We start from the raw sequence: 57,075 nt of genomic DNA on the forward strand, positions 1-57,075 counted from the left end.
AGCGGGTCTGGCGGGCCGTCGTCGACGAGGAGACCGGCGCGCTGCGGATCACCGAGGACCCGGCCGACGAGGCGACCCGCCGGCTGCTGCACAAGGTGATCGACGGCGTCCGCGGCGACATGGACGGCATCCGGTTCAACACCGCGATCGCCAAGCTGATCCAGCTGACAAACGGTCTGACCGGCCTGTCGGCCACGCCGCGTGAGGTGGCCGAGCCGCTGGTGCTGATGGTGGCGCCGTTCGCCCCGCACCTGGCCGAGGAGTTGTGGCGCAAGCTGGGCCACGACACGTCGCTGACGTACGCGGACTTCCCGACCGCCGACCCGGCGTTGCTGGTGGCCGACACGGTGACGTACCCGGTGCAGGTGAACGGAAAGGTCCGTGGCCGCATCGAGGTGCCCGCCGACGCCGCCGAGGAGACCGTCCGCGCGGCGGCCCTGGACGCGGTGGCCGCCACCCTGGCCGGCAAGGAACCCCGCAAGGTCATCGTGGTCAAGGGCCGAATGGTCTCCGTAGTCGCCTAACCCCCGTCCGCCCCGCCCCGCCCCCCCCCCCCCCCCCCCCCCCCCCCCCCCTTGTCCGGTCGATCATGGAGTTGTGGTGCCCGAGTTGTCCCGGGCCAGGGGATTCGTCCCCACCACGACTCCATGATCGGCGCGACCGGGCGCGACCGGGCGCGACCGGGCGCGACCGGGCGCGACCGGGCGCGACCGGGGCGGGGCGGGGCGGGGCTTGGTCAGGCCGGGAGCCGGCGGCGGCGTCGTTCGCCGCGCCACCACCTGTGGACGAGAACGAGGCTGGCGATCAGGCCGAGGCTGGACGGGGCGGCGGCGTACCAGTTGATGTGGCCGGGTGAGCTGACGGCCGCGCCGATCGCGGCGTAACCGAACGCGGTCGGCGCGGAGGCGATCACGCTGCCCACCAGGAACGGCAGCACCCGCGCGGCGGTCGTGCCGTAGCCGTAGCTGACCAGCCCGAAGCCGGCGATCGGCAGCAGCCGGACGGTGACCACACCGATCACGCTCTGCCGGGCGAACCAGCCGTCGAGGCGGGCCAGGCGACCACGGACCCGTTCGGCGACGAACTCCCGGCCGAGCAGTCGGCCGACAGTGAACCCGATCGCCGCGGCCACCAGCGCGGCGCCGAGGGCGTACGCGGCGCCCTCCAGCGGGCCGAAGATCGCGCCCGCGGCGAGCGTGATGAAGGTGCGGGGGACCAGGGCCACCAGCAGCAGCGCCCCACCGAGGATGGCCGCCACCGGGGCGAGGGCACCCAGCCGGTCGGCCAGCAGCGGTAGCTGCTCCGGGTCGGGTCGGGGCACCAGGAACAGCAGCAGCCCGCAGCTGCCGATCAGCAGCACGAGCAGGGCGAACCGAGCGGCCGACGGCTGCCGGAGCAGCCGTCGGACGGCACGGATCATGCCCGGGCGGCGGCCACTGCGGAGCGGCGCTCGTTGCGGAGCCGGTCCGACCAGGTGTCGTCCAACGGCGGGAGCTGGTGTGCCCCGGTGGCCCAGCGCAGCAGCAGGTCGGCCAGGGCGGGGTTGCGGGCCAGCGCCGGCCCGTGCGAGTAGGTGCCCAGCAGCTTGCCGCGCCACGCGCCCTCGGTGGTGCCGTTGTTGCCCACCCCGGCGGTGACCCGGGCCAGCGGGGAGACCTCCGGACCGAGGTGGGTCCGGCCGCCGTGGTTCTCGAAACCGGTAAGTGGCGGCAGGCCCAGCCGGGCGTCGATCTCCCCGGCCAGCTCGCCCACGGCCCGGCTCTCGCCCCGGTCGGACTGCAGGTCGAGCAGCTCCAGCCCGCGGCACTGCACGCCCTTGGCGAAGAACGAGGTGCCGAGCAGTTGGTAGCCGGCACAGACACCGAACACCACCGAGCCCTGCGCGACGGCCCGGTGCAGGCCGCCGTCGGCGAGCAGCCGCTGGGCGCCGAGCGCCTGCGGGCCGTCCTCGCCGCCGCCGACCAGGTAGATGTCGGCGGTCGCGGGCAGCCGTTCGTCGGAGCGGACCTCCAACACCTCGACCGGCATGCCGCGCTGCCGGGCCCGGCGGGCGAGGATCAGGGCATTGCCCCGGTCGCCGTACGTGGACAGCAGGTCGGGGTAGATCCAGACGATGCGCAGACTCTCAGATGACACGGTCCAACTCCGCTCGGATGTCCTGGAACGCGGTGTAGTTCGCGATGACCTCCAGCCGCCCGGGCGGGACCGACCGGAGCGCGTCGTCGAACGTGCGGACGTGCTGGAACGGCACGTCGTTGACGTCCAGCCGAACCGCCAGGTCGTATGCCCGGTCACCGGTGATCAACACCTGCCGGCCACGGAGTGGGGCGAAGTCGACGTCGTAGAGCCAGGAGGTGTCGAGGCCGTCGGGGTCGCGCGCGTTGATGGCGAGCAGGGTCGGGGCGTCGTCGGCCATGTCGAACGCCTCCAGCCAGCTGGCTGGATTCTTGGCCAGCAGCAGCCGGATGTTGCGTCCGTCCTTGTCGACCTGCGCGTAGCGGCCGGCCACCGAGGTGACGATGCCGAGGCGGGACACCGCGTCGACCGGGCGGACGCCGAACTCGGCGGCCACCGCCAGCGCGGTCGCCGCGTTGCCGAGGTTGACCTTGCCGGGCAGTTGGAGGGAGACCTTGTGCCAGGCCCCGGTGGGGTCGAGCACGCCTTCGTCCTCGACGACCCAGTTCGGCTCCGGTCGGCGTAGCGGACAGCCGGTGCACCACCACTGCTCGCCGGAGCGCTGGATGGTGGATCCACACTCCGGGCAGACCCAGGAGTCGTCGTGCCAGCGCTGGCCGGCACTGAACCAGGTCACGTGCGGCGGGTTGATGCCCCGGGCGGGGTCGCCCGGAGGGGTGGCCGCCCAGACCACGAGCGGGTCGTCGGCGTTGGCCACCACCCGCACGTTCGTGTGCCGGACCAGCGCCGCCCGCCAGAGCTGCGCCATCATGGCGACCTCCTTGGCGCGGTCGAGCTGGTCGCGGGAGAGGTTGAGCAGCGCGACCACGTGCGGCTCGGTCGCCTCCAGCACCTGGGCGAGGTAGTGCTCGTCCACCTCCAGCACCGCGTACGGGGTGCTGCCGGCCTTGGCCAGTGCCGAGGTGTGCCCGCTGGGCATGTTGGCGCCGAACGAGTTGGTGGCGACCCGACCGAGCACACCGACCGCGGCGGAGGTCAACCGCGTGGTGGTGGTCTTGCCGTTGGTGCCGGAGACGAGCGCGATCGCACGCCCGGCCGACAGGTGGGCCAGCAGGTCCGGGTCGATCTTCAGGCCGATCCACCCGCCGATCACCGAACCGTCGCCACGGCCGGCCGCCCGGGAGAGGGCCGCGGCGGTCCGTGACACGGAGCTGGCCACCTTGGCCCGTAGGGGCATTTTCGCGTCCGTCACGCGAGCGAGGTTACCGGACCGCCCGCCCCGCCAGATCGCCGCCGACTGTGAACCGTTCGGCCGTGGCGGCGGCGCGGGTGGCCGGAAGGGCCTCCACCGGACGGAGTCGATCTATGTCGGAAAGCGGACCACGCCGGCCGGAGACCGCGGCCCTCCACTCCGCTCCACCCCTCGTGACGTGCGGTTTTGCCGCCGGATCGGACACGCCACGCGGGCGAATCTGGTTGCGGGTGGAGGGAAGTGGAGTAGAGTGGGGACCAATGGTGAGGCCGGGAGGGCTCACCGGCCCGGGGGGTCAGCGGCGCCGCGAACGCCGTTCAGGGGCAAGGGGGTAGGGCCGGTGTTTCTCGGCACCCACACTCCACGCCTTGACGAAAAGGGCCGGTTGATCCTTCCGGCCAAGTTTCGGGATGAGCTGGCGGGGGGTGTCGTGGTCACCAAAGGGCAGGAGCGCTGTCTCTACGTCTTCCCGACCCCTGAGTTCCAGCGGATCGCGGATCAGTTGCGCGCACAGCCGATGACGCACAAGGCGGCGCGGGCCTACAGCCGGGTCTTCTTCGCCAGCGCGCATGACGAGGTTCCGGACAAGCAGGGCCGGGTAACCATCCCGGCCCACCTGCGGGCGTACGCCGCTCTGGACCGCGACCTGGTGGTGATCGGCGCGAGCACCCGGGTGGAGATCTGGGACAAGGCCGCGTGGGAGACCTACCTTGCCGACAGCGAGGACGACTTCGCCGACATCTCGGAGGGGGTGCTGCCCGGCGGTCTGTAGGGCGGAACGGCGCCCCGACGTACTGCGAGATCTCCAGCCGCTTTCGAGTTCCTGGCACCCCTTCCCCGGTGCCAGGCGCACGATCCAGTCATCGGGCGACGGTCCGGTGTCCGGCGGGAGCGGATGGGGATCTGGCGGTACGACGGCAGCGCCGTCCGACGACAGGCGCACGAGGAGAACGGACGTTTCAACCAGTGGGGGTCAACATGGGGGAGTTGCGCGGCACGCACGTGCCGGTGCTGCTTGAGCGGTGTCTTGAGCTGCTGGCCCCCGCGCTGGGTCGAGGCGGCCGGACGGTCCACGTCGATGCGACGCTCGGCCTGGCCGGGCACGCGGAGGCGGTGCTCGAGGCGCACCCGGAGACGGTCCTGATCGGGCTCGACCGGGACACCGAGGCGCTGGCTCACGCGCGGGTCCGGCTGGCCCGGTTCGCCGATCGGGTGCATCTGGAACACGCCGTCTACGACGAGTTGCCCGAGGTGTTGGACCGGCTGGGCTATCCGGGCATCGACGGCATCCTGTTCGACCTGGGTGTGTCGTCGTTGCAGTTGGACGCGCCCGACCGCGGGTTCGCGTACGCCCAGGACGCGCCGCTGGACATGCGGATGGACCAGACCCGCGGGGTGACCGCCGAAGAGGTGGTCAACACGTACGCCCATCCGGATCTGGCCCGGGTGCTGCGGGTGTACGGCGAGGAGAAGTTCGCCGGCCGGATCGCCTCGGCGATCATCCGGGAGCGGGAACGCGCCCGGATCACCTCGTCCGCGCGGCTGGCGGAGCTGGTCCGGGAATCGATCCCGGCACCGGCGCGACGAACGGGCGGACACCCGGCAAAGAGAACGTTTCAGGCTTTACGGATCGAGGTAAACAGAGAGCTGGCAGCGCTGGAGACAGCGTTGCCATCCGCGCTCGACGCACTGACCGTGGGCGGCCGCATGGTGGTCCTGTCCTACCACTCGTTGGAGGACCGGCTCACCAAGGCGGCGCTCGCGGATCGGGTCCGCAGTAAGGGCCCGATCGACCTCCCGGTCGAGCTGCCCGGGTCGGGTCCGACGTTCCGGCTGCTCAGCCGGGGCGCCGAGCTACCCGGGGAGGCGGAGGTCGCCGCGAACCCGCGGGCCGCCTCGGTGCGGCTGCGGGCCGCGGAGCGACTCGACCCGAACGCGACAGAGCAAGGGCGGACCGACCGCGAACGGTCTCGCCGACGGGTGAAGGGAATGCACCAACCGGGCCCGGGGTCCGCCTGATCCGTGGGGGGTCAGGGGCACCGGGACGGCAGACGGACGGACGTTGAGGGGGAGGGACATATGAACATTGACAAGCGCGGCCGCCGGGACGTCACCGGCGGCGGGCAGCGCACACCGCGGTCGGGGGGCCGGACCGCGGCGGAGCGGGCTCCGCGCCTCGGAAACGGTACGCCACGCATCGATCGAGTGAACCGGCAGGGGGATACTCGCGCCCGGGGGGCGCGCGAGTTCCCGACCCAGGGCGCCGCCGCGCTGCGGCCGGTCGAGAAGGCCGTCGGCGCCACCAGCGCCCGCGGGCCACGGCTGCGGGTGGCGCCGCCGCCGCCGATCTCGGTGCCCCGTGCGCCGTTCGCGGCGCTGATCGTGGTGCTGGTGGTCGGTGGGGTGCTCGGCATCCTGGCGGTCAACACCAAGATCAATGAGAACGCGATCCGGTTTGAGCGGTTGCAGCAGCAGCAGGCCCGACTGGACCTGGAGAAGCAGCAGTTGGACAAGCAGATCGCCGAGTACGAGGCGCCGGGCAACCTGACCGCCGAGGCGCGGCGGTTGGGCCTGGTGGACGCCGGCGAGCCGGGCTACATCCGGCTGCCGGACGGCAAGAGCATCGGCGTGCCGCAGCCGGCCACCGGCGAGCCGTCGGTGACCAGCCAGGGTGCGGGAGGCTGACCGGTGCCACGAAGGTCGGACGAGCCGCGCCGGGACCCCACGGGGTCCCGGCGCGGTTCTTCGCGTGATGCCAACCCCACCGACTCCGAGCCGCGTACCGGCGAGGCCGGCATCGGGGGCATCTCCGGTGCCCGCGCGTACACGCCACGGGGCCGGACCGTCCGCGACGAGCGTGGCACACCGCCGCGTGGGGTGGGCGCCGAGCAACGGCGTACCCCGCGCAGCACCCGTTCCGGCGACCCGTTCCGGCCGGCGTTGCAGGTGCTCGACGGTGGCCGGGCCGCCGCCCGGGCCGGTCGGCGCGACGCCCCGGCCGCCGGTCGCGGAGGCGTGGTGCGCACCGTCGCGCCGCGTACTCCCGGTGGGCCGGGCCTCGACGAGCCGCCGTCGCGCCGACGGACCACACCCCGCGCACCACGCCGCGGCGACCGCCCGGCGGCCCGCCGTCCGTCCCGCAAGCCACCGCGCCCGCCGAAGCTTGCCGACTCGCGGCTGCGGCTGCGGTTGGGTACCGCCCTCGCCCTGACGTTGTTCGTGACCATCGGGATCCGGCTGATCTTCCTCCAGGCGGTCGACGCCCCGGCGTACGCCGACGGCGGCGTCGCCGACCGCACCCGCACCGTCGAACTGCCCGCACCGCGGGGCGCGATCTACGACACCACCGGTGCCCCGCTGGCACGTAGCGTCGAGGCCCGGTACGTGTCCGCCGACCCCACCGAGGTCGAGGACCAGGCCGGCACCGCCAAGGCGCTCTCGCCGCTGCTGGCCATTCCGGCGTCGAAGCTCACCGAGCTGCTCAAGCCCCGCAAACTGGAGAACGGCAACGACTCCCGGTTCGTGTACCTGGCCCGGGGGGTGGAGATCTCGACCGCCAAGCAGGTGCAGGCACTGGAGCTGCCGGGCATCGGGGTGCACCGCGACGAGCGACGCGAGGTGCCCGGAGGTGACCTGGCCGCCAACCTGATCGGCTTCACCAGCCAGGACATGGTCGGGTTGGAAGGGCTGGAGGCCCGCTACAACGACGTGCTCGCGGGCCAGGACGGCAAGCGGAGGTACGAGGCCGGCCGCCGTGATCTCGACGCGGCTATCCCGGGCGGCTACAGCCTGACCACGCCCGCCAAGCCGGGCAGCTCGCTTGCCCTCACCATCGATCGCGACCTGCAGTTCCGGACGCAGCAGATCCTCAGCGCGGGCATGGAAAAGGTGCAGGGCGGCACCGCCGCGGCCGTGATCATCGAGATTCCCTCCGGGGCGGTCCTGGCCCAGGCCAGCAATCCCACCTACAGCGCGGCGAAGCCGCTGCCGAGCGACCCGGTCGCCCGGGAGGACGCGGCCACCAGCTTCGTCGTCGATCCCGGCTCGGTGCACAAGGCGATCACCTACGGCGCGGCGCTACAGGAGGGGGTGATCACCCCGGACACCACGCTGCCCATCGCGAACAGCATCAAGATGGGTGACACCTGGTTCTCCGACACGCACCCGGCCAACGGGAAACGGATGAGCATCCCCGGGATGCTCGCCTACTCGTCGAACGTCGGCACGATCACGATCGCCGAGAAGCTCGGCCGGGACCGGTTGATCGACTACCAGAAGCGGTTCGGGCTGGGCAAGCCCACCGGCGAGGGGATGCCGGGGGAGGCCAGCGGGCGACTGCTGCCAGCCGACGAGTGGAGCGAGTCGTCGTACGGGTCGGTGCCGATCGGGCACAGCGTCGACGCCACGCCGTTGCAGATGGCCGCCGCGTACGCCGCCATCGCCAACAACGGCACGTACGTGCAGCCGCACCTCATCAAGGAGGTGATCAGCCCGGACGGCAAGCGCACCCCCGCGCCGGCCCCGGTCACCCGGTCGGTGCTCAGCCCGCAGAACGCGGTGGCCCTGCGCACCATGCTGGAGGCGGTCACCACCGTCGACCACGCCACCGGCGTCACCGCCGCGGTCCCCGGCTACCGGGTCGCCGGCAAGACCGGCACCGGTTCGCGGCTGGTCAACGGCAAGATAGAGCCCGACACGGTGTCCTCCTTCATCGGCATGGCCCCCGCCGAGAACCCCCGCTACGTGATCGCGGTCTTCGTGTACTCGCCCCGCGGTGGGGGAGCGGCGATCGCCAACCCGGCGTTCCGCGACATGATGCAGTTCACCCTGCGTCACTATCGGGTGCCGCCGTCCACAGGTGGTTCCGCGCCCAAGTTCACTGTCTATCCGCGCTGAGCAGCGATGGCGGGACATCATCGGTGAGTGCCGACGAACCACCGGGGCGGCTGTACGGCCGGAACCGGACGACCGGGTAGGGTCTGACGCCGTGCCCGGCAATCCACGTCCACGTACCGTGACCGGAGTCCGGCTCGGTGATCTCGCCGTCCGGCTCGCCGTCGACCTCCCGGCGGAGGCCGCCACGGTGACCGTCACCGGGGCCACCCACGCCAGCCAGGAGGTTCGCCCCGGCGACCTGTACGCGGCGCTGCCCGGTGCCCGTCGGCACGGCGCGGAGTTCGCCGCCGCCGCTGCCGAGGCCGGCGCGGTGGCCCTGTTGACCGACCCGGCCGGTGCCGAGCTGGCGGCGGCGAGCGGCCTGCCCGCTCTCGTGGTGCCCGATCCCCGCGCGGTCGTCGGCGAGCTGGCCTCGGCGATCTACGGCGATCCGACCGCCGCGCTCACCGTGATCGGCGTGACCGGCACCGCAGGCAAGACCTCCACCGCGTACCTGGTCGAGTCGGGGCTGCGGGCCGCCGGCCACACCACCGGGCTGATCGGCACCGTGGAGACCCGGCTCGGTGACCTGGTGATCGACAGCGTGCGCACCACCCCCGAGGCGACCGACCTGCACGCCATGCTGGCCACCGCCCGCGAGCGTGGGGTCACCGCAGTGGTCATGGAGGTCTCCAGCCACGCGCTGGCCATGGGCCGGGTGGGCGGTGTCCGGTTCGCCGTCGGGGGATACACCAACTTCGGCTCCGACCACCTCGACTTCCACGCCGACACCGACGACTACTTCGCCGCGAAGGCGCAGCTCTTCGACGGGCGCTGCGCTGTCGAGGTGCTCAACCACGACGACCCGGCGTTGCAGCCGCTGTACAAGCCGACAACCGTCACCTACTCGGCGGCCGGGGACCGGGGCGCGACCTGGTGGGCCGACGGCGTGGACGGCGAGGGGTACGCCCAGCGCTTCACCGCGCACGGCCCGGACGGGGTGGTCCTGCCCGCCGGGGTGGCGCTGCCCGGCCGGCACAACGTGGCGAACGCGCTGCTGGCCATCGCCGCGCTGGTGGGCGCCGGGGTGGACCCGGCGACCGCGGCGACCGGGGTGGCCGCCTGCGGTGGCGTGCCGGGCCGGCTGGAGCTGGTCGACGTCGCCGCGCCGGTGCGCGGGGTGGTCGACTACGCGCACAAGTCGGACGCGATAGTGGCCGCGCTGGCCGCGCTGCGTGAGCTGAGTGCCGGCCGGTTGATCTGTGTGATCGGCGCCGGTGGGGACCGGGACCGCGGCAAGCGGCCGGTGATGGGCGCGGCCGCCGCCGAGGGAGCCGACGTGGTGCTGGTGACCGACGACAACCCGCGTACCGAGGACCCGGCGGAGATCCGTGCCGAGGTGCTCGCCGGGGCGTACCGGGCCGGCACTGCCGCCCGGATCATCGAGGTGTCCGGAAGGCGTGCCGCGATCGACGAGGCGGTTCGGCTGGCCGAGCCGGGCGACGTGATCGCGCTGCTCGGCAAGGGGCACGAGCGGGGCCAGGAGGTGGCGGGGCAGATGTTTCCGTTCGACGACAGCGTCGAGCTGGCCGACGCGTTGCGGGCCCGCTTCGGGGACCTGGCGGGTCGGCGATGATCGCGCTGAGCCTGGCCGAGGTGGCCGCGGCCGTCGACGGGCGGCTGGTGGGTGCCGACCCGGCCGCCACCGTCACCGGTTCGGTGGAGTTCGACTCGCGCAAGGTGGGGCCCGGTTCGCTCTTCGTGGCCTTCCCGGGTGAGAAGGTCGACGGGCACGACTACGCGGCGACGGCGATCCAGGCCGGGGCGGTGGCGGTGCTCGGCAGCCGCGAGGTGCCCGGGGTGCCGATGGTGCTTGTCGACGACGCGCTGACCGCGATGGGCCGGCTGGCCCGCGCCGCGGTGGACCGGCTGCCCGGGTTGACAGTGATCGGCGTGACCGGTTCGTCCGGCAAGACCACCACGAAGGACCTGATCGGTCAGCTCACCACCCGGCTCGGGGCCACTGTGGCGCCGCCCGGATCGTTCAACAACGAGCTGGGGCACCCGTACACCGCGCTGCGGGCCGGGCCGGACACCCGTTACCTGGTGATGGAGAAGGGCGCGCGCGGCATCGGGCACGTCCGTTACCTGTGCGAGCTGGTGCCGCCGCGGATCTCCGTGGTGCTCAACGTCGGTACGTCGCACATCGGCGAGTTCGGCTCCCAGGACAACATCGCAGTGGCAAAGGGCGAGCTGGTCGAGGCGCTGCCGCCGGACGGGCTGGCCGTGCTGAACGCCGACGACCCGCGGGTGGCCGCGATGGCGGGTCGGACCCGGGCCCGGGTGGTCCGCTACGGCGAGGCGCCGGAGGCGGACGTACGCGCCGAGGACGTCGCGCTCGACGAGCGCGGGCACCCGTCGTACACCCTGGTCACGCCGGAGGGACGTGCGCCGGTGCGGCTCGGGCTGGCCGGCCGGCATCAGGTCGGCAACACCCTCGCCGCGGCGGCGGTGGCCCGGGAACTGGGCATGCCGCTGACGGAGCTGGCAACGGCGCTCGGCGAGTTGCGGCTGGTCTCGACCCGCCGGATGGACGTGTTCGACCGCCCCGACGGGGTGACGGTGATCGACGACTCGTACAACGCCAACCCGGCCTCGATGGCGGTGGCGGTGCGGGCGCTGGCCAGCATCGGCCAGGGGCGGCGTACCGTCGCGGTGCTTGGTTACATGGCCGAGCTGGGTCCGTTCGAGTACGACGGCCACGCCGAGGTCGGCCGACTCGCGGCCGAGCTGGGTGTCGACCGGCTGCTCGTGGTGGGCGAGCCGGCCGCGCCGATCCACGAAGGCGCAACAGCGGTAGTGAACTGGGGAGGAGAGTCGGTGCTGCTCACCGATCAGGCGGCGGCCGTCGAGGTGCTGCGGGGCGAGTTACGGCCGGGCGACGTCGTCCTGGTCAAGGGCTCCCGGTACCGGACCTGGGAGGTGGCCGACGCGCTGCGCGCCGACGCCGGCGGGGAGTCCACCCGATGAGGGCGGTCATCGTCGCCATCGGGGTGGCCTTCATCGTGTCGCTGTTCTGCACCCCCCTCGCGATCAAGGTGTTCACCCGGCTCAAGGCCGGTCAGCCGATCCGCACCGACGGCCCGGCCATGCACCAGGGCAAGAAGGGCACGCCCACAATGGGTGGCGTGGTCTTCATCCTGGCCACGGTGATCGCGTACGTGGCCGGGCACCTGGCCCTGACCACCCTGCCGGACCAGCAGATCGCGCAGGTGGAGCCGACCATCACCGCGCTGGTGCTGCTGGGGCTGATGGTCTTCTCCGGCGCTGTGGGTTTCCTCGACGACTTCCTCAAGGTGCGCAAGCGCAACAGTGCCGGTCTGAACAAGCGCGGCAAGCTGCTCGGGCAGATCCTGGTCGGTGCGGTCTTCGGGGTGATCGCGCTGTGGTTCCCGAGCACGATGACCGACGCGACGGGTAGGGCGACGAACACCGAGACGGTGGGCAGCACCACGCTGAGCTTCATCCGGGACATCGACTTCCTGGAGGTCAGCAAGGTCGGCGCGGTGATCATCTTCATCTTCGTGGTGATGGCCGCGACGAATGGCGTCAACCTCACCGACGGCCTGGACGGTCTGGCCACCGGCGCGTCGGTGATGGTGCTCGCCGCGTACGCGCTTATCGCGTTCTGGCAGTACCGGCACTGGTGCGCCGACCCGAGCTACAAGCAGCCGTACTGCTACGAGGTGCGCGACCCGTTGGAGATCGCGCTGATAGCCGGGGCGGCGGCCGGGGCCTGTGTGGGCTTCCTCTGGTGGAACACGTCCCCGGCGCGGATCTTCATGGGCGACACCGGGGCGTTGGGGCTGGGCGGCCTGATCGCCGGCATGGCGATGTCCACCCGCACCATCCTGCTGCTGCCGATCATCGGCGGGCTCTTCGTGATCATCACGATGTCCGTGGTGATCCAGATCATCTCCTTCAAGACCACGGGTAAACGGGTGTTCCGGATGTCGCCGCTGCAGCACCACTTCGAGCTGGCCGGCTGGAGTGAGGTCAACATCGTGGTGCGCTTCTGGATCATCGCCGGCATCGGCGTGGCCATCGCCCTGGGCCTGTTCTACAGCGAGTTCCTCGCCAACATGACCTGACCAGCCCCGACTCCCGTTGGCGGCTGACCCAGGATCCGCGCAACGTCGGCGACGTCGCCGCCTCGACGAGTTTCCGAGGCGGCCACCTCCTCGACCTTGCGCGGATCCTGCGGTTCGACACGCCGGGAGATTCGTTGTGGGCTCGCCGGGCGGGGCTAGCGGTGATGATGTCGGGGTGGGGGAGGAACCAGGCACCGACGACAGGGACGACCGACCGACCGGCCGGCCTCGGCGGTCAGCGGGCTCGGCGGGCACCGTGCCGTCGCGCCGCGCGGACGACCGGCGCGGCCCGAAACCCGACGCGACGGCGCGGGAGCCGACGCCGGGCGCCAAGCAGCCGGGCGCGACAGCGCGCGGTAAGGCGTCCGGCGTGACGCCGGACGACGCCCACGTTCCGGAACCGGGTGCGGCGCCACGCGCGGCGCAACCAGCACCGTCAGTGCCGCTACTCGGGCTGGACGCGGCCGGCGGGCTCGCCGCGCTGCGCGGCCTGCTGGACCGGCCGCTGGCCTCCTACTATCTGCTGTTGTCGAGCGCCGGCCTGCTGCTGTTGATCGGGCTGACCATGGTCTTCTCGGCGACAAGCGTGAAGGACTACGCCGAGGACGGCAACGCCTCGGCGTCGGTGACCAAACAGGCGATCTTCGCGGTGATCGGCATCGGGGTGTTCTGGGCCTGCCAGCGGCTGCCCGCCAGCACCTACCGGTCGCTGGGCCGGCCGCTGCTGTTCACCGCTATCGCGCTGCTGCTGGTGCTCAACCTGCTGCTCGCGTACGCGCGCCTGACCCACCAGGACTCCGCCCGGATCGGCCCGATCGAGGCGCGGCTGCTCTGGCTGTTCATCGGCGGCATCCAGGTGCAACCGTCCGAGCTGGCCAAGATCGCGCTGGTGCTGTGGGGCGCGCACGTGGTGGCCCGCAAGGGCGCCGCGCTGGGCTGGTGGCGGGAGTTGGCCACCCCGCTCTTCCCGGTGATGGGCCTGCTCTTCGTCCTGGTCGGCTACAACGACACGGGCACCATGCTCTGCCTGCTGGCCCTGGTGGTGGGCCTGCTCTGGGCCGCCGGGGTGCGGATGCGGGTCTTCGGCGCCCTGACCGTGGTCGGTCTGCTCGGCGTCGGCCTGCTCATCGCGGTGGCCTCGCTCGGCGCCGGTTCCGGCGAGAAGGGCGCGGACAACTACCGGCTGGCGCGACTGACGCTCTTTCTCAACCCACCGCCGCCGGACGAGTGCGGCGACCCGTGTTACCAGTTCTATCAGGGCCGGCTGGCCATCGAGCACGGCGGCTGGTTCGGTGTCGGGCTGGGCAAGGGCAGCCTGAAGTGGGACTGGCTGCCCGAGGCGCACAACGACTTCATCTTCGCGATCATCGCGGAGGAGTTGGGCGTGATCGGGTGTGTGGTCATCCTCAGCCTGTTCGCCGTCCTCGCGTACACCGGGTTGCGGATCGCCCGGCGGGTCGACGATCCGTTCCGCCGGCTCGCCGCCGCCGCCGTGACCACCTGGCTGGTCAGCCAGGCTGTGATCAACATCGGTGGGGTGGTCGGGCTGCTGCCGATCACCGGCCTGCCGCTGCCGTTCATCTCCGACGGCGGAAGTGCCCTGGTCGTGACGTTGGCCGGCATCGGCATGCTGGCCTCCTTCGCCCGCGCCGAACCCGATGCGGCCAGAGCACTGCATGCCCGTCCGCCGGCCCGGTGGGTCCGACTACTCTGGGCCCCGTTGCCGCCGCTTCCCGGCCGGCGTCGCCGACCGGCGACGCCGCCGGCGGCCCGAGGGCCCGTGCCCCGGTCCCGCGAGCGGCGCCATGACGACCAGGCCGCGCCGCGCGGGGTCCGCCAGGACCGCAGCCGCGGTGGTGCGGCGAGCGAGAGGAGACGCTGATGGGTCCGCTGCGTTCGGTGGTGCTCGCGGGAGGTGGCACCGGGGGGCACGTCTACCCGCTGCTCGCCTTCGCCGACTGCCTGCGCCGACACGACCCGGGCGTCCGGATCACCTGCCTCGGCACACCGCGGGGCATGGAGAACGACCTGATTCCGCCGCACGGCTACGAGCTGCGGCAGATCCCGGCGTACCAACTGCCCCGGTCGGTGAACATGAACCTGGTCCGCACCCCGGGCCGGATGTGGACCGCGGCCCGCGCCGCGGGCAAGGTGATCGACGAGGTGCAGGCCGACGTGGTCGTCGGCTTCGGCGGGTACGTCTCGGTGCCGGCCTACCTCGCCGCCTGGCGCCGGGAGTTGCCCATGGTGATCCACGAGGTGAACGTGCCGCCGGGCGTGGCCAACCGGCTGGGCATGAAGTTCACAAAGAACATCGCGGTCGGCTTCCCGCACCAGCCGAGCCAGGCCGAGTCGCTGCGCGACGCCACAATCGTCGGGGTGCCGCTGCGGCGCACCATCGCGGGCCTGGACCGGTACGCGCTGCGCAACGCCGCCCGCGCCCACTTCGGGCTCCGCCCGGACCTGCCGGTGCTCTTCGTCTCCGGTGGCTCGTCGGGCGCCCGCTCGATCAACCTGGCGGTCTCCGGGGCGGCCAAGGAGTTGGCCCGCAACGGTGTGCAGGTGTTGCACGTGATGGGCGCCCGTAACGAGCCGGTGCCGATCCCCACCGACCTGCCGGTGCCGTACGTGACGCTGCCCTACCTGTCCGAGATGGAGCTGGGTTACGCCGCCGCCGACCTGATGCTGGCCCGGGGCGGGGCGATGACAGTGGCCGAGGTGGCCGCGATCGGGCTGCCCACGATCTACGTGCCGTACCCGCACAGCAACCAGGAGCAGCGGCGCAACGCGCTGCCCGTGGTGGAGGCCGGCGGTGGGCTGATTGTCGACGACGCGGAACTCACCCCGGACTGGTTGGAGCGCACCGTCATTCCGCTCATCCGCGACCCGCAGCGGACGGCAGCGATGGGTGCCGCCGCGTCGGCGTACGGGCGGCGCGACGGTGACGAGGCGCTGCGTTCCTTCGTCATCGCGGCGGTGGCCCGATGACCGCGCAGTTCACCCCGGCCGGCACGCTCACGGCGGAGGACCTGGGCGCGGTCCACCTGATCGGCGTGGGCGGGGTGGGCATGCTCGGTGTGGCCCGGCTGCTGCTCACCCGGGGCATCCGGGTCTCCGGCAGCGACCTGCGGGAGTGGCCCTCGCTGGAGGGGCTGCGGGCGCTCGGCGGCACCATCCACCTCAGCCACCAGGCCAGCAACCTCGACGGGGTGGACACCGTCGTCTACTCGTCGGCCATCCCACAGGACCACCTGGAGCTGGTCGAGGCGCGTCGGCGGGGCCTGCGGGTGCTGCACCGCTCGGAGGCCCTGGCCGCGGCGATGACCGGCCGTCGGGCGGTGGCGGTGGCCGGCACGCACGGCAAGACCACCACCACCTCGATGGTGACGATGGTGCTCCAGCAGGCCGGCGTGGATCCGTCCTTCGTGATCGGTGGGGAGATCTCCGAGGTCGGCTCGGGCGCCCACCACGGCACCGGCGAGCACTTCGTGGTCGAGGCGGACGAGAGTGACCGCTCGTTCCTCATCTACCGCCCGTACGTCTCGATCATCACCAACGTCGAGGCCGACCACCTGAACACCTACGGCGACTACGCGACGCTGGAGGCGGCGTTCGTGGAGTTCGCCCGCCTCACCGACCCTGACGGGTTCATCATCACCTGCGCCGACGACCCGGGCGGTCGGCGGCTGGCCGAGAGCCTGCGCGCCGAGGGGCGGCGGGTGTTCACCTACGGCGAGGCCGCCGACGCCGACCTGCGACTCACCGAGATCGTCTCCTCCTCGCGTGGGGTGCGCTACCTGGCCGCTGTCGACGGCCGGTCGCTCGGCGAGTTCCGGCTGCCGGTGCCGGGGCGGCACATGGGGCTGAACAGCGCCGCCGCGGTGCTCACCGCGTACCTGCTGGAACTGCCACTGGAAGCGGCGGAGGCCGCGCTCGCGGTCTTTCCCGGGGTGCGCCGGCGCTTCGAGCGCAAGGGTGTCGCGGACGGCGTGCTCGTCTACGACGAGTACGCCTACCACCCGACCTCGATGACGCTCGCCATGCAGACGCTGCGCGAGGTGGCCGGGGACGGGCGGTTGATCGTCGTCTTCCAGCCGTACCGGCTGTATCGCACCCGCGACAACCAGGCGGAGATCGCCGCCGCGCTGGCCCTCGCCGACGAGGTGGTGCTGCTTGAGGTCTTCGGGCCGGGTGAGTTGCGGCAGCCCGGCGAGGGTTCGGCGGCGCTGATCGCTGCGGTGCAGCTGCCCGCCGACCGTAAGGTCTTCGTGGAGTCGTGGGAGCAGGCGCCGGTCGAGGTGGCCCGTCGCGCCCGCTCGGGGGACGTGGTGGTCACCATGGGCGCCCCGCCGATCTCGCTGATGGGCGACGAGTTGCTGGCGGCGCTCGGTGCGCGCACGGCCGGCCCGGCGCCGACCACGACCGTCGACCCGGCGGCCACGTCCCCGGCGATCACTGATGCGGTGCCGGGTGGGACCACGGCCGGCGGCGACGGAGCGGCTCTCGGTGGCACCGCCGCGCCCGGCGGCGCGGCGCCCCTGGCCGGATGAGTCCCGGCCCGTCCCGGGGACGGACCAGCGGCGCCGACGGTGGTGTCCCGCGGCGTGGGCCGGCGCGGCGGTGGCAGCTGGTCCGGGCCGGGCGCGACGCGGTGCCGCCCTCGACCCGTCGGTTCATGGCTCGGGCCCGGCAGCGTCGGATGCGCGCGGCGCTGCCGTGGGCGGTGGCGGCCGGGGTCCTCGCCCTGGCCGGGCTGGTCGCCTGGACGGTGCTCGGCACCGGCCTGTTCGGGGTTCGGGAGGTGCGGGTGGAGGGTGTCGGTCTGGTCACCCCGGTGCAGGTGCACGACGCGGTCGGCGTGCCGGAGGGGGTGCCGCTGGCCCGGGTGGACCTGGCCGCCGCCGCCCGCCGGGTCGGTGCGCTGCCGGCGGTGGAGCGGGCCACGGTCTCCCGGGACTGGCCCGGGACGCTCGTGGTGCGGGTGACCGAGCGCACCGCGGTGGCGGTGGTGCCGCAGGGGGCGGCGTTCGCCGTGATCGACCGCAGCGGGGTGGCGTTCCGGACGGTGGACCGGCGTCCCGCTGATCTGCCGCAGGTGACGGTGGGCCGTCCGGCGGCCGACGACCCGGGCACCCGGGCCGCGCTGGAGGTCCTCGCCGCGCTGACCCCGCAGCTGCGCGCGGAGTTGGTGGACCTGCAGGTGGAGGGGTTGGCCCGGATCAGCCTGCGGTTGCGCGGGGACCGGACGGTGGTCTGGGGCGACGCGACAAGGGGTACGGACAAGGCCCGGGTGGCCACCGCCCTGTTGGATGAGGACGCTGACCGGATCGACGTGAGCGCGCCCGATGTGGTGACGTTTCGCTGACCGGACAGCGCCCACGGCGGTGACCCGTCGCGCTCGGCTCGGCGACACGCCGGTGGGGTCCTTGGCTCATCGCGCGGTGGCGCTTACGTTGCCCCGAAGAGGAACAGTGGTTGACATAACTGTAAGCCTCTAGTAGAGGGTGAGGGTTCACCTCTGAGCCTCGCTGGTGACAGCTGTCGTCGGCCGCTGGTCTGGCCACGCCGTACCCGGTCGGCCGAAGCCAATCTCGAAGGAAAGGACCGGAGATGACACCTCCGCACAACTATCTGGCGGTCATCAAGGTCGTCGGCATCGGGGGCGGCGGGGTCAACGCCGTCAACCGGATGATCGAGGTTGGGCTCAAGGGCGTCGAGTTCATCGCGATCAACACCGATGCTCAGGCGCTGCTGATGAGCGACGCCGACGTCAAGCTCGACGTGGGCCGGGAACTGACCCGCGGCCTGGGCGCCGGCGCCAACCCCGACGTCGGCAAGAACGCCGCCGAGGACCACCGCGACGAGATCGAGGAGGTGCTCAAGGGCGCCGACATGGTCTTCGTGACCTGCGGTGAGGGCGGCGGCACCGGCACCGGTGGCGCGCCGGTGGTCGCCAACATCGCCCGCAAGCTCGGCGCGCTCACCATCGGCGTGGTGACCCGGCCGTTCTCCTTCGAGGGCAAGCGCCGCCAGGTGCAGGCCGAGACGGGGATAGACGAGCTGCGCAACCAGTGCGACACCCTGATCGTGATCCCGAACGACCGGCTGCTGGCCCTGGGTGACCGCAACATCAGCATGATGGACGCGTTCCGCACGGCGGACCAGGTGCTGCTCTCCGGTGTGCAGGGCATCACCGACCTGATCACCACCCCGGGTCTGATCAACCTGGACTTCGCCGACGTCAAGAGCGTGATGAGCGGCGCCGGCAGCGCGTTGATGGGCATCGGCAGCGCCCGCGGGGAGAACCGCGCGGTCGAGGCGGCCGAGGCGGCCATCTCCAGCCCGCTGCTCGAGCAGAGCATGGACGGCGCACGGGGCGTGCTGCTCTCCATCGCCGGCGGTTCCGACCTGGGCCTTTTCGAGATCAACGACGCGGCCCAACTGGTCACCGACGCGGCCCACCCGGACGCCAACATCATCTTCGGCGCGGTCATCGACGACGCGCTCGGCGACGAGGTGCGGGTGACTGTCATCGCGGCGGGCTTCGACGGCGGCACGCCGGCGTACAAGGCGGCCGAGCCGACCCGCAAGACCAACACCAACCAGCCCGCGCCGCAGAACACACCGGTGCCGGCACCGGTAAGCAACCCGGCACCGGCCCAGTCGCCGCGTCGGGTGCTCTTCGACGACGTCGACGTTCCCGACTTCCTCAAGAACGGGTCCTGAGCCCCGCCGATGACCGACAGCTCAGCCACTGTACGACCGGACCGGCACGCCGAACTGGCGGCCGGCCTGGCCCAGATCCGGTCCCGCATCGCCGACGCCTGCGCGCAGGTCGGTCGGGACCGTGCCGAGGTCACGATGATCGCCGTGACGAAGACCTACCCGGCCAGCGACGTGCTGGCGCTGGCCGGGCTCGGGGTGACCGACGTGGGGGAGAACCGCGACCAGGAGGCGTCCGGCAAGGCCGCCGAGGTGGCCGCGGCCGGGGTACGTCCACGGTGGCACTTCATCGGTCAACTGCAACGCAACAAGGCCCGCTCGGTGGTCCGCTACGCCGACGCGGTGCACTCCGTGGACAGTGTCCGGCTGGCCCGGGCGTTGGCGGCCGCGACCGCCGACCGGGAGGTGCCGCTGGACGCCATGGTCCAGGTGAGCATCGACGGCGACGCGGCCCGGGGCGGGGCGCTGCCCGGTTCGGCCGATCCGGGCGCCGGGTTGGAGCCGGTGGCCGAGGCGATCGCCGACGCGCCGGGGTTGCGTCTGGCCGGTCTGATGGCGGTGGCTCCGCTGGGTTGGGAGCCGGACCGGGCCTTTGCCCGACTCGCGGAGGTTGCCGGCATGTTTTGGACCGTCCATCCGGGAGCCACCGGACTGTCCGCCGGGATGAGCGGGGATTTCGAAATCGCCATCCGATACGGCGCGACACATGTCCGCGTCGGTAGCGCGTTGCTCGGAATGCGTCCCACGCTGCGGTAGCCTGACCGCGAGACATGCAAATTACATCAGTGTTGTTTCAGGGGCGGCGTCTCCTGGTCGGGGTCGTGCGCGCGACGCGAATCGCGCGCCGGGGGGATTGCGGTTCCGGTCCGGTGGGCATGGTTGTCCACTCGCGACGGGCGACATGGCACGGGGGCGCGTGCCGCACGGCGGACGGAAGGGCGCGGGATGGGTGCACTGCGCAAGGCGGGGGTCTGGCTCGGTCTGGTCGAGGAAGACGACGAGCGGGCCTACGACGACGGTGGCTACGACAAGGGTGGCTACCGCGACTCGCGGTACCGGCAGAGCAGGTACGCCGAGGAGTTCGCCGACGAGGATGAGGACGACACCGAGGAGCCGCCGGCTCCCCGGCCGCGGGCAAGCGAGCGGGGTCGACTCTCCGAGCGGACGAGCGGGCGGTTGAGCGAGTCCGAGCGTGGTGACGGCGAGCGCGCGGAACGGGTCGAGCGGTCAAGCGTCCGGTCGATCACCAGGTCGTCGGCGGGCGAGACCTCCGGTGCGCTGACGTACCACACCCGGGACAACCTGGCCCTCGCGCCGCAGGTCACGTCGCGGGAGCGGGCGCTGCCCGAGGAGGAGCAGCGCTACCAGATCACCACGCTGCACCCGACCACCTACCGGGAGGCGCGCACCATCGGTGAGCACTTCCGCGACGGCGTCCCGGTGATCATCAATCTCACCGAAATGGATGAGGCCGATGCCCGCCGTCTGGTTGACTTCGCGGCCGGGCTGGCGTTCGGCCTGCGCGGTACGATCGAGCGCGTGACCAACCGGGTGTTCCTGCTCTCACCGGCAAACGTCCAGGTCACCGCTGAGGACAAGGCCAAGATCGCTGAGGGCGGCTTTTTCAGTTTGAGTTGACCCCGCCCGACCCGAGGGACGTCGCTGACCGTGTTGTCGATCTTACTGCAAGTGCTGTACCTGATCCTTTATGTCTTCCTGCTTCTTCTTCTGTCCCGGTTCGTGTTGAGCGCCGTCCTGCAGTACGGCCGGCGCTGGCAACCGAGCCGTGGTGCATCGGCAGGATTGGAATCCGTGTGGAGCGTCACTGATCCCCCTCTCAACGCGTTGAGGCGTGTGATCCCTCCGCTGCGAATTGGTACCGTGAGCATCGACCTGGCCTCCCTTGTGCTCCTGGTTATCCTGTTCGTGCTGATGGAGTTCGTGTTAGGGCCGTCGATCAGGGCATCTGCCTGATGACCGACGCGCTTTCGCGGCCGCAACTGACCCGAGGAGTTTCGATGCCGCTGACCCCGGCCGACGTCCACAACGTCGCCTTCAAAAAGCCGCCGATCGGCAAGCGGGGGTATGACGAGGAGGAGGTCGACGCCTTCCTGGACGAGGTCGAGCGCGAGCTCGCCCGTCTCATCGAGGAAAACAACGAGCTGCGCGCCCAGGTGGAGCGCGGCGGCCGTGGCGGTGCCCCCGCCGGCCCCGGCGGCGACGCCCGACTGGCGGCGGAGCTCAACGACGTCAAGGCCCAACTGGACCGGGTGCAGCGCGACAAGTCGGCGGCCGAGCAGGCCGCCCGCGCGATGCAGGCCGAGCTGGAGCAGGTCCGCGCGACCGGCGGTCCGGCCGGCGGCGTCACCGGTGACGGCGAGCAGCAGGCCCTGCGCGTGCTGATGATGGCCCAGCGCACCGCCGACGACCACGTGTCCGACGCACGCCGCGAGGCCGACCAGTTGCTGTCCGAGGCCCGCGGTAAGGCTGAGGAGGTGACCCGCGAGGCTCGCGCGAAGGCCGACGCCCTGGAGCGGGACGCCCGCCAGCGGCACCAGGAGGCCATGGGCGGCCTGGACGCCAAGCGCACGGCCCTGCAGAAGCACATCGAGGAGCTCAAGCAGTTCGAGCGCGAGTACCGCACCCGGCTCAAGGCGTACCTGGAGAGCCAGCTGCGTGACCTCGACGGTCGTGGCCAGGGTCTGGAGGCCGAGATGACCCGCTCCGAGGCAGGCCGGGTCGCCGGCGGCAACGGGCTGGCCGCTGCGGGTCTCGCCGGTTCGTACGGCAGCGGGCGTTCCGGCGCCCTCGAAGCCGGACGCTGAGCGCCCGGCCGGCGGTCGCTTTCCACAAATGGTGACGGTCGCCGGCCTTGTCTGGACGGTACGACGCGGCGGGGGTGAGCCGTGATAGTCGCAAGTCTCCTGCTCATCCTCGTCGCGGTGGTGCTCCTGGTGCTCGGCCTGGCCAGTGGCTCCAGCTTCATGTTGATCATCTCCATCGCGGCCAGTCTGCTGGCCGCCGTGGCGTTGGTGGCGGGTGCCCGCCAGGCAGCCGCCAACCGTGCGACGGCGGATCCCGGCCGGGCCGGCCGGCGGCAACCGGAAGCGCCCCGCACGGCCAGCCAGGCCACACCGGGTGTCGCGTACGGACCTCCGCTTGTCGAGCCGGAGGCGCCGGTCCAGCACGTGCCCACGACGGTCGGCACCGGCGGCACCGGGTGGCGGCAACCACCCGCGCCGCCGGTCGACCAACCGGCACCCGCTGCCGCGCGGGTCGATGACGCGCCCCCGTTCGACGAGGGGGCGCCGTTCGGGTCGTCGGTCGACACGTCCCCGGCGGCCAGCCCGGTCAGCCCGGCGACGGCGAGCGACGGCGATCCGCGCAACGATGCCCCGGCCGCCGACGAGCCCGCCGAGCAACCTGTCACTCCCGCCGAGGCCGCCCGGGTGGCCCGACTCACCGCCGCCGTCGAGGTGGTGGACGGCCACCCCCGCTACCACCTCGCCAGTTGCTCCTATCTGGTTGGCCGGGTGCCCGAGCCGCTGCCGGTCGCCGAGGCCGCCGAACTCGGGTTCACCCCGTGCGCGCACTGCGCGCCAGCTACCGCCCTGCTCGCCGACGCCCGGCCGATCTGAAGCGGCCACGGTGCCCGCGCAGGACACGCTCACCGTGGCGGTACGCGTGAAGCCAGGAGCCTCGTCCGCGCGGGTGGGCGGCCGCTTCGACGGCCCGCACGGGCCCGCCCTCGTGATCGCCGTGCACGAGCCGGCCGTCGACGGTCGGGCGACCGAGGCGGCTCGCCGGGCGCTGGCCGCTGCCCTGGGTGTCCGGCGGGCCGAGGTCGCGCTGCGCGCCGGCGCGGCCAGTCGGGACAAGCTCTTCCTCGTCGATCGGCCCGGCCCGGAGCTGTCCGAGGTGCTGCGCCGACTGCGCGACGGATCCGCCGAGTGAGGAACGCCCAGGCCAGGCAGCCGTGACGCCCGGGTTTGATATCGCGCTGCTGCTGGGGGCGGCCGTGCTGCTGGTCGCCGTCGGCGCGGTGCGACTCTCCACCCGGCTGGGTGTGCCCAGCCTCCTTGTCTACCTGGCGCTTGGCGTGGCGATCGGCGAGGGCGGCCTGGGCATCCGCTTCGACGACGTCGAGTTGACACGTACCCTCGGCTTCTGCGCACTGATCGTGATCATCGCGGAGGGTGGTCTGACCGCCCGGTGGTCCACGCTGCGGCCGGTGCTCGGGCTGGCGTCCGCGCTCTCCACTGTCGGTGTGGTCGTGAGCATTCTGGTGGTCGGCGTCGCCGTGCACCTGTTGCTGGGGTTGGACTGGCGGTTGGCGCTGCTCTACGGTGCGGTGCTCTCGTCCACCGACGCGGCGGCCGTCTTCGCCACCCTGCGCCGGCTGCGGTTGCCGCCTCGGCTGGTGGCGACGCTGGAGGCCGAGTCGGGCATGAACGACGCCCCGGTGGTGCTGCTCGTGGTGCTGCTGTCGCATCAGGGCTGGTCGCATCCGTGGTGGTATGAGGTCCTGCTGGTCTGCTACGAGTTGGGCGTCGGTGCCGCGGTCGGGGTGGGCGCGGGAGTCGCCGGCACCTGGGCGCTGCGCCGGGCCGCGCTGCCCTCGGCCGGGCTCTACCCGATCGCCGCGGTGGGCATCACCGTGCTGGCGTACGCCGCGGGGGCGGTGCTGCACGCCTCGGGATTCCTCGCGGTCTACGTGGCCGGGGTACTGCTCGGCAACGCCCGACTGTCGCACCGGCAGGCGATCCTCGGCTTCGCGGACGGGCTGGCGTGGCTCGCCCAGATCGGGTTGTTCGTGCTGCTCGGGTTGCTGGCCTCGCCGGGCCGGTTGGACGCGGCGGTGGTGCCGGCGGTGGTCGCGGGGCTGGCCCTGGTGCTGCTGGCCCGTCCGCTGTCGGTGGCCGTCTCGGCGCTGCCGTTCCGCGTGGGCCTACGCGAACAGGCGTTCCTGTCCTGGGCCGGGCTGCGCGGGGCGGTGCCGATCGTGCTGGCGACCATTCCGCTCTCCGAACGGGTGCCCGGCGCGGAGCGCCTCTTCGACGTGGTCTTCGTGCTGGTGGTGATCTTCACGCTGGTGCAGACCGGCACGCTGGGGCCGTTCGCCCGTCGGTTGCGGGTGACCGCGCCCGCGGAGGCCACCGAGATCCATCTGGAGACCGCGCCGCTGGAGCGGATGCGGGCGGACCTGCTCCAGTTGGAGGTGCCACCGGGCTCGCGGTTGGCGGGCGTGCACGTCGACGAGTTGCGGCTTCCCCTGGGCGCGTCGGTCACCCTGGTGCTGCGCGACGGGGTGGGTTTCGTGCCCACCCCGGGCACCCGGCTGAAGACCGGCGACAGTCTGCTGATCGTGGCGACGGCCGGGGTGCGCGACGCCGCCGAACGGCGGCTGCGGGCGGTCAGTCGGCGCGGCCGGCTGGCCCGATGGTTTGGCGAGTACGGGGACGAGGCGGTCAATTGACCTGCTAGCGTTCCCTTTGCCCCGGTTAGGCAGGGCTAGGGGTAGTTGAGCGGTGCGACGGTGCGGCACGTTGTCGGACGCCTGTACGTTCCGTATTCTTGCCAACCTCCGGAGTGCGCGGCCATCGTCGCCGTGCGCCCCTTTTCGTACATATAGGGGACGTCGTGGTTGGCGCCCCCTGACCAGGTGCCGCGGATCACGCGGCTCCGCGGCCGAGGGAGCGACCCATGGCGAAGCCAGCCGACACCAGGACCGCCGGGCGCAAGCCGGTGGCCAAGGCCACCCGTAGCACCGCGGAGACCGAGAAGATCCGGGCGGCGCTGGCGGCGCGGCGGGACGAGCTTCGCGCCGAGTACGATCAGACGCTGAGCGAGATCACCGAGCTGCAGCGCGATCGGCTGACCGACTCGGCCGGGGACGACCAGGCCGACACGGGCACCAAGACGCTCGAGCGGGAGCAGGAGATCTCTCTCGCCAACAGCATTCTGGAACGGATCACACAGGTCGAGCGCGCTCTGGAGCGTCTCGACGAGGGTGGTTACGGCTGGTGCGAGCGGTGCGGCAACCCGATCCCGGTCGAGCGCCTCGCCGCCTTCCCGTCGGCCACCCAGTGTGTGACGTGCAAGCAGCTGGAGGAGCGGCGCTGAGGTCCGCTCCCCGGCGGCGATGAGACGGTGAGCGATCACCGCCGAGACTGTCGATGGGGAGCGCATGACCGCAGCACCGTCCGCCGAACCCGGCCGCACCGACCCGGGCGGCGACAAACGCCGGCCCCGGGCCGTCGCGATTCTTGCCGGAGTCGCCCTGGTGGCCCTGCTGGCCGACCTGGTCACCAAGCACCTCGCGTTGGCCGCGCTCACCGACCGGGAGCCGGTCCGGCTGCTCGGCGGAGCGGTCTACCTGAGTCTGACCCGTAACAGCGGTGCCGCCTGGAGCATCGGCGCGGACCACACCTGGATCTTCCCGTTGATCACCATCGGTGTGGTCGGCTGGATCGTCTGGATGGCCCTGCGGCTGCGCTCGGTGCCGTGGGCGATCTGCCTCGGCCTGGTGCTCGGCGGCGCGCTGGGCAACCTCGTCGATCGGATCTTCCGGGCCCCCGCGCCGTTCCACGGGCACGTGGTCGACATGATCAGCCTGTTCGACCCGTGGGGCCAGGTCTGGCCGGTGTTCAACCTGGCGGACAGTTCGTTGGTCTGCGGGGTGCTGCTGGCCATGGTGTTGGAGTTGACCGGCCGCCAGCGCGACGGCCGGCGGGCCGGACGCGACGGTGCCCCGGTCGAGACGGACGCCACCCAGGGCGCGGACCAGCGGGAGCGGGCATGACCTCCGCGTTCGCCGCAGGCGGCGACCACCGTTCCCTGCCCGTCCCGGACGGCCTCGACGGCATGCGACTGGACCAGGCGGTGTCCCGGCTGTTCGGGCTCTCCCGCACCGCCGCCGCGGCGCTTGTCGATGCCGGCGACGCGCTTGTCGACGGCACCTCCCGCGCCAACTCGCACAAGGTCAAGGCCGGCTCGTGGCTGGAGGTCACGCTGCCCGCCCCGGTCGCGCCGCCGACAGTGGTGCCGCAGGCGGTGCCCGGCCTGCGGGTGGTCTACGCCGACGACGACATCGTGGTGGTCGACAAGCCGGTGGGGGTGGCCGCGCACCCCAGCCCCGGCTGGACCGGCCCGACGGTGATCGGTGCCCTGGCGGCGATCGGGCACCGCATCTCCACCAGCGGTGCCGCCGAGCGGCAGGGCGTGGTGCACCGACTCGACGTGGGCACCACCGGGATCATGGTGGTCGCCAAGAGCGAGCAGGCGTACACGGCGTTGAAACGGGCCTTCAAGTACCGCGAGGTGGACAAGGGCTACCACGCGGTGGTGCAGGGTCACCTGGACCCGCTGCGCGGCACCGTCGACGCGCCGATCGACAGACACCCCACCCACGACTACCGCTGGGCGGTTGTCTCCGGCGGTAAGCCGAGCATCACCCACTACGACACCCTGGAGGCGTTCCCGGCGGCCAGCCTGGTCGACGTCCGACTGGAGACCGGCCGGACCCACCAGATCCGGGTGCACTTCTCCACCATGCGGCACCCCTGCGTGGGTGACCTGACATACGGTGCCGACCCCACCCTCTCGGCCCGTCTCGGCCTGGCCCGACAGTGGCTGCACGCCCGCGAACTGAGCTTCCTGCACCCCCGAACGGGGGACGAGGTCCGGTTCGTCAGCGACTACCCTGACGACCTGGACCGCGCGCTCCAGATCTTGCGTGACTGAGCGGCGACCGCCCGACAACGATCCGACGAGGGGATCCCGCCCGTGCGCGCCGGCAACCTGCTGCGGCAGCTCGACCAACGGTTGCTGCCGCCGCTGACCCGGGCCGTGGCCCGGCTGGGCGACCGGCCGACCCGGTCCGGGGTGCTCACCTGGGCGGCCGCGCTGTCCGCGGCGGCGGTGCTCGGCACCGCTCTCTGGGCCGCCGACGAGACTCCGTCGGGCGACCCGACGGTGGGCGAGGTGACCCGGGTCGGCGTCACCGACGGCGACTCCGTGCCCGGTTACCTGCGGTCCGCCGCGGCCGACCTGGCCGCGCTCAGCAGCCAGTCTGCCCCGGGCACTGCCGACGGGACCTACGCGCTTGTCACACTCGACGCGTACCTGCCGCCGCAGCGGCTGGCGATGGTGCTCGGCGACGTTCCGGTCTCGACGGTCTTCGGGCGGGTTCCGCTGCCGGGGCGGCAGACCGAGATCGTCAAGATTCCCGCGCTGCGGGTGCCGGACGACGTGGTCGCCGGAATGGACCAGGTGGCGTCGCGCAAGGAGACCGAAGCGGCCGACTACCGGGCCAGGGCCGCCGCGGTCGACGGCGACGGGGCGAGCGAGCGGGAGTTGCGGGCGCGTTACGCGAGCGGCGCCGAGGTGGCCGCTGCCGAGGCGGCCGCGTACCGCACCGGCTGCGCCTGCGTCTACGCGGCGGTGGTACGAGCGGCACCTGTCGTGTTGCGCGGCATGGCGGCTCGACCAGACGTGCGGGCTGTCGATCCTGCCCCGGAGGTGTACCGGCTGGACCGCACGGTCTTCACACCACCCCTGCCCGAGCAGCGGGACGTGGTGCGCCCGCCCGCCGACACCGGGCCGACGCCGGAGTCGGCACCGGCCGAGCGGTCGGAGCCGGCACCGGGACTGCCGGCGCCCCTGGCATCGGTGGGCGAATCGTCGGAACCCGCACCCGTCGTGACGATTCCGTTACCTGAGCCGTCCTCGCCGGAGCCCACCGAACCGCCCCCGCCGAGCGTTACCACCTCGCCGGACGTGGCCATCGCCGTCGAACCGCCGACGCCCACGTCGTCGTGATCTGCGTCGGCTGGTGTGCGTTCTGAGGTGTGGTCCGAATAGGGTTTGCTTCGTAGCCTGTCAGACGAAGAGCGATGGTGCTGGGAGGGCGGGCCGTGGAGGGCAGTGAGACCGGCTGGGGCCGGCCGGCCGAACCAGCGCCGCGGTGGCGCGCGTTGTTGGACCGCGCCCGGCTGGGCGCTCGCGGCGCGGAACAGGCCGAGCCGGAGCGGCGGGCCGACGAGGCGCCTCCGGACGCGCTGCCCCGACGCGCCGCCCCGAACGGGTACGCCGGTCGGGCGCCCGCCGTCGGGCAGCCGGCGGAGTTGCCGTACGGCGCGGACCCCGCCTACCGGGCCGAGGCGACCTACCGTGTCGATCCCGCCTATCGGGCCGAGCCGGGGTACCGGGCGGAGCCCGGCTATGGGGCGGAGCCGGCGTACCGGACCGAGCCGGCCTATCGCGCGGAGCCGGCCTATCGCGCCGAGCCGGATTACCGGGCGGAGCCGGGCTACCGGGTTGAGCCGGATTACCGGGCCGAGCCGGGCTATCGCGCGGAGCCGGGCTATCGGGCCGAGCCGGGGTACCGGGCGGATCCCGGCTATCGGGCGGAGCCGGACTACCTGTCGGAGCCGGCGTACCGGACCGAGCCGACCTATCGCGCGGAGCCGGGCTATCGGGCTGAGCCGGATTACCGGGCCGAGCCGGGCTATCGCGCGGAGCCGGGCTACCGGGCCGAGCCGGGTTACCAGGCCGAGCCGGGTTACCAGGTGGAGCCGGCGTACCAGGCCGAGCCCGAACCGTCGCCCCGCGCGCCCGAGCCCGCCCAGTCCCGCTACGCGCTGCTTGACAACGGCTACCGGCAGGGCGACCCGGCAGCGGAGTCGCGGTACGCGTTGTTGGAGACCGGCTACCAGCCGGAGACCGGTTATCCGGTGGCCGTGCCGCCATCGCCACCTGTCGCACCCCCGCCGGCCCCGCCAGTGGTGCCACCGCCCAGCCCGTCGGTCGGCCCGGCGATCGCCGAACCCGCCTACCCGGCCCGGGTGGAGTGGCGCCCGCAGGGCGCCGACCCGGAGCAGGAGCGGGCCAACGGGGTGCTCCGCCGCGACCTGGGCACGCCCCGGGTGTTCGCCTTCGCCAACCCCAAGGGCGGGGTGCACAAGACCACCGCCACCGTGCTCGCCGCGGCGACCGTCGGCAGCGTGCGCGGACAGGGCGTACTGGCCTGGGACGACAACGAGCTGCGCGGCACCCTCGGACTGCGCGCCGGCAGCGCCCGGCACGCCCGGACGATCCGGCACCTGGTCGGCGACCTGGCCCAGATCGAGATCCTGGAGGGCTCGACCCTGCTGGGTCGACTCGACGACTACCTGCGGCACGCCTCCGACGGCTCGTACGACGTGCTGGCCGGTGAGGAGAGCCCGCGCTTCGCCCAGCGACTTGACCAGTTCACCGTCCGGCGGGTGTTGGAACTGCTGCGGCGCACCCACGACGTGGTGTGCGTGGACACCGGCAACAACGTGGAGAGCCCCAACTGGCGCACGGTGATGCAGGCCGCGGATCAGTTGGTGGTGACCACAGTGCCCCGCGAGGACGCGGCGTTCAGCGCCGACTGGATGCTCGACCTGCTGCACGAGGAGGGCATGGGCGAGCTGGCGGACAACGCGATCACCCTCATCTCCTGCCCGACCCCGGGTCGCTCGCCCCTGCAGGACGACCTGGAGCGGCACTTCGCCACCCGTACCCGGGGGGTGGCCGTGGTGCCGTACGACCCGGCGCTGGAGACCGGGTCGTCGATCGAGTACCACCAGCTTCAGCCGGAGACCCGGCAGGCGTGGCTGCGCGCGGCGGCGATGATGGTGGAGCCGTTCGCCCGGTGAGCTGGTCTGCCGCCACCGGGGCCCCGGCCCCACATCGGGCCTGAGAGGATCATCGGGTGAGCCCGGACAACCTCGACCGTGAGCGGCCCGTCGACGAGCCCGACCGATCCACGCCGCCCCGATCGCCGGGCGCGACACCGCCAGTCGATGCGCAGCCGTCAGCGGGCGAGCAGTCCTCGACGGGTGAGCCGCCGCCGTCAGTGGATGAGCCGCCGGCAGTGGACGCGCAGCCTTCGGCGGGTGGACTGCCGCCGTCAGCGGGCGAGCAGCCGCCGGCAGTGGGCGAGCAGCCGCCGTCAGCGGGCGCGCCGCCGGCCGTGGGCGAGCAGTGGGCTGGCGCTGCCCCTTGGGGGGCGTACCAGAGTTCGCTGGAGCTGAACTTCGACGAGCCGCGCCGTCCGCTGCGTGCCGCGGTGACGGTGTTGGGCGCCGTGCTCGCGCTGGCCGTGCTCGGTGTGCCGTTCGGGCTGCTCTGGGCCGCGCTCGCGCCGGACACCCCGGTGGTCAAGACCGTCGAGGGGGCGATCTACGCCGACCCGCAACCGGAGCAGCCGATCGCCGCGGACGGGTGGTTCAGCCTGCTCGGGCTGGGCTTCGGGCTGCTGGTCGCGCTCGCCCTGTGGTTCGTGCTGCGACGGCGGCGGGGTCCGGTCGGGTTGCTCGCCGCGGTGCTCGGCGCGTTGGTCGCCGCCCCGGTGGCGTGGCAGGTGGGTCGGCGCGTCGGCCTGGCCACCTTCGACCGGCTGCTGGCCACCGCCCCGGCCGGGCAGGCCTTCACCAAGCCCGCGGACCTGCGGGCCGGTGGGGTCGACTGGCTGCTCGGCGTGCTGCCGGTGCCGCACGGCAACCTGCTACTACCGGCGTTCGGTGCCGCGATCATGTACACCCTGCTGGCCGGCTGGTCGCGGTGGCCGGGGCTGCGCCCGGAACCGGACCCGGCGGGGCTCAGTTGGGTGTCGGCGGGGACGCCAACTCCGTCAGCGGCACCGGCACCGCCCGCACCTGACGAAGCAGAGCCGCCTCGCGGTTGAGCAGCCGCAGCTCGGCGCGGAGCCGGGCGGCGGTGTCGTCGATGGCCAGCAGCCGCTGGCGGTCGTCGACGGTGAGCGCCGCGGTCGCCGCCACCAGGTGGGAGAGCACTGTCGGGTCCTCCGGCAGCTGCTCGGAGATCTCCTCCGGGTCGGAGCGGATCAGGCCGAGGTACTGCCGGAACACGGCGATCACCCGGGTGGCCAGCAGCTCGGCCACCTCGTCCGGGCCGCCCGGGTCGGGCAACCACTCCACGTCGGCGGTCAGGTAGGGCGCGGCGCTGTCGTCGACCTCGGCGATCCGGAAGCGACGTCGGCCGACGGTGACGATGTCGAAGCCGCCGTCGGCCAGCTCGGTCACCTGGCGCAGCTCCGCGGTGCAGCCCACCTCGTGCAGGGTGACCTCGCCGGCGCTCGGCGTGGCGCGGGCGCCGGGTCCGGCGGGCGCGACCTCCCAGCCCGCCTGGATGGCCACCACGCCGAACTCCCGCGGCGCACCCTCGGGCAGGTTGACCAGGTGCCGCACCAGCGCCCGGTAGCGCTCCTCGAAGATGTGCAGCGGCAGCACCAACCCGGGGAAGAGCACTGTGGCGAGCGGGAACACCGGCAGCCGTGCGGTCACATGGTCGAGCCTAACCAATCTTGCCGGCGGCGGCGTGGCCCGGCTCACCGTCCCGGCGGTCGGGCGGCTCGGGTGCGTTGCACGCCGGCCGCCTAGACTCGCAAGGGTGCTGAATCGGATCGACCTGCGCGACGGTCTTGGTGACCCGCGCCGCCTGCTGCCCCGTGCCCAGCTCGACGTGTCGGTTGCCGTCGAGCGGATCCGCCCACTGGTGGAGGCGGTCCGCGAGCATGGATACGCGGCGATCCGGGAGGCCAGCGAGCGGTTCGACGGCATCTCCCCGCAGGTGCTGCGGGTGCCGGTCGAGGCGATCACCGCCGCCGAGGGGGTGCTCGACCCGGCAGTGCGCGCCGCGCTGCTGGAGTCGATCACCCGGGCCCGCAAGGTCCACGACGACCAGCGCCGCACCGACCACACCACCCAGGTGGTGCCCGGTGGCACTGTCACCGAGCGCTGGCTGCCGGTCGACCGGGTCGGCCTCTACGTGCCCGGCGGCCTGGCGATGTACCCGTCGACGGTGGTGATGAACGTCGTGCCGGCCCAGGCGGCCGGGGTGCGGTCGCTGGTGGTGGTCAGCCCGCCGCAGCAGGACAACGGCGGTCTGCCCGACCCCCGGGTCCTCGCCGCGTGCGCGCTGCTCGGCGTCGACGAGGTGTACGCCGTGGGCGGGGCCCAGGCGGTGGCGATGCTGGCCTACGGCGCGGCTGTCGACCCGTTGGGTGAGCTGCGGTGTGACCCGGTCGACCTGATCACCGGTCCCGGCAACATCTGGGTGACCGCCGCCAAGCGGCTGCTGCGCGGCGTGGTCGGCATCGACGCCGAGGCCGGGCCGACCGAGATCGCCATCCTGGCCGACGACACCGCCGATCCGGCGCACGTGGCCGCCGACCTGATCAGTCAGGCCGAGCACGACCCGCTGGCCGCGAGCGTGCTGGTCACCCCGTCGCTGACGCTTGTCGAGTCGGTCGAGCGGGAGTTGGCCCGCCAGGTGCCGGCGACCAAGCACGCCGACCGGGTCACCACGGCGTTGACAGGTGAGCAGAGCGGCGTGGTCCTGGTCGACGACCTGGAGGCGGGGTTGCGGGTGGTCGACGCGTACGCGGCCGAGCACCTGGAGATCCAGACGGTCGACGCCCGGGAGTGGGCGCTGCGGGTCCGTAACGCCGGGGCGATCTTCGTGGGCGCCTGGTCGCCGGTGTCGCTCGGCGACTACTGCGCCGGGTCCAACCACGTGCTGCCCACCGGCGGCTGCGCCCGGCACTCCTCCGGGTTGTCGGTGCAGTCGTTCCTGCGTGGCGTGCACCTGATCGAGTACACCGAGACCGCGCTGCGCGAGGTGGCCCCCCACGTGGTCACCCTGGCCAACGTGGAGGACCTGCCGGCGCACGGCCAGGCGGTCCAGGCCCGGTTCCCCGGAGGGTCGGTGTGACCGGCCTGGCGGACCTGCCGATCCGCGACGACCTGCGCGGGCTGTCGCCGTACGGGGCGCCGCAGTTGGACGTGCCGGTGCGGCTCAACACCAACGAGAACTCCCACCCGGTGCCGGAGCCGGTGGTCGAGGCGATCGGCAAGGCGCTCGCGGCCGAGCTACGCGAGTTGAACCGCTACCCGGACCGGGACGCGGTGGCGCTCCGCGCCGACCTGGCCGAATACCTCGGGCACGGGCTCACCGTCGAGCAGGTGTGGGCGGCCAACGGCTCCAACGAGATCCAGCAGCAGCTGTTGCAGGCGTTCGGTGGGCCGGGGCGCAGCGCCCTCGGCTTCGTTCCGTCGTACTCGATGCACCCGCTGTTGGCCCTCGGCACCGGCACCCGGTGGGTGCCCGCGCGGCGCGGCGCCGACTTCGGTCTGACCGTCGACGAGGCGGTCGCCCAGGTCCGTGAGCACCAGCCGGACGTTGTCTTCCTCTGCTCGCCGAACAACCCCACCGGCACGGCCCTGGACCCGGCGGTGATCGCCGGGGTGCTCGACGTCGCGCCGGGGATGGTGGTCGTCGACGAGGCGTACGCCGAGTTCGCCAGGCCGGGGACGGTGAGCGCCCTCGCGGTGCTGCCCGGCCACCCCCGGTTGGTGGTCACCCGGACGATGAGTAAGGCGTTCGGCTTCGCCGGTGGGCGGTTGGGTTACCTGGCCGCCGACCCGGCCGTGGTGCAGGCGGTGCAGCTCGTCCGCCTGCCGTATCATCTCTCCACGCTGACCCAGGCCGCCGCCCGCGCGGCGGTGACCCACCGCGACGCCCTCCTCGCAACGGTGAGCGCGATCATGGTGCAGCGGGACCGGATCGTGGCGACGTTGCGCGAGCGTGGGTTGCGGGTCGCCGACAGCGACGCCAATTTCGTGCTCTTCGAGGTGGGCGGCGACCAGAGCACCGTCTGGCACGCACTGCTGGCGCAGGGGGTGCTGGTCCGGGACGTCGGCCTGCCCGGCTGGCTGCGGGTGACCGCGGGCACCTCGGCCGAGACCGACGCCTTCCTTTCTGCAATGGAGACTGTGTAGTGGGAGCGCGAGGAATGAGCGTGCGAGCCCCGCAGTCGCGACCGAGAGGCAAGCAATGAGCCGGACCGCCCGGGTGGAGCGGATCACCAAGGAGACAAAGGTTCTCGTCGAGATCGATCTCGACGGCAACGGCACCGCCGAGATCAGCACCGGGGTTGGCTTCTACGACCACATGCTGCACCAGATCGCCCGGCACGGCGGCTTCGACCTGACCGTACGCACCGTGGGTGACCTTGAGATCGACGCGCACCACACGATCGAGGACACCGCTCTGGCCCTGGGCGCCGCGTTCGACCAGGCGCTCGGCGACAAGGCCGGCATCCGGCGGTACGGTTCGGCGACCGTGCCGATGGACGAGGTGCTGGTCCGGGCGGCGGTGGACCTGTCCGGCCGGCCGTACGTGGTGCACGACGAGCCGGCGCTGGCCCCGTACATCGGGCCGGTCTACGCGACGAGCATGACCCGGCACATCTGGGAGTCCTTCGGTCAGGCGGCCCGGGTCACGTTGCACGTCGACGTGCTGCGGGCGGCCCGGCCGGGTGGTCACCCGGACGCACACCACGTGGTGGAGGCCCAGTTCAAGGCGGTGTCCCGGGCGTTGCGCGAGGCCACCGCGATCGACCCCCGGGCGGCGGGCGCGATCCCGAGCACGAAGGGCGCGCTCTGATGGGCGGGGCTCTGCCGGTGTTGCTGTTGATTCTGGCCGGGGTGCTGGTCGGCGGCGCCTGGTCGCTGTACCGCCAGGGTGCGCCGAAGGTGGCGGTGCTGGTCACCGGGGTGCTCGCGGTGCTCGCCACGGTCGCCGGGGTGCTGCGGTTGCTGCCGGGGGGTGACGCGTGAGCGCCGTGGTGGTGCTCGACTACGGTTCGGGCAACCTGCGCTCGGCGGAGCGGGCGCTTGTCGCCGCCGGCGCGGATGTCCGGGTGACCGACGATCTGGCCGCCGCTGCCGCCGCCGATGGTCTGGTGGTGCCGGGGGTGGGGGCGTACGCCGCGTGCATGGCCGGGATCGAGGAGTTGGGTGCCGGCCCGGTGATCGCCGAGCGGGTTGCCGCCGGCCGGCCGGTGCTCGGCATCTGCGTGGGCATGCAGGTGCTCTTCGAGCACGGTGACGAGCACGGCGTGGTGACCAAGGGGCTCGGGCTGCTGCCGGGCGGGGTGACCCGACTGGCCGCCACCAGGCTGCCGCACATGGGTTGGAACACGGTGCGGGCGCCCGAGGGGTCGGTGCTCTTCGCCGGGTTGTCGCAGCGGAGCCGGTTCTACTTCGTCCACTCGTACGCGATGGGTGACCCGGCGGCGTTGGCGGCTGCCGGTGCCGTGGTGACCACCGCCCATCACGACGTCGATTTCGTCGCCGCGGTGGAGCGGGGTCCGCTCTCGGCGGCCCAGTTCCACCCGGAGAAGTCCGCCGACACCGGTGCCGCGCTGTTGCGCAACTGGCTCGCCACGCTGCCCACCGGTGGCTGAGCGTCGTCGCCCGACGCCTGATCCGGTGGTGTCGCGGTGAGCCGGGAGCGGGCCCGACGGCGGGCGGAGCGGGAGGCGGAGCAGGCCCGGCAGCGGGCGGTCCGGCAGCGGCAGGTGGCACGCCGGCAGCGTCGCCGTGCGGTGCTTCGCCGGTTGACTCCGCGGCTGCGTCGGGGCCGTTCCGGGCGGCTGGCCCGGCACACCCGTGGTGAGCGGGCCGCCATCGTGCTGCTCACCGGCGCGGCGCTGATTCTGATCTGGTCGTTCGTCGACAACCTGGCGTTGCGTGTCGCGCTGATCGTGCTGTTGCTGCTTGTACTGCCGGCGATCGTGGTGATCGCCCTGGACCGCCGTACCTGATCGAGGAGAAGACGTTGAGCCTCACCCTGTTACCCGCCGTGGATGTCGCAGACGGCCGGGCCGTCCGGCTCGTGCAGGGCGCCGTCGGAAGCGAGAGCATCTACGGTGACCCGCTGGACTCCGCCCTGGCCTGGCAGCGGGACGGCGCTGAGTGGATCCACCTGGTCGACCTGGACGCGGCCTTCGGCCGGGGCACCAACGCGCACCTGCTCGCCGAGGTGGTGCGCCAGTTGGACGTGAAGGTGGAGCTTTCCGGCGGCATCCGTGACGACGAGTCGCTGCGGGCCGCGTTGGGCACCGGGGCGGCCCGGGTGAACATCGGCACCGCGGCGCTGGAGGACCCGGAGTGGTGTGACCGGGTGGTGGGGGAGTACGGCGACCGGGTCGCCATCGGATTGGACGTGCGGGGGCACACCCTCTCCGCGCGGGGTTGGACCCGGGACGGCGGCGACCTGTACGAGGTGCTGGAGCGGCTGGACAAGGCCGGCGCGAGTCGGTACGTGGTCACCGACATCACCAAGGACGGCACGATGCGCGGCCCGAACCTGGACCTGTTGCGCGAGGTGTGTGCCCGCACCGACCGGCCGGTGATCGCCTCGGGTGGGGTGTCCACGCTTGACGACCTGCGGGCGTTGGCGACCCTGGAGCCGGTCGGGGTGGAGGGTGTGATCGCCGGTAAGGCGCTCTACGCGGGCGCCTTCACGGTGGCCGAGGCGCTGCGGACCCTGGCCGAGGTGTGACGGTCACGCGGCTCGGGTCGGGTGGCCCGTGGGAGCAGCTCTACGGCTACTCCCGGGTGGTCCGGGCCGGCGATCGGGCCGTCACGGCCGGCTGCACCGCGACTGTCGACGGCCGGGTGGTGCATGTCGGTGACGCCGCCGCGCAGACCGCGCAGGCGCTGCGGATCGGTTTGGCAGCGCTTGCCGAGGTGGGTGCGGAGCCGGGTGACGTGGTCCGGACCAGGATGTACGTGACCGACCGGCGGTACGCCGACGAGGTGGGCCGGGCGCACAACGCGGTCTTCGGCGCGGTCCGGCCGGCGGCGACGCTCGTGGTGGTGGCCGCTCTGCTGGACCCGGAGCACCTGGTAGAGGTGGAGTTGGAGGCGTACCTCGGCGATCGCTGAGGTGGATCCGGCCGGCTCACGGTGCGAGCCGTGGACGGCCGCACCTCGGCCAGATAAGTTGTGCACAATTAAATCGCGGGCTATGGTTCATTGGTGACCGATGACCTGGTGCTGCGCCGGCAGGTGTGCTTCGCGCTCTACGCCGCGTCGCGCGCCCTGACCGACGTCTATCGGCCGATCCTCGACGAGTTCGGGCTGACCTACCCGCAGTACCTGGTGCTGCTGGTGCTCTGGGAGCGGCCCGACGCCGCCCCCACGGTGTCCGAGCTGGGCGCCGAGCTGCGGCTGGACTCCGGCACGCTCTCTCCGCTGCTCAAGCGGCTGGAGGGGGCGGGTCTGGTGCTCCGGCGGCGGTCGGCCCGCGACGAGCGGCGGGTCGAGGTCGGCCTCACCGAACAGGGGCGGGCGCTGCGCGAGCGGCTGTGCGACGTCCCGCCGCGCGTCGCGCAGGCCACCGGGCTCGACCTGAGCGAGCTGGTCGCGCTGCGCGACACCCTCACCCGGGTCACCGAGACCATCCACCGACAGAAGGAGCAGTGACTCTCGTGCAGGTTCTTTACACAGCGTCCGCGACCGCCAGCGGCGATGGCCGCGAAGGCCACGTCGAGACCTCCGACGGCACCTTCTCGCTCGACCTGGCCGCGCCGAAGGAGATGGGCGGCGCCGGTGGGGCAGCCAACCCCGAGCAGCTCTTCGCCGCCGGCTACGCGGCCTGCTTCCACAGCGCGCTGCGGCTGGTGGGCCGCCAGGCCAAGGCCGACGTGAGCGACTCCGTCGTCAGCGCCGAGGTGGGCATCGGCCCGAACGACAACGGCGGTTACGGGCTCACCGTGCAGCTCGTCGTCGACCTGCCCGCCGTGTCCCGGGAGGCCGCCGAGCGGATCGTCGAGCGGGCCCACCAGGTCTGCCCGTACTCCAACGCCACCCGCGGCAACATCGACGTCACGCTCACCGTCCGCGAGACCTCGGCCGCGTGACACCGCGGCCCCAGGCCCCCACGGACGAGAGGACCACCACCACGTGACCGACAATCGTGAGATCCACCTGGCCAGCCGACCGCAGGGCTGGCCCACCGAGGACATCTTCCGGCTCGTCAAGACCGATGTCCCGACGCCCGGACCGGGCCAGATCGTGGTCCGCAACCAGTACGTGTCAGTCGACCCGTACATGCGGGGACGGATGAACGACGTCAAGTCGTACGTGCCGCCGTTCGCGCTCGACGCGCCGCTGGAGGGTGCCGCGGTCGGCGAGGTGGTGGCCAGCGAGGCGGCGGACATCGCCGTCGGGGCCACCGTCCTGCACGGGCTGGGCTGGCGGGAGTACGCGCTGCTCGACGCCACCGCCGCCCGGCCGGTCGACCCGAGCCTGGCACCGGTCAGCGCGTACCTCGGTGTGCTTGGCATGACCGGGCTGACCGCGTACGCCGGGCTACTCGAGGTGGCGGCCATGAAGCCGGGCGAGACGGTCTTCGTCTCCGCGGCGGCCGGCGCGGTCGGCAGTCTGGTGGGCCAGATCGCCAAGCTCAAGGGTGCCGGTCGGGTGGTCGGCAGCGCCGGCTCGCCGGCCAAGGTGCAGCGGCTGATCGGGCTGGGTTTCGACGCCGCCTTCGACTACCACGACGGGTCGATCCGTGACTCGCTGCGCAGCGCCGCCCCGGACGGCGTGGACGTCTACTTCGACAACGTCGGCGGCGATCACCTGGAGGCGGCGATCTCGGCGATGAACCTGCACGGCCGGGCCGCCCTCTGCGGCATGATCGCGCAGTACAACGACGCCGAGCCGCCGGCCGCTCCACGCAACCTGGTGCAGGCCATCGGCAAGCGGCTCACCCTGCGGGGTTTCCTGGTCGGCGACCACAACCACCTGCGCGCCGCGTTCGTCCGTGACGTCGCGGGCTGGCTGCGCGAGGGCACCCTGTCCTACGACGAGACGATCGTGGACGGCATCGAGAACGCCCCGGCCGCGTTTCTCGGCGTTCTCCGCGGCGACAACGTGGGCAAGATGCTCGTCCGCGTGTAGGGAAGGGCACCCGGGTCAACGCCTGCGGTACGGCAAGAGCCCCTTCTCGCACGGGTTCGGGGCGCACTGACGGCACGGTGGTCGGCCCGAGAGGGCCGGCCACCGTCGTGTCACTGAGGGATAGGGTGGCGGCATGACGCTGGCGGTACGGGTGATCCCCTGTCTCGACGTGGACGCCGGGCGGGTGGTCAAGGGGGTCAACTTCCTCGATCTGCGCGACGCCGGTGACCCGGTGGAGTTGGCCGCGGCGTACGACCGGGCCGGTGCCGACGAGTTGACCTTCCTCGACGTCACCGCGTCCTCGAGCGACCGCGGCACCATGCTCGACGTGGTGCGCCGCACTGCCGAGTCGGTGTTCATCCCGCTGACCGTCGGTGGCGGTGTTCGCCAGGTCGCCGACGTGGACACGCTGCTGCGTGCCGGTGCGGACAAGGTCGGCGTGAACACCGCGGCCATCGCCCGGCCGGAGTTGATCGCCGAGATCGCCGACCGGTTCGGCCGGCAGGTGCTGGTGCTCTCCCTCGACGTGCGCCGTGCCCGGACCGACGCCACCCCCAGTGGCTTCGAGGTCACCACGCACGGGGGCCGCCGTGGCACGGGCATCGACGCGGTGCGATGGGCACAGCGGGGGGCCGAGCTGGGGGCGGGGGAGATCCTGCTCAACTCGATGGACGCCGACGGCACCAAGGCCGGTTTCGACCTGGAGTTGATCGCCGCGGTGCGGGCGGTGGTGGACGTGCCGGTGGTGGCCAGCGGGGGCGCCGGCGAGGTGGCCCACTTTCCGCCCGCTATCGGCGCGGGCGCGGACGCGGTGCTCGCCGCGAGTGTCTTCCACTTCGGCGAGCTGACCGTGGCCGAGGTCAAGGACGCGTTGCGGCACAGCGGCCACCCGGTGCGCTGAGGCGGTCAGTGCCCGCCGGAGTGCCCCTCCGGTGACCGGCGGGGCGTGGGAATCGACCGGACGGCGTATTCCTGCACGGCGGCGGCGTGGTCGGCTTCGTCCAGACTCCAGTCGGCGCTGCCGGGGGCGTGTCGGCGGGTCAGCACGCCCTGCACGGTGTCCACCATGGTCGCCACCCCGGCGCGGGGGCGGGTGCGCCAGAGCTGCTCACCCTCGGCGGTGATCCGGAACCAGCCGTCGGCGACGCTCACCAGCCCGGCACCGACCAGCCGCTGGACCGCGGCCTCCACCTCGTGCCGCTGCGGTATCGCGTGGTTGAGGTGGTCGGCGGTGGAGAGCACGTCGGTCAGGCGGACCCCCTCCGGTCGTCGACTCGTCGCCGACCGACGGTGCCGGCCGGCTCCGCTCGCGATGACGAGCGACACGAAGATCCAGGCGTCCGTCCAGCGCCAACCGTTCTCCCCCATGCAGAGATGATGACGGCGCGCGTCGCGGAAGGGAACACCCACCCTCCCATCTGGTACGCCGCACCACCACGACGTACCGGTTCGTGGACGGTGGGTGAGGTTTCAGCCGGCGGGGGTGACCGGCGCGGCGCTGCCCGGCGTGGGCGCGGGGTCCTCCGGTGCGGCAGCGGCGGGCACCTCGAACATCGGGATGAAGAGCTGGGCCAGCGGGCCGATGGCCAGCGCGTACGCGACGGTGCCCAGCCCGACAGTGCCGTCGAGCAGCCAGCCCAGCGCCAGCACGGTGACCTCGATGACGGTGCGCACCAGCCGGACCGACCGGCCCGGCCGGCGGGCCACGAAGCCGGTCATCAGCCCGTCTCGAGGGCCCGGCCCCAGTCGGGCACCGAGATAGAGGCCGGTGGCGGCACCGTTGGCGACGATCCCGGTGATCAGCAGCGCGATCCGGACGCCGAGCGGGCCACCGGGCGGCAGGAGGGCCAGGGTGGCGTCCACGACGAGGCCGACCACCACGACGTTGCTCACCGTGCCGAGCCCCGGCCGCTGTCGTAGTGGAATCCAGAGCAGCAGCACCAGCGCGCCGACGGCGATGGTGACGGTGCCGAAGGAGAGCCCGGTCAGCTTGGACAACCCCTGGTGGAACACGTCCCAGGGGTCCAGGCCCAGGTCGGAGCGGACCATCAGGGCCATGCTGACGCCGTAGAGCGCGAGTCCGAGGTAGAGCTGGACCAGTCGCCGCACGGGCCGCTGCCGCAGATTGCCAATCAGTGCCATGCGTGCCACTCTAGGTGCCAATCGTCGCAGAGGAAGAAGCCAATATCCGAGGAGTGGTCATGACCGGGCAGGTGCGAGGCGTCCAATTGGCCCGTCTTCTCGGCCAGTGGCACGCCCTGCCGGGCCGGCGGCGCAGCCCCGACTACGCCGCCCTGGCCGGCGCGGTCCGCGGTCTGCTCGCCGACGGCCGGTTACCGCTGGGCGTCCGACTTCCGGCCGAGCGGGAGCTGGCCGAGGCGCTGCGGATCAGCCGGACCACTGTCACCGCCGCGTACCGACAGCTGCGGGAGACCGGGCACCTGACCAGTCGCCGGGGGGCCGGCAGCTGGACGATGCTGCCCGGCAACCACCGGGTGGCCAGCACCGGCCTGTGGACCCCGCTCGACGACCGGGACATGCTCGACCTCGGCGTCGCCGCGTTGGCCGCCCCGCCGCAACTCCTGACCGCCGCCCGGGCGGCCACCGAGGACCTGCCCCGCTATCTGGGCGGTGCCGGCTACCACCCGACCGGCATCATCGAGCTGCGCGAGGCGGTGGCCGACGCGTACACCGCTCGGGGCCTGCCGACCTCGGCCGACCAGATCATGGTCACCAGCGGCACCCAACATGCCCTGGACCTGGTGTTGCGACTCGCGCTGGCCCCCGGCGGCAGCGTCCTGGTCGAGTCCCCGACCTACCCCAACGCGCTCGCCGCGCTGGCCGGCCGGCGCGCCCGGATCACCACCCACGGCCTGGCCGCCGATGCCGGTGGCTGGGACCCCGACCTGCTCCTGGGCAGCCTGCGGCAGACCCGGCCCAAGCTTGCCTACCTGATCCCGGAGTTCCAGAATCCGACAGGGCACCTGATGCCCGCCGCGCTACGTGAGCGGGTGGTGGCCACCGCCCACGCGGCCGGCACCGACCTGGTCATCGACGAGTCCTTCGTGGACCTCGCGCTTGACGACACCGAGGTGCCACCCCCGGTCGCCGTCCACGACCGGCACAGCCGGGTGATCAGCATCGGCGGGATGAGCAAGCCCTACTGGGGTGGCCTGCGGATCGGCTGGGTCCGCGCCGCCGCGCCGCAGGTGCAGCGGCTGGCCGCCGTCCGGGTCGGGGTGGACATGGCCAGCCCGGTGCTTGACCAACTTGTCGCGGTGCACCTGCTCGCCGATGCCGAGGCCATCGTCGCCGAGCGCCGCGTCCAGTTGACCGGCCAACGCGACGCCCTGCTCGGCGCGCTTGCGCACCGGCTGCCGGACTGGCGGGTCACCGTGCCAGGTGGTGGCGTGACGCTGTGGGCCGAGTTGGACGGTCCGGTCTCGAGCGCGTTGGCCCGGGCCGCCGAGGAGGTCGGCGTACGCCTGGCGCCGGGCCCCCGGTTCGGCCTGGACGGCACCCTGGAGCGCTTCCTGCGGCTGCCCTTCACCCTGCCCGCCGCGGACCTCGTGGAGGCCGTCGGGCGGCTCGCGGCGGTCCGCTACGACCTGGACCGGGGTGGCCGACAGCGGTGGCGGGAGCCGGCCGTCATCGCCTGAGCCCGCCGCCGGTAGCGACCGGATGGACCGACCTCCGGCCAGGTCTCCCCGGACCTGGCCGCGCTCGTCGCGGACCGCCGGGTAGGGGTGAGCGGTACCGTCACGTCCACCGCTCTGCCCGCAATGCGCCTTTCATCCCGTCGTGACTGCCACAATCTGCTGGTGGGCGAGGGTGCGACGGCGCGGGGGGTCCAGCGGAGCGCTCCGGGCTCCCGGGCCACCCGCCTCGAACTCTTCTACGACCTGATCTTCGTCTTCGCCTTTCTGAACGTCACCACCGTCACCGCCGGCAATCCGACCGCGCGCGGCCTGGCCCAGTGCCTGGTGGTGCTGGCGCTGCTCTGGTGGTGCTGGACCGGGTTCGCCGTGCTCGGCAACCTGGTCCGTACCGACCAGGGCATCGTCCCGCTGGTCGGCTTCGCGACAATGGCCGCCGCCTTCGTGCTGGCGCTGAGCCTGCCGAAGGCGTTCGTCGACCGCCCCGGCGGGCTGCCCGGCCCGTTGGTCTTCGCGGTCGGCTACTTCCTGGTCCGGGTGAGCGAGACGTCGATCTTCATCTGGGCCGGGCGGCGGAACCGGGACCTACGCCGACGCTGGCGACTGTTCGCCCTGCCGCCGCTGCTGGCCACGGCGCTCATCGTCGTCGCCGCACTGCTGCCGCAGCGGCTCTTCGACGGGAGCGCCGAGGGGGCTGCCCGGTTGGTGCTCTGGCTCGCGGCCCTGGCCGTGGAGTACGGGGCCGGGCTCACGCTGCGCGGCACCGGCTGGACGGTGCTCTCCGCCGGGCACTGGGCGGAGCGGCACGGCCAGATCGTCCTTATCGTCCTCGGTGAGGCCATCATCGCGCTCGGGCTCGCTCCCGGCGGCAGCGCCGTTCTGCTGCTGACCTGGCCGGTGCTCATCGCCGCGGTGCTCGGCGTCGCGGTGGCCGCGGCGCTGTGGTGGGCGTACTTCGACACCCTGGCGCTCGGCATGGAGCAGACCCTGCACCGGACCCGCGACCCCGCCGCCCGCGCCTCCCTGGCCCGCGACGCCTACACCTACCTGCACCTGCCGGTCATCGCCGGCGTCATCCTGTTCGCGCTCGGACTCAAGGGGCTGATCCACGAGGGAGCCGACGTCGGCACGCCGAGTTGGGGGGTTCCGCTGCCGAGCTTCGACCTGCTGGCGCTCTACGGCGGGGTAGCGCTCTATCTGCTCGCGCTCATCGTGCTGGGCCGGAAGATGCTCGCCGCCCCCCGCTGGCCCACGATCGGTGGAATTCTGCTGCTGCTCGTGCTGGTGCCGGTGGCCGGTTCGCTGCCCGAGATGTTCGCGTTGGCCATGCTGGCCGTGGCCACGTGGCTGGCCGTGGGGGCGCAGACGATCGTCGACGTCCGCCGGCGGCGCGAGGTCCGCGAGGTGGCGCTGGCGGAGCAACTCGCCGTGGAGGAGGACCAGACGAGGTGGCGGGGCCACCACCTGTGAGGGCCCCGTGCCGGCGGGGAGCCGGGCACGGGACCCTCTGTGGAATCAGAGTTCGGCGAGGCTGCCGGCGTACATCTTGTCGATCTCGCGGGCGAAGTTGCTCTCCACACCACGCCGCTTGATCTTCAAGGACGGGGTGATCTCGCCGTCCTCGATGGTGAGATCGCGGGGCAGGATGGTCACCTTCTTGATCTGCTCCCAGCGGTTGAGCCTGGCGTTGAGCTGGACGACGTGCTCGTCGATCATCGCCCGGGCCTCCGGCGAGGTGACGATCTCGGTGTAGCTGCGCCCCTCCAGCGGCCCGCCGGCGACCCAGCCCCGGATCCCGTCCGGGTCCAGCGTCACGAGCATCGTGCAGAAGTTGCGGGCCTGCCCGACGACTACCGCCTGCGAGGTGTACGGGCAGAGGGCCTTGAACAGTCCCTCGATGTGCGACGGCGCGATGTACTTGCCGCCCGAGGTCTTGACGAGGTCCTTCTTGCGATCGGTGATCTGGAGATAGCCCTGCTCGTCGAGGATGCCGATGTCACCGGTACGGAAGAAGCCGTCCTCGGTGAACACGGCGGCGGTCTCCGCCGGCAGGTTGTGGTAGCCGCGCATCACCGGTCGGCCGCGCAGCAGGACCTCCCCGTCGGCGTCCAGCCGGCACTCCAGGTCACCCAACGGCTGGCCCACAGTGCCGATCCGCAGCCCGCCCGGCGGGTTGACGAAGTTGCCGGCGCTGGTCTCGGTCAGGCCGTAGCCCTCCGAGATCGGCAGGTTCGCCGCGGCGAAGAAGGTGGCGATCTCCGGGCTGAGCGGCGCGGCGCCGGAGACCAGCACCCGCATCCGCCCGCCCAGGCGGGCCTGGAGCTTGCCGAACACCAACTTCTCGGCCAGCGCGTAGCGCAGCTTCAGCCCGGCCGGCACCGGCTTGCCCGCCTGCTCCAGGGCCACCTTCTCCTTGCCGACCCGCACCGCCCAGGCGAAGATCTTCGCCTTCGCGCCGCCCGCGCTCTGCGCGGTGGTCACCGCCCGGTTGTAGACCTTCTCGTAGATCCGGGGGGCGCCGCACATGAGCGTCGGACGGATAACCGACAGCATGTCGACAAGCTTGTCCACCCGCCCGTCGACGTAGGTGGGCAGCCCCACGTGGGTGGCGCCGCAGAGCAGTGTCTTGCCGAACGAGTGCGACAGCGGCAGCCACAGGTACTGCAGATCGTCGTCGAGCAGCAGCCCGGCCTCGGCCTGTGCCACAGCCTCCCAGCACCAGCCGCCGTGCAGCAGCTCGACGCCCTTGGGTCGGCCGGTGGTGCCCGAGGTGTAGATCAGGGTGGCCAGGTGGTCGGGGCCGATGCCGGCCACCAGCATGTCGATCAGTTCCGGTTCGGCGGCCAGCGCGCGGGCGCCCTGTTCCTCAAGCTCGCTGAGGGTCAGTTGCGGGATCGCGGCGGCGGGGTCGGCGGCGCCGTCGAGGAGCACCACGTGGGTGAGCGCGGGCAGGTCGGCGCCGACGATCTTCGCCGCCTGGGTCGGGTCTTCCGCGAACAGCACCTTCGACCCGGAGTCGGCGAGGATGTACGTCGCGTCCGCCGGTTCGGTGGTCGGGTAGACGGTGGTTGTCGCACCACCGGCACACAGGATGCCGAGGTCGATGATCACCCAGTCCAGCCGGGTGTTGGCGAGGATCGCGACCGGATCCTCCTGGCCGATACCCAGCCCGTGCAGGCCGGCGGCGACCGCCTTGGCACGCTGGCTGACCTGCGCCCAGGTCAGCCAGGCCGGCCCCGAGTCGTCGGCGTTCGGGGACGCGAAAGCGTGCCGGTCGGGGGTGGCCGCCACGCGCTTGAGGAACATGTCCGGGATAGAGCGGTACGGTACATCGAGAGCCATCGCTGTAGCCGCCTTCGAGGGTGGTGGCGTGACGGTGATCACGTCGTGAGGGTTACCGAAGAGTATTGCCTGGCGGGGTGCATCGGCTAGCCCTGGTGATCATCCGGCCGTCCTACCCTCCGCCCGGTCCGGTCGATTCAGGCGTACCGGGCGGCCACAATTGACCAGTCGTAGGTGGCACGAACCCAGTTGCGCCGTGCGGCGAGCGCGTCGCGCAAGCCGTCGTCCCCGCTGGCCAGCAGCGACTCCTCGACATCGAGGTACGCGGCCAGCCCCTTGTTGAACTGGTCCGCCGCGGCCCGCAGCGCGTCCGCCTCGTTCGCGCCGCTGTCGCGGGCGAGCACCGTCACCAGGTTGTGCGCGTCCGGGTCCACCTGGCTCTCCTTGCCGTAGGAGAACAGGTCGTTGCACCAGCAGACCAGGTCCACCGCCAGCAGATCCAGGGCGACGAGCGCCGGCTCGACGCGCCGGGTCACCCCGAGCGGCCGGGCCGCCGCCAGGTCGGTAAGCGTGAGGCACGGGCGTACCCCGCCGATGTGTCGCCGCAGTTGGACGTACTCCGCCACCTCGGGCACCCGCCGACGCTCCCGGTTGGTCGCCTCCCAGAGCAACGCCAGCAGGTACTCCCGCATCTGGCTGACGAACCGCAACAGCAGGGCCGGGTGGTCGTGCAGTCGGGTACGGCGGCACAGGTCGTGCAGCGCGTCACCGAGCGGCCCGACGGTGGGCGGTGCGACGTTCGGGTCGCCGCATCGGTCCAGCACGTCGATCAGGGTGCTGATCGCCGGCCCCAACCGGGCCGGATTGGCGCCAAGGCCGTCCTCGTCGCACGCGTCGTCCATCACGAAGAGCCAGCTGATCAGGTCGGTGAGCAGGCGCAGCCCGTCCACCGACCCGTCCGGGCAGGCCCGTCCGGCCAGGCCGGCGGCGTCGGCCCGTTGTAGCCGGTGCACACGTTGGCTGGAATCGACCAGCCCAAACGTGCGCGCCCACTCGACGCTCTCGCTCGCCACCTGCTCTGTGGCGCCATGGTGCCCGCCCCGAAAGGGAGGCTCCCGCAGCGCCGAAATCGCAAAATTCCGCACAGTGCGCCCCCACTTCGTACCGCCCGGCGCGGAGCGGCGCGGTGAAGCGTACGGGAGGAGACATCAGTACGCGTCGCTGGGTGTGGGGAACGCCACACTTGACTTGTGACCGCTTAAGCTCAGGGAGTCACATGCCCAGGCTGGCGCCGCGCAGTTGCCGCGCGGCTGCGGTGGTGCCGTCCAGTTGGACCCGCGCCACCCGCTGCCGGCCGGAGAGGAACAGGGCCAGTTCGGCGGGGGCGCCGACCAACCGCAGCGGCTCCCCGCCCCGACCGACGGAGATCTCGCCGTGACCGGGTGCCTGCACGTAGAGGTCCGCCGGAAAGCGGCGCAGGGCCAGCCGGGCCAGTGTGGCGACCCGCTTCCACAGGGCGTTCTGCAGGCCGGCGGGCAGGTCGCGCGGCTGCCACCCGGAGCCGGCCCGCCGCACGTCCTCGTGATGGATGAAGAACTCCATCGTGTTCGCCAACTCGTCGGTGAGCGGGTTGCTGACCGGGCTCCACAGCGGCGGCCGGCGTACCTGCGCCACCAGCTCCGGGTAGGGCCGCGCGGCGAGTCGGCGGCGCACCCGTTCGGCGTAGCCGCGCAGCGGCGGCAGCAGGATCCCGCCGGCCGCGTCGGGGCGGCGCTCCCGCAGCACCAGGTGCGCGGCGAGGTCACGGGTCACCCACCCCTCGTTGATCGTCGGGGCGTCCGGCCCGAGGGCCAGCAGAAGATCGGCCAGCGCCTCGCGCTCGGCTCGGGCGTACCGCGGCATGGGCCGATCGTAGGCCCGGTCGCTCGTCGGCGCGCGGCAACGGCCGGCGGGCCGTCGCACGCCGCCTGTCGCCATCCGGTACGTGACGGTCGACATATCCGCTCCGGGTCGGCGGCGCTGGCCCGGACCGGTAAGGATGAGGGAGATAATTGCGGCTTACGGCGGGGGAGAGCGTGGCGAGCAAGACAAGTCGGGACGTACTCAGTCGAGGGCTGGGCGTCCTGCGGCAGGCGATCCGCGAGCAGCCCCGAATCTTCACGGTCGCTGTGGTCGGCAGCGTGCTCTTCGGTGGAATGATCATCGTGAGCGCGCGGGTCGTCGGGACGGTCATCGGTGAGGTGGCGCTGCCGGCCATCTCCCGCGGTGAGGTGGGCGCCGGGACCCTGGCGTTGGCCGCGACCGCGTTGTTCGGGATCAGCGTGCTGCGGGTGGCGGGCATCTTCGGCCGCCGGCTCGGGGCGGGCTACATGCAGTACCGCCTCCAGGCCTCCTACCGCCGCCGGGTCACCCGCCGCTACCTGGAGCTGCCGCTGTCCTGGCACCACCGCAACTCCACCGGCACCCTGCTGTCCAACGCCAACTCCGACGTGGAGGCGGCCTGGTACCCGATCGCACCGCTGCCCTTCGCCGTCGGCACGCTCGTGATGCTTGTCGGCGCGATCGTGTCGCTCTTCGCCACCGACTGGGCGCTCGCCCTGGTCGGCCTGGCGGTCTTCCCCGCGCTGTTCGCGCTCAACGTCGTCTACTCCCGCCGGATGGCACCCCGCCAGGCCCGGGCGCAGCGCCTACGCGCCGAGGTCAGCGGCATCGCCCACGAGAGCTTCGACGGCGCCCTGGTGGTCAAGACGATGGGCCGCGAGGCCCAGGAGACCGCCCGGTTCGCGGGTCGCGCCGGTGAACTGCGCGACTCGTTGATCGCTGTCGGTCGGCTGCGCGGCGTCTTCGACCCCCTGTTGGAGACCCTGCCCAGCCTCGGCACCCTCGCCGTGCTGGTGGTCGGGGCGTTCCGGCTGCGCCAGGGCGCGATAAGCGTGACCGAGTTGGTGAGCGTGGCCTTCCTCTTCACAGTGCTGGCCTTCCCGGTGCGGGCCATCGGTTGGGTGCTTGCCGAGTTGCCGCGCAGCGTCGCCGGCTGGGACCGGGTCCGCCGGGTGCTCGACGCCACCGGCGAGATGCCGTACGGGCGGCGCGTGCTCGACCCGGCCGGTGCCGGCCCGGCCACCCTCGCCTTCAGTGACGTGCACTTCTCCTACCCGCCGGCCGAGGCGCACCAGGCCGGTGCGCAGGTCCTCGGCGAGGTCGGCTTCACGGTGCCGGCCGGCCGGACGGTGGCCCTGGTCGGGCCCACCGGCGCCGGCAAGTCCACGATCGCCTCGCTCGCGGTGCGCCTCGTCGATCCGGACTCCGGCATCGTCACCCTGGACGGGGTGGACGTGCGCGAGCTGACCGCCGCCTCGCTGGCCGGCACTGTGGCGTTGGTCGCGCAGGTGCCGTTCGTCTTCGACGACACGGTCCGGGCGAACATCGCCCTCGACCGGCCGGGCATCGACGACGAGGCGGTCTGGGCGGCGTTGCGGTTGGCCGAGGCGGACGGGTTCGTCGCCGCGTTGCCCGAGGGCCTGGACACCATGGTCGGCGAGCGGGGCACCTCGCTCTCCGGTGGGCAGCGTCAGCGGCTCACCCTGGCCCGCGCGTTGGCCGGCCGGCCGCGCCTGCTGGTGCTCGACGACGCGACGAGCGCTGTCGATCCGCGGGTGGAGGCGGCCATCCTGGCCGGGCTGCGGTCCGCGTCGGCCGAGCCGGGGGTGCCGGTCGCGTCGATCCTGGTGGTGGCGTACCGGCGGGCCACCATCGCGCTCGCCGACGAGGTGATCTACGTGGAGCAGGGCCGGGTGCTCGCCCGGGGCACGCACAGCGAGTTGTTGGCCACCGTGCCCGGCTACGTCGACCTGGTCACCGCCTACGAGCAGGCGGAGGTCGAGCGGGCGCAGGAGAGCGCGTACGGCGACGAGGTCGCGTCGCTGCCCTCGGGCCTGGAGATCGAGGTGGACCGGTGAGCGCGAGGAGTGCAGCGAAGCGGAGCCCCGCAGTCGCGAACGAAAGGCCGGCTCGGTGAGCGCGAGGAGTGCAGCGAAGCGGAGCCCCGCAGTCGCGAACGAAAGGCCGGCTCGGTGAGCGCGAGGAGTGCGGCGAAGCGGAGCCCCGCAGTCGCGAACGAAGGGCGGGATCCGGTGACGACGGTGGATGGTGCCGAGCGGGAGGAGACGACCTGGCAGACCCTGCGTCGTGGGTTGGCGCTGTCGCCTGAGTTGCGGACCGGCCTGGCCGGCACCCTGGCGCTGGCGTTGGTCTACATGGTTGGTCGGGTGGCCGTGCCGGTGGCCGTGCAGCAGGGCATCGACCGGGGCATCGTGGGCGGCCTGAACCTCGACGTGGTGTGGTCGGTGGTGGCGGTCACCGCGGCGATCCTGACTGTCACGACGGTCTGCGGCTATCTGATGATGCGCCGGCTGTTCACGGTGAGTGAGACGGCGTTGGCCAACGTCCGGACGCGGGCGTTCCGTCACGTGCACGACCTGTCGATGTTGCACCAGCAGTCCGAGCGGCGGGGCTCGCTCGTTTCCCGGGTCACCAGCGACGTCGACCAGATCACCCAGTTCCTCCAGTGGGGTGGGGTGATCCTGTTGGTGAACCTCGGTCAGCTGGTGGTCACCACCGCCGTCATGCTCGCGTACTCCTGGCAGTTGACCCTTGTGGTGTTGGCCGCGTTCCTGCCTGCGGTGTTCGTGATCCGGCAGTTGCAGCGCCGGTTGGGTTCGGCGTACGCGACGGTGCGTCAGCGCACCGGGACGCTGCTCGGCACGATCGGCGAGAGCGTGGTGGGCGCGCCGGTGATCCGGGCGTACGGGATCGCGGGGCGTACCGAGCGGCGGTTGGACGAGGCTATCGACGGGCAGCGGCTGGCGCAGCAGCGGGCGATCCGGATCAGCATCGTGGGTAGCTCGGTCGGCGAGTTGGCGGCGGGGCTGGCGTTGGCGGGTGTGGTGGTGCTCGGGGTCACGCTCGGTGTGGACGGGACGCTGTCGATCGGCCAGTTGACCGCGTTCCTGTTCCTGGTGACGCTCTTCATCCAGCCGGTGCAGATCGCCACCGAGGTGCTCAACGAGGCGCAGAACGCGATCGCCGGTTGGCGCCGGGTGCTGGATGTGCTTGACGTCGCTCCGGATGTGGCAGACCCGGGGGAGCAGGGGCGCAAGCTGCCGGCCGGGCCGTTGGACATCCGGTTCGCCGGGGTGCGGTTCGCCTACCCGGGTGGCCCGCCGGTGCTGCACGACATCGACCTGGAGATCGCGGCGAAGAGCCGGGTGGCGGTGGTCGGCGAGACCGGCAGCGGCAAGACCACCTTCGCGAAGTTGCTGACCCGGTTGATGGACCCGTCGGCCGGGGCGGTGCTGCTGTCCGGGGTGCCGCTGGCGCAGGTGCGGTTCGACTCGCTGCGTTCCCGGGTGGTGATGGTGCCGCAGGACGGGTTCCTCTTCGACGCGACGGTGGGGGACAACGTCCGGTTCGCCCGGCCGGAGCTGACCGACGAGGAGCTGAGCGTGGCCTTCACGGAGCTGGGCCTGTCGGATTGGCTGGAGGGTCTGCCGGCGGGTCTGGACACGCCGGTCGGCGAGCGTGGCGAGGCGCTCAGCGTCGGTGAGCGGCAGTTGGTCGCGTTGGCCCGCGCGTATGTGGCCGACCCGGATCTGTTGGTGCTGGACGAGGCGACGAGCGCTGTGGACCCGGCGACCGAGGTGCGCCTGCAGCGCACCCTGGACGCGGTCACCAGGGGGCGGACCACCCTCGCGATCGCGCACCGGCTCTCCACGGCCCAGGCCGCCGACGAGGTGATCGTTGTGGATCGGGGGCGGGTGGTGCAGCGGGGCCCGCACGACGAGCTGGTCCGCGACGCCGACTCGGTCTACGGCCTGCTCTACGCCTCCTGGCTGGAGCAGACCAGGTGAGGCGTCCGCGCGCTGAGTGGTGGACGCCGGCGGCCGGGTGCTCTAGGCTCCGGGTTAGGTAAGCCTAACCTTTGAGGAGGTCGCGCCATGCGGCCCAACCCCGCCGAGATCGTTCGTACCCTGGTCGCCGGCCGGCTGCCCGGCCTGGTCCATCTCGCGCACCGGCCGAGCCCGCACCACGTCCGGCACGTGACCGACCCGGAGGGGCGGGTGCTGCTGCTGGTGCCGGTGGCCAGCCACCTGGCCGCCGCGCTGCGACCGGTTGCCGGGGTCGGCGACGTCGCGGTGGTGCTCGACGTGCTCGACCTGCCGCCCGCCGCCGGTGCGCCGGGTCTGGGCCGGGCCTGGGTTTCCGGCTGGGCGGTCGAGCTGCACGGCGACGAGGTCCGCCGGGCGGCGCTCGACTTCGCCGCGGTGGAGCCGACCGGTGACCTGCTCGACCTGGGCACCCGGTTCCGGCTGTTCCGCTTCGAGGTGGTCGAGGTCCGTTGGGAACGCGCCGGCGCCGTGCTCCGGATCGACCCGGGGGAGTACGCGGAGGCGGAGCCGGACCCGGTGCACCCGGTCGAGGCGCGGCTGCTCGCCGACCTCTCCGAGCGCCACGGTGCCCAGGTGACCGCGTACCTGCGCCGGCAGCTCGGCCTGACCGAGCGGACCCTCGACGGGCCGCCCCGGGTGGTGCGGATCGACCGCTACGGGCTGGTGGTCGCGCTCGGCCACCCCGGCGCCCGGCGTCGGATCCGGTTGGCGTTCCCCGATCCGGTGACCGACCCGGCCGACCTGCCGCGACTGCTGCCGCCGCTGCGCCTGCCCGCCGGCACCCGCCCATCGGGCTGAGCGCGACCCGTGCCGCGCCGGCCCGCGGGCGCGTCAGACCGGCAGCGGGCCGGTGAGGTAGCGCTGGATTGTCGGGCCGATAGCGGCGACAAGGGTTTCCGGGTCCGCGGAGGCGACCGGCTCCAGGCGCACCACGTGCCGCATCATGGCCAGGCCGATCATCTGGGTGGCCACCAGGGAACCGCGCAGCGGCAGTTGGGCCGGGTCGACGTCGAGCTGTTCGAGCACCCGCCGCAGGACCTGGGTGGTGACGAACTCGCGCAGCAGGCGAGCGGTCCACTCGTTGCTCACCGCGGAACGCAGCAGTGCCTGGGCGGCGCTGCCGGCCGGTGAGTCCCAGATGCCGAGGAACGTGCGCACCAGGCGCTCGCCGGCGCCGTCCGGGTCACCGACGAGCACGTCCGGCAGGAACTGGCCAGGGTCGACCGGAAAGTCCATCGCGGTGCGGAAGAGCTGGTCCTTGCTGCCGAAGTAGTGGTGCACCAACGCCGGGTCGACGCCGGCGGTGGCGGCGATGGCGCGGATCGAGGCGGAGTCGAAGCCACGCTCGGCGAACGCGCTGCGCGCCGCGTCGAGGATCGCCTCCCGGGTGTCCGGGTTGCCGGGTCGCCGGCCGGTCCGCCGCGTCATCGCCGCCCCTCGTTCGTCCGCCTGGGCAGCCGTGGGCCGATCCGCCCACGGCTGCCGCAGCCTCACCCGCTGCGTCGGCGCAGGGTGGCCGCCGCGAGCACCAGCGCCAGCACCACCGCGCCGAGCACCACCGCCACGTCCCACCACATTGTGCCGGTCGGCTCGGCGTGGGCGCCGACCTCCTGCAACGCCTCGATGGCGTACGACAGGGGGAAGGCGTCACTGAGCGCCTGGAGCCAACCGGCCATCTCGTCGCGGGCCACGAACAGCCCGCAGAGCAGCAGTTGGGGGATCACCACGACTGGCAGGAACTGTACTGCCTGGAACTCGGTACGCGCGAAGGCGCTGCACAGCAGCCCGAGCGCGACGCCGAGCACGGCGTCGACGACAGCGATCCCGATCACCAGCCAGCTGCTGCCGGCGGTGTCCAGGTCGAAGATCCAGTACGCCACGGCGGCGGCGACGGCCGCCTGTGCGGCAGCGGCCAGCCCGAACGCGATGCCGTACCCGAAGAGCAGGTCGAGCTTGCCCAGCGGCGTGGTGAGCAGCCGCTCCAGGGTGCCGGAGGTGCGTTCCCGGAGCATGGCGATGCTCGTCACCAGGAACATGATCACGAAGGGGAAGATGCCGAGCATCACCAGCGCGACCCTGTCGAACGTGCTCGGCTGGCCGGGTGGGGTCGGCTGGTCGGCGTACATGAAGTGGACGAGGGTGAGCAGGACGGCCGGCACCACCACGAGCAGCGCGATGGTCCGGCGATCGTGCCGGAGTTGACGCAGGATGCGGCCGGTGGTGGCGACCAGGATCCGGGGGTTCATGAGGGCTCCTGTCCGGCTTGCGAAGCGGTGCTGGTCGGGTCCGCCTCGCTGGCCCGGATCAGGCGCAGGAACGCCTCGTCGAGGTCGTCCACTCCGGCGGCGGCGCGGATGGCGGCCGGGCTGTCGTCGGCGATCAACCGCCCCTGGCGGATCAGCAGCAACCTGTCGCAGCGGGCCGCCTCGTCCATCACGTGGCTGGACACCAGCAGGGTGGTGCCGGCGGCGGCCATCGCGTGGAACCGGGCCCAGAGGTCGGCCCGCAGCACCGGGTCCTGACCGACGGTCGGTTCGTCGAGAATGACCAGCTCCGGCTCCCCGACCAGGGCGCAGGCCAGCGAGGCGCGGCTGCGTTGACCGCCGGAGAGGGTGGCGACCAGTTGACCGGCGGCCTCGGCCAGCCCGACATCGCGTATCGCCCGGTCGGCCTCGACCCGCCCCCGCCCGTGAAGGGCCGCGAAGTAGCGGGCGTTCTCCCGGACGGTCAGGTCGGCGTAGACGCTCGGTGCCTGGGTCAGGTAGCCCACCCGGTGCCGCAGCGCCGGGGTGCCCGCCGGTTGCCCGAGGACGGTGACCGTCCCGCCGTTGACCACCTGAACCCCGACCACGGCGCGCATGAACGTGGTCTTGCCACTGCCGCTGGGGCCGAGCAGCCCGGTGACGGCGCCGCTGGTGACCCGGCAACTGATGCGGTCCAGCACCCGCCGCCCGCCCCGGTCGACGACCAGGTCGCGGACGGCTATCGCGTCGTGCATCGTGCACCTCCCAAGAAACTCATCATCTGTTGAAATCAACGCTAGATGAAATACCGAGCCGGGCGCAACGGCCGGGAGCGGTGGCCGACTGTCCGCTGTTGCGGAGAGCATGAGAACGGGCAGTAGGCTCCGGACCGGACACCGAGTCCGCCAACGGGCATTGCGCGCTGATCGGACGTACGGCACGATGGCGCGGTGGGTCACGCTCCGTTACCGGACAGCGGTTTTCTTGAGGACTGGGCCGCGCGGTTGCGGCAGGGCGCCGAGCGGCCGGTCGTCGGCATCCTGCTGCGCGGCAGCCACGCCCGCCGGGCCGCCACCGCGCACAGCGACGTCGACCTCGACGTGCTGGTCGGCGGGGCACCGTACGCCGCACGCCAGGCGTACCTGGCCGAATCAGCTGGTCGGGTCACCCACGTCTCGGTCGCCGCCCGGGACGTCCGCTCCTGGGTGCACCGGCTCGGCGAACCGGCCGACTGGGCGTTCGGGCTGCCGGTCACCGCACCGGCGCGGCTGCTCTGGGCCGACCCGCACTGGCGGCCCCGAATCGACCTGCCGGTGCTCTGTCAGCCCGCCGAGCCACCCCGGCTCGAGGAGTTGATCGCCACGCTCGGTAAGGCAGCCGCCGCCCGGTCCGCCCACGACCGCCTCGGGGTCCGGCTCGCCGTCGCCGACCTGGCTCGGCTGTGCCCGTCGGTGCTGCGACCCGCCAACCCGTCGGTGCGGGTCCACTCCCGTCGGGCGGCCTTCGCGGCGGCCCTGGACCTGCCGGTGGCCCCGCCGGGCTACCGGGCGGACATGCTGCTCTGCCTCGGACTGCGACCAGGGGCCACCGGCCAGCTGTGGGCCGCCGCCGTACGACTGGTCGCCGGCACCCTGCCGTTGATCCGGCCGTACGCCGAGGAGATCGCCGAGGCCACCGGTGCGGACCTGGCCGCCGCCCTTGTCGACGGCCGGCTGGACCGTTACGTGGCCCAGCTGGCCCGGCCCGAGGGGTCCGCGCCGCAGCCCTGCCGGGAGCGGTCGCCGGTGCCCGCGCCACGTGCGGGACACTTGGACACTGTGTCCGTACCTGACTCGCCGGCGACCGGCGTCCCCAGCGATCCGAGCGACCCGGTGGCAGCCGGGTCGGCCCGCCCGTCCCGACTCGACGCGGCCATCGCGGCCCGGCTGCGCCGCACCGCCGACGGTCTGGTCGCCGCGGTGGTCCGCGCGCACGACTCCGGAGAGGTGCTGATGGTCGCCTGGATGGACGACGAGGCGCTGCACCGCACCCTGACCACCGGCCGGGCCACCTACTGGTCGCGCAGCCGACGCGAATACTGGGTCAAGGGGGCCACCTCCGGGCACCACCAGTACGTCCGCTCGGTGGCGCTGGACTGCGACGGGGACGCCCTGCTGGTGAGCGTGGAGCAGGTCGGTGCGGCCTGCCACACCGGACACCGGACCTGCTTCTTCACCGAGTTGCCCGTCACCGCCCCGGAGGGCCGGTGAGCCGGCGCGGCGCAGCCCGGCGCAGCCCCGCAGCCGCGAACGAAAGGCAGACCCAGCCATGACCGACGGCATCGTCAGCCCCGACCTGGGCACCTTCACCGAGCTGGCCGCCGACTGGCGGGTGGTGCCGGTGACCCGGCGGCTGCTGGCCGACGCGGAGACGCCGGTCGGGGTCTACCGCAAGCTGGCCGGGGGGCCCGGCACGTTCCTGCTGGAATCCGCCGAGCAGGGGGTCGGCTCGGCCGGCATGGCCTGGTCGCGATACTCGTTCGTCGGCGTACGGAGCAGCGCCACCCTGGTCGAGCGGGACGGCGTGGCGACCTGGCTCGGCCAGCCGCCGGCGGGGTTGCCCACCGAGGGTGACCCGGTGCGGGTGCTGCGGGAGACGGTGGCGGCGCTCGCCGGCCCGGCCGGGGACCCCTCCGACGGTCTACCGCCGCTGACCGGCGGCATGGTCGGCTACCTCGGCTACGACCTGGTGCGCCGCTTCGAGCGGCTGCCCGAGCTGACCGAGGACGACCTCGGCGTGCCGGAGTTGGGCATGATGCTCGCCACCGACCTGGTGGTGCTCGACCACTACGACGGCTCGGCGATCCTGGTCGCCAACGCGGTGCTGCCGCCGCTGGACGCCCCGGACCGCGCCCCGCAGGTCGCCGCCGCGTACCACCACGCGGTGGGCCGGCTGGACGCGATGACCACGGCGCTGTCCCGCCCCATCCCCCCGATGATCTCCACCGTCGAGCGTCCGCAGGTCGGGG

55 protein-coding genes and 3 pseudogenes (2 of these 58 running past the window's edge) are annotated in these 57,075 nt (G+C 72.6%); 46 read left to right on the top strand and 12 right to left on the bottom strand.

What is annotated here, in order from left to right; all coding sequences use genetic code 11:
• Positions 1–524, top strand: partial view of a leucine--tRNA ligase gene (gene leuS, locus AB0B85_RS17705; protein ID WP_357408447.1) — the final stretch only. The gene continues 2,317 nt to the left of window position 1, outside the view; only the last 524 of its 2,841 coding nucleotides appear in the window; its start codon lies beyond the left edge, outside the window; its stop codon occupies positions 522–524.
• 212 nt (positions 525–736) lie between these two features.
• Here leuS and AB0B85_RS17710 read toward each other — a convergent pair whose 3' ends face one another.
• From AB0B85_RS17710 to AB0B85_RS17720, 3 genes are read right to left on the bottom strand one after another with little or no spacing between them, the layout of a single operon-like run.
• Complete coding sequence (locus AB0B85_RS17710; RefSeq protein WP_357408449.1) at positions 737–1,420, bottom strand: VTT domain-containing protein; 684 nt, start codon at positions 1,418–1,420, stop codon at positions 737–739.
• Positions 1,417–2,136, bottom strand: a complete 720-nt coding sequence (locus AB0B85_RS17715; protein WP_357408451.1) for a glutamine amidotransferase — start codon at positions 2,134–2,136, stop codon at positions 1,417–1,419. Before AB0B85_RS17715 ends, AB0B85_RS17710 begins: the two co-directional genes overlap by 4 nt.
• Positions 2,126–3,373, bottom strand: coding sequence for a MurT ligase domain-containing protein (locus AB0B85_RS17720; RefSeq protein ID WP_357408575.1), 1,248 nt, complete (start codon positions 3,371–3,373; stop codon positions 2,126–2,128). The genes AB0B85_RS17715 and AB0B85_RS17720 overlap by 11 nt, the downstream gene beginning before the upstream one ends.
• A 355-nt stretch (positions 3,374–3,728) precedes the next feature.
• On the opposite strand from AB0B85_RS17720, the gene mraZ reads away from it, so the two are divergent.
• The 25 genes and pseudogenes from mraZ (at position 3,729) to AB0B85_RS17845 (ending at position 30,850) form a co-directional block, all read left to right on the top strand.
• A complete protein-coding gene (gene mraZ / locus AB0B85_RS17725; RefSeq protein ID WP_357408453.1) occupies positions 3,729–4,160 on the top strand; it encodes a division/cell wall cluster transcriptional repressor MraZ in 432 nt (143 codons plus the stop codon).
• 206 nt (positions 4,161–4,366) lie between these two features.
• A pseudogene (rsmH, locus tag AB0B85_RS17730) lies at positions 4,367–5,473 on the top strand (16S rRNA (cytosine(1402)-N(4))-methyltransferase RsmH); the annotation flags it as partial.
• Entirely contained in the window at positions 5,468–6,073 is a 606-nt protein-coding gene (locus AB0B85_RS17735) for a hypothetical protein (protein WP_357408577.1), read from the top strand. The pseudogene rsmH and the gene AB0B85_RS17735, both read left to right, overlap by 6 nt.
• 3 nt (positions 6,074–6,076) lie before the next feature.
• Positions 6,077–8,284 carry a penicillin-binding protein 2 gene (locus AB0B85_RS17740; protein ID WP_357408455.1) on the top strand — a complete coding sequence of 736 codons (2,208 nt, stop codon included), beginning with the start codon at positions 6,077–6,079 and terminating at the stop codon, positions 8,282–8,284.
• Between the two features lie 91 nt (positions 8,285–8,375).
• Positions 8,376–9,899 (top strand): UDP-N-acetylmuramoyl-L-alanyl-D-glutamate--2,6-diaminopimelate ligase, encoded by a 1,524-nt coding sequence (locus tag AB0B85_RS17745; protein ID WP_357408457.1) that lies wholly within the window; start codon positions 8,376–8,378, stop codon positions 9,897–9,899.
• Positions 9,896–11,293 carry a UDP-N-acetylmuramoyl-tripeptide--D-alanyl-D-alanine ligase gene (murF, locus tag AB0B85_RS17750; RefSeq protein WP_357408459.1) on the top strand — a complete coding sequence of 466 codons (1,398 nt, stop codon included), beginning with the start codon at positions 9,896–9,898 and terminating at the stop codon, positions 11,291–11,293. Before AB0B85_RS17745 ends, murF begins: the two co-directional genes overlap by 4 nt.
• Complete coding sequence (mraY, locus tag AB0B85_RS17755) at positions 11,290–12,414, top strand: phospho-N-acetylmuramoyl-pentapeptide-transferase (protein WP_357408461.1); 1,125 nt, start codon at positions 11,290–11,292, stop codon at positions 12,412–12,414. The genes murF and mraY overlap by 4 nt, the downstream gene beginning before the upstream one ends.
• A gap of 439 nt (positions 12,415–12,853) precedes the next feature.
• Entirely contained in the window at positions 12,854–14,296 is a 1,443-nt protein-coding gene (locus tag AB0B85_RS17760) for a putative peptidoglycan glycosyltransferase FtsW (protein ID WP_357408579.1), read from the top strand.
• Positions 14,296–15,402 carry an undecaprenyldiphospho-muramoylpentapeptide beta-N-acetylglucosaminyltransferase gene (murG, locus tag AB0B85_RS17765; protein WP_357408463.1) on the top strand — a complete coding sequence of 369 codons (1,107 nt, stop codon included), beginning with the start codon at positions 14,296–14,298 and terminating at the stop codon, positions 15,400–15,402. The genes AB0B85_RS17760 and murG overlap by 1 nt, the downstream gene beginning before the upstream one ends.
• Positions 15,399–16,802 (top strand): annotated as a pseudogene (murC, locus tag AB0B85_RS17770) (UDP-N-acetylmuramate--L-alanine ligase); the annotation flags it as partial. The gene murG and the pseudogene murC, both read left to right, overlap by 4 nt.
• Positions 16,803–16,960: 158 nt before the next feature.
• The gene (locus AB0B85_RS17775; RefSeq protein ID WP_357408465.1) at positions 16,961–17,779 is read left to right on the top strand and encodes an FtsQ-type POTRA domain-containing protein; all 819 of its coding nucleotides are present in this window, start codon (positions 16,961–16,963) and stop codon (positions 17,777–17,779) included.
• Positions 17,780–18,024: 245 nt separating this feature from the next.
• On the top strand, positions 18,025–19,140 hold the full coding sequence (ftsZ, locus tag AB0B85_RS17780) for a cell division protein FtsZ (RefSeq protein ID WP_357408467.1): 1,116 nt from the start codon (positions 18,025–18,027) through the stop codon (positions 19,138–19,140).
• Between the two features lie 9 nt (positions 19,141–19,149).
• Positions 19,150–19,893: a YggS family pyridoxal phosphate-dependent enzyme gene (locus AB0B85_RS17785; RefSeq protein WP_357408468.1), complete on the top strand. Its 744-nt coding sequence runs from the start codon at positions 19,150–19,152 to the stop codon at positions 19,891–19,893.
• Positions 19,894–20,082: 189 nt separating this feature from the next.
• Positions 20,083–20,775, top strand: a complete 693-nt coding sequence (gene sepF, locus AB0B85_RS17790; protein ID WP_357408470.1) for a cell division protein SepF — start codon at positions 20,083–20,085, stop codon at positions 20,773–20,775.
• A 30-nt stretch (positions 20,776–20,805) separates the two neighbouring features.
• Positions 20,806–21,111 (top strand): YggT family protein, encoded by a 306-nt coding sequence (locus AB0B85_RS17795; protein ID WP_357408473.1) that lies wholly within the window; start codon positions 20,806–20,808, stop codon positions 21,109–21,111.
• Positions 21,112–21,155: 44 nt separating this feature from the next.
• Positions 21,156–21,962: a DivIVA domain-containing protein gene (locus AB0B85_RS17800; RefSeq protein WP_357251070.1), complete on the top strand. Its 807-nt coding sequence runs from the start codon at positions 21,156–21,158 to the stop codon at positions 21,960–21,962.
• Positions 21,963–22,043: 81 nt separating this feature from the next.
• The gene (locus tag AB0B85_RS17805; protein ID WP_357408475.1) at positions 22,044–22,775 is read left to right on the top strand and encodes a hypothetical protein; all 732 of its coding nucleotides are present in this window, start codon (positions 22,044–22,046) and stop codon (positions 22,773–22,775) included.
• Positions 22,776–22,785: 10 nt separating this feature from the next.
• A complete protein-coding gene (locus AB0B85_RS17810; protein WP_357408477.1) occupies positions 22,786–23,091 on the top strand; it encodes a DUF167 domain-containing protein in 306 nt (101 codons plus the stop codon).
• A gap of 22 nt (positions 23,092–23,113) precedes the next feature.
• Positions 23,114–24,613 (top strand): potassium/proton antiporter, encoded by a 1,500-nt coding sequence (locus tag AB0B85_RS17815; protein WP_357408479.1) that lies wholly within the window; start codon positions 23,114–23,116, stop codon positions 24,611–24,613.
• A gap of 227 nt (positions 24,614–24,840) precedes the next feature.
• Positions 24,841–25,260, top strand: a complete 420-nt coding sequence (locus AB0B85_RS17820) for a TraR/DksA C4-type zinc finger protein (protein ID WP_124770807.1) — start codon at positions 24,841–24,843, stop codon at positions 25,258–25,260.
• A 64-nt stretch (positions 25,261–25,324) separates the two neighbouring features.
• Positions 25,325–25,939 (top strand): signal peptidase II, encoded by a 615-nt coding sequence (lspA, locus tag AB0B85_RS17825; RefSeq protein ID WP_357408481.1) that lies wholly within the window; start codon positions 25,325–25,327, stop codon positions 25,937–25,939.
• Positions 25,936–26,880 carry an RluA family pseudouridine synthase gene (locus tag AB0B85_RS17830; protein ID WP_357408483.1) on the top strand — a complete coding sequence of 315 codons (945 nt, stop codon included), beginning with the start codon at positions 25,936–25,938 and terminating at the stop codon, positions 26,878–26,880. The genes lspA and AB0B85_RS17830 overlap by 4 nt, the downstream gene beginning before the upstream one ends.
• A gap of 42 nt (positions 26,881–26,922) precedes the next feature.
• Positions 26,923–27,957 (top strand): hypothetical protein, encoded by a 1,035-nt coding sequence (locus AB0B85_RS17835; RefSeq protein WP_357408484.1) that lies wholly within the window; start codon positions 26,923–26,925, stop codon positions 27,955–27,957.
• Between the two features lie 95 nt (positions 27,958–28,052).
• Positions 28,053–29,819 carry an ATPase gene (locus AB0B85_RS17840; protein ID WP_357408486.1) on the top strand — a complete coding sequence of 589 codons (1,767 nt, stop codon included), beginning with the start codon at positions 28,053–28,055 and terminating at the stop codon, positions 29,817–29,819.
• 56 nt (positions 29,820–29,875) lie between these two features.
• Positions 29,876–30,850 carry a DUF2567 domain-containing protein gene (locus AB0B85_RS17845; protein ID WP_357408488.1) on the top strand — a complete coding sequence of 325 codons (975 nt, stop codon included), beginning with the start codon at positions 29,876–29,878 and terminating at the stop codon, positions 30,848–30,850.
• Here the strand turns inward: AB0B85_RS17845 and AB0B85_RS17850 are convergent.
• Positions 30,765–31,469 carry an LON peptidase substrate-binding domain-containing protein gene (locus AB0B85_RS17850; RefSeq protein WP_357408490.1) on the bottom strand — a complete coding sequence of 235 codons (705 nt, stop codon included), beginning with the start codon at positions 31,467–31,469 and terminating at the stop codon, positions 30,765–30,767. The two genes, AB0B85_RS17845 and AB0B85_RS17850, sit on opposite strands and share 86 nt — an antisense overlap.
• A gap of 106 nt (positions 31,470–31,575) precedes the next feature.
• On the opposite strand from AB0B85_RS17850, the gene hisD reads away from it, so the two are divergent.
• The 12 genes from hisD (at position 31,576) to hisF (ending at position 39,840) form a co-directional block, all read left to right on the top strand.
• A complete protein-coding gene (gene hisD / locus AB0B85_RS17855; protein ID WP_357408492.1) occupies positions 31,576–32,898 on the top strand; it encodes a histidinol dehydrogenase in 1,323 nt (440 codons plus the stop codon).
• Positions 32,895–33,965: a histidinol-phosphate transaminase gene (locus AB0B85_RS17860; RefSeq protein ID WP_357408496.1), complete on the top strand. Its 1,071-nt coding sequence runs from the start codon at positions 32,895–32,897 to the stop codon at positions 33,963–33,965. The genes hisD and AB0B85_RS17860 overlap by 4 nt, the downstream gene beginning before the upstream one ends.
• Positions 33,966–34,020: 55 nt before the next feature.
• Positions 34,021–34,632: an imidazoleglycerol-phosphate dehydratase HisB gene (gene hisB, locus AB0B85_RS17865; RefSeq protein WP_357069579.1), complete on the top strand. Its 612-nt coding sequence runs from the start codon at positions 34,021–34,023 to the stop codon at positions 34,630–34,632.
• Positions 34,632–34,805 carry a hypothetical protein gene (locus AB0B85_RS17870; RefSeq protein ID WP_357408498.1) on the top strand — a complete coding sequence of 58 codons (174 nt, stop codon included), beginning with the start codon at positions 34,632–34,634 and terminating at the stop codon, positions 34,803–34,805. Before hisB ends, AB0B85_RS17870 begins: the two co-directional genes overlap by 1 nt.
• Complete coding sequence (gene hisH, locus AB0B85_RS17875) at positions 34,802–35,434, top strand: imidazole glycerol phosphate synthase subunit HisH (RefSeq protein ID WP_357408500.1); 633 nt, start codon at positions 34,802–34,804, stop codon at positions 35,432–35,434. The genes AB0B85_RS17870 and hisH overlap by 4 nt, the downstream gene beginning before the upstream one ends.
• A 36-nt stretch (positions 35,435–35,470) precedes the next feature.
• Complete coding sequence (locus AB0B85_RS17880; protein WP_357408502.1) at positions 35,471–35,794, top strand: hypothetical protein; 324 nt, start codon at positions 35,471–35,473, stop codon at positions 35,792–35,794.
• 14 nt (positions 35,795–35,808) lie between these two features.
• On the top strand, positions 35,809–36,534 hold the full coding sequence (gene priA, locus AB0B85_RS17885) for a bifunctional 1-(5-phosphoribosyl)-5-((5-phosphoribosylamino)methylideneamino)imidazole-4-carboxamide isomerase/phosphoribosylanthranilate isomerase PriA (RefSeq protein ID WP_357408504.1): 726 nt from the start codon (positions 35,809–35,811) through the stop codon (positions 36,532–36,534).
• Entirely contained in the window at positions 36,531–36,920 is a 390-nt protein-coding gene (locus AB0B85_RS17890; RefSeq protein ID WP_357408506.1) for a RidA family protein, read from the top strand. The genes priA and AB0B85_RS17890 overlap by 4 nt, the downstream gene beginning before the upstream one ends.
• A gap of 93 nt (positions 36,921–37,013) precedes the next feature.
• Positions 37,014–37,460 (top strand): MarR family transcriptional regulator, encoded by a 447-nt coding sequence (locus tag AB0B85_RS17895; protein WP_357408508.1) that lies wholly within the window; start codon positions 37,014–37,016, stop codon positions 37,458–37,460.
• Between the two features lie 5 nt (positions 37,461–37,465).
• Complete coding sequence (locus AB0B85_RS17900; RefSeq protein ID WP_357408510.1) at positions 37,466–37,897, top strand: organic hydroperoxide resistance protein; 432 nt, start codon at positions 37,466–37,468, stop codon at positions 37,895–37,897.
• A 43-nt stretch (positions 37,898–37,940) separates the two neighbouring features.
• Positions 37,941–38,939: an NADP-dependent oxidoreductase gene (locus AB0B85_RS17905; RefSeq protein WP_357408512.1), complete on the top strand. Its 999-nt coding sequence runs from the start codon at positions 37,941–37,943 to the stop codon at positions 38,937–38,939.
• 133 nt (positions 38,940–39,072) lie between these two features.
• The gene (gene hisF / locus AB0B85_RS17910) at positions 39,073–39,840 is read left to right on the top strand and encodes an imidazole glycerol phosphate synthase subunit HisF (RefSeq protein ID WP_357408514.1); all 768 of its coding nucleotides are present in this window, start codon (positions 39,073–39,075) and stop codon (positions 39,838–39,840) included.
• 5 nt (positions 39,841–39,845) lie between these two features.
• Here hisF and AB0B85_RS17915 read toward each other — a convergent pair whose 3' ends face one another.
• On the bottom strand, positions 39,846–40,307 hold the full coding sequence (locus tag AB0B85_RS17915; protein ID WP_357408516.1) for a hypothetical protein: 462 nt from the start codon (positions 40,305–40,307) through the stop codon (positions 39,846–39,848).
• A 102-nt stretch (positions 40,308–40,409) separates the two neighbouring features.
• Entirely contained in the window at positions 40,410–41,081 is a 672-nt protein-coding gene (locus tag AB0B85_RS17920) for a hypothetical protein (RefSeq protein WP_357408518.1), read from the bottom strand.
• Between the two features lie 59 nt (positions 41,082–41,140).
• On the opposite strand from AB0B85_RS17920, the gene AB0B85_RS17925 reads away from it, so the two are divergent.
• Positions 41,141–42,598 (top strand): PLP-dependent aminotransferase family protein, encoded by a 1,458-nt coding sequence (locus tag AB0B85_RS17925; protein ID WP_357408521.1) that lies wholly within the window; start codon positions 41,141–41,143, stop codon positions 42,596–42,598.
• A gap of 162 nt (positions 42,599–42,760) precedes the next feature.
• The gene (locus tag AB0B85_RS17930) at positions 42,761–44,065 is read left to right on the top strand and encodes a low temperature requirement protein A (RefSeq protein WP_357408523.1); all 1,305 of its coding nucleotides are present in this window, start codon (positions 42,761–42,763) and stop codon (positions 44,063–44,065) included.
• 45 nt (positions 44,066–44,110) lie between these two features.
• On the opposite strand, the gene AB0B85_RS17935 is transcribed toward AB0B85_RS17930, so the two are convergent.
• From AB0B85_RS17935 to AB0B85_RS17945, 3 genes are all read right to left on the bottom strand, one after another.
• Entirely contained in the window at positions 44,111–45,937 is a 1,827-nt protein-coding gene (locus AB0B85_RS17935; RefSeq protein ID WP_357408525.1) for a long-chain fatty acid--CoA ligase, read from the bottom strand.
• Between the two features lie 137 nt (positions 45,938–46,074).
• A complete protein-coding gene (locus tag AB0B85_RS17940) occupies positions 46,075–46,950 on the bottom strand; it encodes a terpene synthase (RefSeq protein WP_357408527.1) in 876 nt (291 codons plus the stop codon).
• 199 nt (positions 46,951–47,149) lie between these two features.
• Positions 47,150–47,779 (bottom strand): TIGR03085 family metal-binding protein, encoded by a 630-nt coding sequence (locus AB0B85_RS17945; protein WP_357408529.1) that lies wholly within the window; start codon positions 47,777–47,779, stop codon positions 47,150–47,152.
• 173 nt (positions 47,780–47,952) lie between these two features.
• On the opposite strand from AB0B85_RS17945, the gene AB0B85_RS17950 reads away from it, so the two are divergent.
• The 3 genes from AB0B85_RS17950 to AB0B85_RS17960 all read left to right on the top strand — a co-directional run bounded on the left by AB0B85_RS17950 (position 47,953) and on the right by AB0B85_RS17960 (position 52,623).
• Entirely contained in the window at positions 47,953–49,836 is a 1,884-nt protein-coding gene (locus AB0B85_RS17950; protein WP_357408531.1) for an ABC transporter ATP-binding protein, read from the top strand.
• A 174-nt stretch (positions 49,837–50,010) separates the two neighbouring features.
• On the top strand, positions 50,011–51,786 hold the full coding sequence (locus AB0B85_RS17955; protein ID WP_357408532.1) for an ABC transporter ATP-binding protein: 1,776 nt from the start codon (positions 50,011–50,013) through the stop codon (positions 51,784–51,786).
• Between the two features lie 87 nt (positions 51,787–51,873).
• Complete coding sequence (locus AB0B85_RS17960; RefSeq protein WP_357408534.1) at positions 51,874–52,623, top strand: DUF2470 domain-containing protein; 750 nt, start codon at positions 51,874–51,876, stop codon at positions 52,621–52,623.
• 33 nt (positions 52,624–52,656) lie between these two features.
• On the opposite strand, the gene AB0B85_RS17965 is transcribed toward AB0B85_RS17960, so the two are convergent.
• From AB0B85_RS17965 to AB0B85_RS17975, 3 genes are all read right to left on the bottom strand, one after another.
• Positions 52,657–53,253 carry a TetR family transcriptional regulator gene (locus tag AB0B85_RS17965; RefSeq protein WP_357408536.1) on the bottom strand — a complete coding sequence of 199 codons (597 nt, stop codon included), beginning with the start codon at positions 53,251–53,253 and terminating at the stop codon, positions 52,657–52,659.
• 62 nt (positions 53,254–53,315) lie between these two features.
• Positions 53,316–54,071, bottom strand: coding sequence for an ABC transporter permease (locus AB0B85_RS17970; RefSeq protein WP_357408538.1), 756 nt, complete (start codon positions 54,069–54,071; stop codon positions 53,316–53,318).
• Entirely contained in the window at positions 54,068–54,823 is a 756-nt protein-coding gene (locus AB0B85_RS17975) for an ABC transporter ATP-binding protein (RefSeq protein WP_357408540.1), read from the bottom strand. Before AB0B85_RS17975 ends, AB0B85_RS17970 begins: the two co-directional genes overlap by 4 nt.
• A gap of 558 nt (positions 54,824–55,381) precedes the next feature.
• Between AB0B85_RS17975 and AB0B85_RS17980 the strand changes: the two are divergent.
• The 3 genes and pseudogenes from AB0B85_RS17980 to AB0B85_RS17990 all read left to right on the top strand — a co-directional run.
• Positions 55,382–55,705 (top strand): annotated as a pseudogene (locus AB0B85_RS17980) (phosphoribosyl-AMP cyclohydrolase); the annotation flags it as partial.
• Positions 55,706–55,885: 180 nt separating this feature from the next.
• Positions 55,886–56,317, top strand: coding sequence for a phosphoribosyl-AMP cyclohydrolase (hisI, locus tag AB0B85_RS17985; RefSeq protein ID WP_357408581.1), 432 nt, complete (start codon positions 55,886–55,888; stop codon positions 56,315–56,317).
• A gap of 58 nt (positions 56,318–56,375) precedes the next feature.
• Positions 56,376–57,075, top strand: the 5' portion of a protein-coding gene (locus tag AB0B85_RS17990) for an anthranilate synthase component I (protein WP_357408542.1). It continues 854 nt past the right edge of the window; the window shows 700 of its 1,554 coding nt (coding positions 1–700); its start codon is at positions 56,376–56,378; its stop codon lies off the right edge, out of view.

It is taken from the genome of Micromonospora sp. NPDC049044 (assembly GCF_040649215.1).
Taxonomy (GTDB): Bacteria; Actinomycetota; Actinomycetes; order Mycobacteriales; family Micromonosporaceae; genus Micromonospora.

Excerpts from the sequence above, each read along its gene's own strand:
- AB0B85_RS17710 (WP_357408449.1), bottom strand. The coding sequence starts at position 1,420 with ATGATCCGTGCCGTCCGACGGCTGCTCCGGCAGCCGTCGGCCGCTCGG.
- AB0B85_RS17720 (WP_357408575.1), bottom strand. The coding sequence starts at position 3,373 with ATGCCCCTACGGGCCAAGGTGGCCAGCTCCGTGTCACGGACCGCCGCG.
- AB0B85_RS17735 (WP_357408577.1), top strand. The coding sequence starts at position 5,468 with ATGAACATTGACAAGCGCGGCCGCCGGGACGTCACCGGCGGCGGGCAG.
- murF (WP_357408459.1), top strand. The coding sequence starts at position 9,896 with ATGATCGCGCTGAGCCTGGCCGAGGTGGCCGCGGCCGTCGACGGGCGG.
- mraY (WP_357408461.1), top strand. The coding sequence starts at position 11,290 with ATGAGGGCGGTCATCGTCGCCATCGGGGTGGCCTTCATCGTGTCGCTG.
- murG (WP_357408463.1), top strand. The coding sequence starts at position 14,296 with ATGGGTCCGCTGCGTTCGGTGGTGCTCGCGGGAGGTGGCACCGGGGGG.
- AB0B85_RS17775 (WP_357408465.1), top strand. The coding sequence starts at position 16,961 with ATGAGTCCCGGCCCGTCCCGGGGACGGACCAGCGGCGCCGACGGTGGT.
- ftsZ (WP_357408467.1), top strand. The coding sequence starts at position 18,025 with ATGACACCTCCGCACAACTATCTGGCGGTCATCAAGGTCGTCGGCATC.
- AB0B85_RS17785 (WP_357408468.1), top strand. The coding sequence starts at position 19,150 with ATGACCGACAGCTCAGCCACTGTACGACCGGACCGGCACGCCGAACTG.
- sepF (WP_357408470.1), top strand. The coding sequence starts at position 20,083 with ATGGGTGCACTGCGCAAGGCGGGGGTCTGGCTCGGTCTGGTCGAGGAA.
- AB0B85_RS17800 (WP_357251070.1), top strand. The coding sequence starts at position 21,156 with ATGCCGCTGACCCCGGCCGACGTCCACAACGTCGCCTTCAAAAAGCCG.
- AB0B85_RS17820 (WP_124770807.1), top strand. The coding sequence starts at position 24,841 with ATGGCGAAGCCAGCCGACACCAGGACCGCCGGGCGCAAGCCGGTGGCC.
- lspA (WP_357408481.1), top strand. The coding sequence starts at position 25,325 with ATGACCGCAGCACCGTCCGCCGAACCCGGCCGCACCGACCCGGGCGGC.
- AB0B85_RS17830 (WP_357408483.1), top strand. The coding sequence starts at position 25,936 with ATGACCTCCGCGTTCGCCGCAGGCGGCGACCACCGTTCCCTGCCCGTC.
- hisB (WP_357069579.1), top strand. The coding sequence starts at position 34,021 with ATGAGCCGGACCGCCCGGGTGGAGCGGATCACCAAGGAGACAAAGGTT.
- AB0B85_RS17870 (WP_357408498.1), top strand. The coding sequence starts at position 34,632 with ATGGGCGGGGCTCTGCCGGTGTTGCTGTTGATTCTGGCCGGGGTGCTG.
- hisF (WP_357408514.1), top strand. The coding sequence starts at position 39,073 with ATGACGCTGGCGGTACGGGTGATCCCCTGTCTCGACGTGGACGCCGGG.
- AB0B85_RS17915 (WP_357408516.1), bottom strand. The coding sequence starts at position 40,307 with ATGGGGGAGAACGGTTGGCGCTGGACGGACGCCTGGATCTTCGTGTCG.
- AB0B85_RS17920 (WP_357408518.1), bottom strand. The coding sequence starts at position 41,081 with ATGGCACTGATTGGCAATCTGCGGCAGCGGCCCGTGCGGCGACTGGTC.
- AB0B85_RS17925 (WP_357408521.1), top strand. The coding sequence starts at position 41,141 with ATGACCGGGCAGGTGCGAGGCGTCCAATTGGCCCGTCTTCTCGGCCAG.
- AB0B85_RS17935 (WP_357408525.1), bottom strand. The coding sequence starts at position 45,937 with ATGGCTCTCGATGTACCGTACCGCTCTATCCCGGACATGTTCCTCAAG.
- AB0B85_RS17945 (WP_357408529.1), bottom strand. The coding sequence starts at position 47,779 with ATGCCGCGGTACGCCCGAGCCGAGCGCGAGGCGCTGGCCGATCTTCTG.
- AB0B85_RS17960 (WP_357408534.1), top strand. The coding sequence starts at position 51,874 with ATGCGGCCCAACCCCGCCGAGATCGTTCGTACCCTGGTCGCCGGCCGG.
- AB0B85_RS17965 (WP_357408536.1), bottom strand. The coding sequence starts at position 53,253 with ATGACGCGGCGGACCGGCCGGCGACCCGGCAACCCGGACACCCGGGAG.
- AB0B85_RS17970 (WP_357408538.1), bottom strand. The coding sequence starts at position 54,071 with ATGAACCCCCGGATCCTGGTCGCCACCACCGGCCGCATCCTGCGTCAA.
- AB0B85_RS17975 (WP_357408540.1), bottom strand. The coding sequence starts at position 54,823 with ATGCACGACGCGATAGCCGTCCGCGACCTGGTCGTCGACCGGGGCGGG.